At 47.6% G+C, this 57,671-nt stretch carries 49 protein-coding genes (2 of these 49 running past the window's edge); 42 read left to right on the top strand and 7 right to left on the bottom strand.

Annotated elements, in window-relative coordinates; genetic code table 11:
* On the bottom strand, positions 1–861 hold the 5' portion of the coding sequence (locus tag AC3WTJ_RS25375) for a Ger(x)C family spore germination protein (RefSeq protein WP_492524185.1). Its footprint begins 333 nt before the window's first position; 861 of the gene's 1,194 nt are visible here — the first part of the coding sequence; it begins with the start codon at positions 859–861; its stop codon lies off the left edge, out of view.
* 17 nt (positions 862–878) lie between these two features.
* On the bottom strand, positions 879–2,438 hold the full coding sequence (locus AC3WTJ_RS25370; protein ID WP_492524184.1) for a spore germination protein: 1,560 nt from the start codon (positions 2,436–2,438) through the stop codon (positions 879–881).
* A 170-nt stretch (positions 2,439–2,608) separates the two neighbouring features.
* Between AC3WTJ_RS25370 and AC3WTJ_RS25365 the strand changes: the two genes are divergently transcribed.
* Positions 2,609–3,031 carry a universal stress protein gene (locus tag AC3WTJ_RS25365; protein ID WP_492524183.1) on the top strand — a complete coding sequence of 141 codons (423 nt, stop codon included), beginning with the start codon at positions 2,609–2,611 and terminating at the stop codon, positions 3,029–3,031.
* 131 nt (positions 3,032–3,162) lie between these two features.
* On the opposite strand, the gene AC3WTJ_RS25360 is transcribed toward AC3WTJ_RS25365, so the two are convergent.
* The gene (locus AC3WTJ_RS25360) at positions 3,163–4,212 is read right to left on the bottom strand and encodes a LacI family DNA-binding transcriptional regulator (protein ID WP_492524182.1); all 1,050 of its coding nucleotides are present in this window, start codon (positions 4,210–4,212) and stop codon (positions 3,163–3,165) included.
* A 272-nt stretch (positions 4,213–4,484) separates the two neighbouring features.
* Between AC3WTJ_RS25360 and AC3WTJ_RS25355 the strand changes: the two genes are divergently transcribed.
* From AC3WTJ_RS25355 to AC3WTJ_RS25240, 24 genes are all read left to right on the top strand, one after another.
* Positions 4,485–5,918 carry an L-fucose/L-arabinose isomerase family protein gene (locus AC3WTJ_RS25355; protein WP_492524181.1) on the top strand — a complete coding sequence of 478 codons (1,434 nt, stop codon included), beginning with the start codon at positions 4,485–4,487 and terminating at the stop codon, positions 5,916–5,918.
* Positions 5,919–5,932: 14 nt separating this feature from the next.
* A complete protein-coding gene (locus AC3WTJ_RS25350; RefSeq protein WP_492524180.1) occupies positions 5,933–6,778 on the top strand; it encodes a transketolase in 846 nt (281 codons plus the stop codon).
* Between the two features lies 1 nt (position 6,779).
* Positions 6,780–7,721, top strand: a complete 942-nt coding sequence (locus tag AC3WTJ_RS25345) for a transketolase family protein (RefSeq protein ID WP_492524179.1) — start codon at positions 6,780–6,782, stop codon at positions 7,719–7,721.
* The gene (gene glpK, locus AC3WTJ_RS25340) at positions 7,721–9,226 is read left to right on the top strand and encodes a glycerol kinase GlpK (protein ID WP_492524178.1); all 1,506 of its coding nucleotides are present in this window, start codon (positions 7,721–7,723) and stop codon (positions 9,224–9,226) included. The genes AC3WTJ_RS25345 and glpK overlap by 1 nt, the downstream gene beginning before the upstream one ends.
* A gap of 23 nt (positions 9,227–9,249) precedes the next feature.
* Positions 9,250–10,179 (top strand): nucleoside hydrolase, encoded by a 930-nt coding sequence (locus AC3WTJ_RS25335; protein ID WP_492524177.1) that lies wholly within the window; start codon positions 9,250–9,252, stop codon positions 10,177–10,179.
* 824 nt (positions 10,180–11,003) lie between these two features.
* Positions 11,004–11,447: a MarR family winged helix-turn-helix transcriptional regulator gene (locus tag AC3WTJ_RS25330; protein ID WP_492524176.1), complete on the top strand. Its 444-nt coding sequence runs from the start codon at positions 11,004–11,006 to the stop codon at positions 11,445–11,447.
* Positions 11,444–12,103 (top strand): HlyD family secretion protein, encoded by a 660-nt coding sequence (locus AC3WTJ_RS25325; protein ID WP_157322124.1) that lies wholly within the window; start codon positions 11,444–11,446, stop codon positions 12,101–12,103. Before AC3WTJ_RS25330 ends, AC3WTJ_RS25325 begins: the two co-directional genes overlap by 4 nt.
* 9 nt (positions 12,104–12,112) lie before the next feature.
* On the top strand, positions 12,113–13,429 hold the full coding sequence (locus tag AC3WTJ_RS25320; protein WP_492524175.1) for an efflux RND transporter periplasmic adaptor subunit: 1,317 nt from the start codon (positions 12,113–12,115) through the stop codon (positions 13,427–13,429).
* Between the two features lie 14 nt (positions 13,430–13,443).
* On the top strand, positions 13,444–15,072 hold the full coding sequence (locus AC3WTJ_RS25315; RefSeq protein ID WP_492524174.1) for a DHA2 family efflux MFS transporter permease subunit: 1,629 nt from the start codon (positions 13,444–13,446) through the stop codon (positions 15,070–15,072).
* Between the two features lie 33 nt (positions 15,073–15,105).
* On the top strand, positions 15,106–16,854 hold the full coding sequence (locus AC3WTJ_RS25310) for a hypothetical protein (RefSeq protein ID WP_492524173.1): 1,749 nt from the start codon (positions 15,106–15,108) through the stop codon (positions 16,852–16,854).
* 211 nt (positions 16,855–17,065) lie between these two features.
* Entirely contained in the window at positions 17,066–17,851 is a 786-nt protein-coding gene (locus tag AC3WTJ_RS25305; RefSeq protein ID WP_157322119.1) for a DeoR/GlpR family DNA-binding transcription regulator, read from the top strand.
* 192 nt (positions 17,852–18,043) lie between these two features.
* Complete coding sequence (locus AC3WTJ_RS25300; protein ID WP_492524306.1) at positions 18,044–19,522, top strand: sugar ABC transporter ATP-binding protein; 1,479 nt, start codon at positions 18,044–18,046, stop codon at positions 19,520–19,522.
* A 16-nt stretch (positions 19,523–19,538) separates the two neighbouring features.
* On the top strand, positions 19,539–20,537 hold the full coding sequence (locus AC3WTJ_RS25295) for an ABC transporter permease (protein WP_157322117.1): 999 nt from the start codon (positions 19,539–19,541) through the stop codon (positions 20,535–20,537).
* A 67-nt stretch (positions 20,538–20,604) separates the two neighbouring features.
* Entirely contained in the window at positions 20,605–21,612 is a 1,008-nt protein-coding gene (locus AC3WTJ_RS25290) for an ABC transporter substrate-binding protein (protein ID WP_492524172.1), read from the top strand.
* A 133-nt stretch (positions 21,613–21,745) separates the two neighbouring features.
* Positions 21,746–23,359 carry a response regulator gene (locus AC3WTJ_RS25285; RefSeq protein WP_492524171.1) on the top strand — a complete coding sequence of 538 codons (1,614 nt, stop codon included), beginning with the start codon at positions 21,746–21,748 and terminating at the stop codon, positions 23,357–23,359.
* The gene (locus AC3WTJ_RS25280; protein WP_492524170.1) at positions 23,352–25,127 is read left to right on the top strand and encodes a sensor histidine kinase; all 1,776 of its coding nucleotides are present in this window, start codon (positions 23,352–23,354) and stop codon (positions 25,125–25,127) included. Before AC3WTJ_RS25285 ends, AC3WTJ_RS25280 begins: the two co-directional genes overlap by 8 nt.
* Entirely contained in the window at positions 25,124–26,098 is a 975-nt protein-coding gene (locus AC3WTJ_RS25275; RefSeq protein WP_492524169.1) for a substrate-binding domain-containing protein, read from the top strand. The genes AC3WTJ_RS25280 and AC3WTJ_RS25275 overlap by 4 nt, the downstream gene beginning before the upstream one ends.
* A gap of 399 nt (positions 26,099–26,497) precedes the next feature.
* Positions 26,498–28,465, top strand: coding sequence for an ABC transporter substrate-binding protein (locus AC3WTJ_RS25270; RefSeq protein WP_492524305.1), 1,968 nt, complete (start codon positions 26,498–26,500; stop codon positions 28,463–28,465).
* A gap of 89 nt (positions 28,466–28,554) precedes the next feature.
* Positions 28,555–29,553, top strand: coding sequence for an ABC transporter permease (locus AC3WTJ_RS25265; protein ID WP_407868139.1), 999 nt, complete (start codon positions 28,555–28,557; stop codon positions 29,551–29,553).
* Positions 29,554–29,555: 2 nt separating this feature from the next.
* The gene (locus AC3WTJ_RS25260) at positions 29,556–30,701 is read left to right on the top strand and encodes an ABC transporter permease (protein ID WP_492524168.1); all 1,146 of its coding nucleotides are present in this window, start codon (positions 29,556–29,558) and stop codon (positions 30,699–30,701) included.
* A 29-nt stretch (positions 30,702–30,730) separates the two neighbouring features.
* Entirely contained in the window at positions 30,731–31,774 is a 1,044-nt protein-coding gene (locus tag AC3WTJ_RS25255) for an ABC transporter ATP-binding protein (RefSeq protein WP_492524167.1), read from the top strand.
* A gap of 2 nt (positions 31,775–31,776) precedes the next feature.
* A complete protein-coding gene (locus tag AC3WTJ_RS25250) occupies positions 31,777–32,796 on the top strand; it encodes an ABC transporter ATP-binding protein (RefSeq protein ID WP_492524166.1) in 1,020 nt (339 codons plus the stop codon).
* Positions 32,786–33,340, top strand: a complete 555-nt coding sequence (locus AC3WTJ_RS25245; protein ID WP_492524165.1) for an HAD family hydrolase — start codon at positions 32,786–32,788, stop codon at positions 33,338–33,340. The genes AC3WTJ_RS25250 and AC3WTJ_RS25245 overlap by 11 nt, the downstream gene beginning before the upstream one ends.
* A gap of 34 nt (positions 33,341–33,374) precedes the next feature.
* Entirely contained in the window at positions 33,375–34,403 is a 1,029-nt protein-coding gene (locus tag AC3WTJ_RS25240; RefSeq protein WP_492524164.1) for a LacI family DNA-binding transcriptional regulator, read from the top strand.
* 62 nt (positions 34,404–34,465) lie between these two features.
* On the opposite strand, the gene AC3WTJ_RS25235 is transcribed toward AC3WTJ_RS25240, so the two are convergent.
* Together AC3WTJ_RS25235 and AC3WTJ_RS25230 are read right to left on the bottom strand one after the other, a co-directional pair.
* Positions 34,466–35,794, bottom strand: a complete 1,329-nt coding sequence (locus AC3WTJ_RS25235; protein WP_492524163.1) for a UDP-glucose dehydrogenase family protein — start codon at positions 35,792–35,794, stop codon at positions 34,466–34,468.
* 14 nt (positions 35,795–35,808) lie between these two features.
* The gene (locus AC3WTJ_RS25230; RefSeq protein WP_492524162.1) at positions 35,809–36,966 is read right to left on the bottom strand and encodes a glycosyltransferase family 4 protein; all 1,158 of its coding nucleotides are present in this window, start codon (positions 36,964–36,966) and stop codon (positions 35,809–35,811) included.
* Between the two features lie 234 nt (positions 36,967–37,200).
* On the opposite strand from AC3WTJ_RS25230, the gene AC3WTJ_RS25225 reads away from it, so the two are divergent.
* Positions 37,201–38,400: an ATP-binding protein gene (locus AC3WTJ_RS25225; protein WP_492524161.1), complete on the top strand. Its 1,200-nt coding sequence runs from the start codon at positions 37,201–37,203 to the stop codon at positions 38,398–38,400.
* 13 nt (positions 38,401–38,413) lie between these two features.
* Here the strand turns inward: AC3WTJ_RS25225 and AC3WTJ_RS25220 are convergent, their stop codons facing one another.
* On the bottom strand, positions 38,414–39,274 hold the full coding sequence (locus AC3WTJ_RS25220) for an AraC family transcriptional regulator (RefSeq protein WP_492524160.1): 861 nt from the start codon (positions 39,272–39,274) through the stop codon (positions 38,414–38,416).
* Between the two features lie 172 nt (positions 39,275–39,446).
* On the opposite strand from AC3WTJ_RS25220, the gene AC3WTJ_RS25215 reads away from it, so the two are divergent.
* The 4 genes from AC3WTJ_RS25215 to AC3WTJ_RS25200 all read left to right on the top strand — a co-directional run bounded on the left by AC3WTJ_RS25215 (position 39,447) and on the right by AC3WTJ_RS25200 (position 43,853).
* Entirely contained in the window at positions 39,447–40,325 is an 879-nt protein-coding gene (locus tag AC3WTJ_RS25215; RefSeq protein ID WP_492524159.1) for a phytanoyl-CoA dioxygenase family protein, read from the top strand.
* Between the two features lie 225 nt (positions 40,326–40,550).
* Entirely contained in the window at positions 40,551–42,392 is a 1,842-nt protein-coding gene (locus AC3WTJ_RS25210; protein ID WP_492524158.1) for a PAS domain S-box protein, read from the top strand.
* 149 nt (positions 42,393–42,541) lie between these two features.
* Positions 42,542–42,688 (top strand): aspartyl-phosphate phosphatase Spo0E family protein, encoded by a 147-nt coding sequence (locus tag AC3WTJ_RS25205; protein ID WP_145657396.1) that lies wholly within the window; start codon positions 42,542–42,544, stop codon positions 42,686–42,688.
* Between the two features lie 163 nt (positions 42,689–42,851).
* Positions 42,852–43,853, top strand: a complete 1,002-nt coding sequence (locus AC3WTJ_RS25200) for an aldo/keto reductase (RefSeq protein WP_492524157.1) — start codon at positions 42,852–42,854, stop codon at positions 43,851–43,853.
* Between the two features lie 179 nt (positions 43,854–44,032).
* Here AC3WTJ_RS25200 and AC3WTJ_RS25195 read toward each other — a convergent pair whose 3' ends face one another.
* A complete protein-coding gene (locus AC3WTJ_RS25195; protein WP_492524156.1) occupies positions 44,033–44,917 on the bottom strand; it encodes a helix-turn-helix domain-containing protein in 885 nt (294 codons plus the stop codon).
* Between the two features lie 167 nt (positions 44,918–45,084).
* On the opposite strand from AC3WTJ_RS25195, the gene AC3WTJ_RS25190 reads away from it, so the two are divergent.
* From AC3WTJ_RS25190 to iolB, 12 genes are all read left to right on the top strand, one after another.
* Positions 45,085–46,224: a fatty acid desaturase family protein gene (locus tag AC3WTJ_RS25190; RefSeq protein WP_492524155.1), complete on the top strand. Its 1,140-nt coding sequence runs from the start codon at positions 45,085–45,087 to the stop codon at positions 46,222–46,224.
* Positions 46,214–46,531: a MocE family 2Fe-2S type ferredoxin gene (locus AC3WTJ_RS25185; RefSeq protein WP_492524154.1), complete on the top strand. Its 318-nt coding sequence runs from the start codon at positions 46,214–46,216 to the stop codon at positions 46,529–46,531. The genes AC3WTJ_RS25190 and AC3WTJ_RS25185 overlap by 11 nt, the downstream gene beginning before the upstream one ends.
* Positions 46,532–46,570: 39 nt before the next feature.
* On the top strand, positions 46,571–47,518 hold the full coding sequence (locus AC3WTJ_RS25180) for an aldose epimerase family protein (protein WP_492524153.1): 948 nt from the start codon (positions 46,571–46,573) through the stop codon (positions 47,516–47,518).
* Between the two features lie 226 nt (positions 47,519–47,744).
* Positions 47,745–48,959, top strand: coding sequence for a formaldehyde dehydrogenase, glutathione-independent (gene fdhA, locus AC3WTJ_RS25175; RefSeq protein ID WP_492524152.1), 1,215 nt, complete (start codon positions 47,745–47,747; stop codon positions 48,957–48,959).
* A gap of 138 nt (positions 48,960–49,097) precedes the next feature.
* Positions 49,098–49,997, top strand: coding sequence for a TolB family protein (locus tag AC3WTJ_RS25170; protein WP_492524151.1), 900 nt, complete (start codon positions 49,098–49,100; stop codon positions 49,995–49,997).
* A 128-nt stretch (positions 49,998–50,125) separates the two neighbouring features.
* Complete coding sequence (iolD, locus tag AC3WTJ_RS25165; protein ID WP_492524150.1) at positions 50,126–51,991, top strand: 3D-(3,5/4)-trihydroxycyclohexane-1,2-dione acylhydrolase (decyclizing); 1,866 nt, start codon at positions 50,126–50,128, stop codon at positions 51,989–51,991.
* An 18-nt stretch (positions 51,992–52,009) separates the two neighbouring features.
* Positions 52,010–52,918, top strand: a complete 909-nt coding sequence (iolE, locus tag AC3WTJ_RS25160) for a myo-inosose-2 dehydratase (RefSeq protein WP_492524149.1) — start codon at positions 52,010–52,012, stop codon at positions 52,916–52,918.
* A 7-nt stretch (positions 52,919–52,925) separates the two neighbouring features.
* Complete coding sequence (gene iolC / locus AC3WTJ_RS25155; RefSeq protein WP_157322063.1) at positions 52,926–53,936, top strand: 5-dehydro-2-deoxygluconokinase; 1,011 nt, start codon at positions 52,926–52,928, stop codon at positions 53,934–53,936.
* A gap of 42 nt (positions 53,937–53,978) precedes the next feature.
* Positions 53,979–55,424 (top strand): CoA-acylating methylmalonate-semialdehyde dehydrogenase, encoded by a 1,446-nt coding sequence (locus tag AC3WTJ_RS25150; protein WP_492524148.1) that lies wholly within the window; start codon positions 53,979–53,981, stop codon positions 55,422–55,424.
* Positions 55,425–55,467: 43 nt separating this feature from the next.
* Positions 55,468–56,346, top strand: a complete 879-nt coding sequence (fba, locus tag AC3WTJ_RS25145) for a class II fructose-1,6-bisphosphate aldolase (RefSeq protein WP_157322061.1) — start codon at positions 55,468–55,470, stop codon at positions 56,344–56,346.
* The gene (iolG, locus tag AC3WTJ_RS25140) at positions 56,343–57,386 is read left to right on the top strand and encodes an inositol 2-dehydrogenase (protein ID WP_492524147.1); all 1,044 of its coding nucleotides are present in this window, start codon (positions 56,343–56,345) and stop codon (positions 57,384–57,386) included. The genes fba and iolG overlap by 4 nt, the downstream gene beginning before the upstream one ends.
* A 23-nt stretch (positions 57,387–57,409) precedes the next feature.
* Positions 57,410–57,671, top strand: the start of a protein-coding gene (gene iolB / locus AC3WTJ_RS25135; RefSeq protein WP_492524146.1) for a 5-deoxy-glucuronate isomerase. It continues 557 nt past the right edge of the window; 262 of the gene's 819 nt are visible here — the first part of the coding sequence; its start codon is at positions 57,410–57,412; its stop codon lies off the right edge, out of view.

The raw sequence follows: 57,671 nt of genomic DNA, 5'->3' as shown, positions 1-57,671 counted from the left end.
TTCAGGTTTATCGTTTTTGATAACAGCGTGTATCTTGCTTTTGACGCGGGCAATATCGATGCCAATGTTCCCGCCATCGGGACAGACGAGGTGGATGGAAGAGCGCATGGATTGATTCGTAATGACGGAGTATGCGCGGGACTCTTTCTCGTTCAACCATCCAACGAGTTTATCTTTTTTAAAGACTGCGTTGCCCGAATATTGCAGCTTCACGCGGGGGGACGTGTAGTCGATATTGTTAATTCTCTTGCCCGTCGTAGGATCACCTACAATTTGTATGCCGGAGACAACGGAGCTTTTTCCTGGGGTTACGAGACCGCTCGATAATTGATCGAGTTTAATTGTGACGGCAGAAGTCCACTCTTTCTTGGCTGCTTCTAGAGAATTGAAGATATAGTTGGCTGGAACTTTCTCTAGCGGTGTCATGACGCTTAATAAGTCCTTGGCTGTGTTGTTTCTGGCAATGACAACGTCAAAATCCGTCCGGAATTCGCTTCCTCTCATGAGATAATCCATCGCATTGACGATGCCTTTTGAGGCCAGATCCTCAGAAATCACAAGGATGCGGATATGGGCGAAATAAATGTTCCTTGAAATCGACGATGTCAATCTTCGGACAGCTTCATTCAGAGTCACGCCTTTGGAAGAATAGACGATGATGGGAACTTCAGCATTCCCTTTTTCCTTCGTTACACTCCGTGGGTTCACAATTTGAACGGTTAACTCAAACTGGCCATCTGAGATATCGATGCCGACACCTTCTGCAATCGCGATATCGTTCAGTTCTCTGCGGCTCCAACAGCCGCTTAATAAGAAGATGATGAGGAGTAAGCAGGCGGTTAGTCGCATCCGGGATATCAAATGACCTCGTGCCTCCCTTAAGGTCGGAATGGTTTTCTTTTTGCTTTCTTCACAACGTTATGGGTATGAATCGTACGAACTCGGGAAAATAACGACTGAAAAGGCATTCGAAACAAGGCATCCTTTTGTTTGTTTAATTCCAGAGGAGCAAAAGGGCTTAGATAAGGCACGCCAAATGATTGTAAACTGTTCAAATGTAAAATTAACCCAAGTAGTCCGGCCAGTATCCCGAAAAATCCGAACGAAGCCGCTAATGCCATCAAGGGAAACCGCAAGATGCGAATAGCGTTCGATAAGTCATAGGAAGGAAAAACGAAGCTGGATATCGCGGTAATGGATACCACGATCACCATCGCCGCCGAAACAATACCGGCTTCAACGGCTGCCTGCCCAATGACCAATGTCCCGACGAAGGACAACGCCGAACCGATGCTTCGTGGCATCCGCAGTGCGGCTTCCCGCAGCACTTCGAAGGTGATTTCCATCAGCAAAGCTTCGATGAAAGCCGGGAAGGGAATGCCTTCTCGCTGCGCAGCAAGGGAAATGAGCAGCTGCGTCGGCAGCATTTCCTGATGAAACGTCGTGATGGCCACGTAGAAGGATGGCGCTAATAATGCGATGAGAAACCCGGCATAACGGAGTATCCGGACTAACGTGCTGATATCTACGCGATGATAATAATCCTCGGAAGCTTTGAGGAAGGTTTCAAACAAGGCGGGAGCGATCAGCACGAAAGGGGTACCGTCGACGAGAATGGCAACTTTGCCTTGAATCAATTCAAGTGCGACGACATCCGGACGTTCCGAGTTATAAACGGTTGGAAAAGGCGTGATGACTTCATCCTGGATAAGCTCCTCAATATTGCTGCTTTCGAAGATCCCGTCAATGTCAATCTGATTCAGCCGATTGCGAGCTTCAATAATAAGCGAATCCTGGGCGATCCCGTGCAGATACATCAGCACGACGTCAGTTTGAGTCACTTTGCCGACTTGAAAAGTTTCCACCCATAAATTCGGATCTTTAATTTTTCGGCGGATGAGTGCTGTATTCGTTCGAATCGATTCCGAGAAAGATTCGCGCGGTCCGCGGACAACCGTTTCAACATTTGTCTCCGTTACACCCCTGTCTTTCCAGCCTTTCGTGCTTGCTGCAAGACCCGTCGTGTAGCCGTTCATCAGGATGACCGAATCGCCCGAGAGAATATGATGGAACAATTTTTTCATATCGGAGACTTGCTGAATTTCTCCAATCGTCAGCGTATGCAGTTCCAAGACGTCAAAAGGGTTTTCAGCAGGATCAATGTCCATGGAATCTGTCATCATGGCTCGCATAATGAAATCGTTAATGACATTCCCGTCCACAAGGCCATCGGTGTATAAAATAGCGACGTCCTCTGTAATCGAGTTATAGGTAAACTCTCTAATCACAATATCCGTGCTGTTTCCGAGAGCTTGCCTGACATAATCCGTATTTTCCTGAATGGTTGCGAATAAAGGCATGGAAGCTGCCGGTTCTACGATGGTGTTTGGTTTAGGAAGATTCGGATGTTTTTTGGAGCTCAGCCAACGAGCGAACATATGGTATTTTCTCCAAGCTCTAGGATGTTGTGCTAGTATCTTTTCCTTAAGTTTCCTGAGGTATGCGTGAGAGCAAAAAAGCGCGGCGTGAACATGTGGGTTTCAAGGAACACGGATTCGGGTAAGTATGCTTAGGATGGTTCAGGCAACGATCAAAGGAGGAAAAACCTATGTACAACCACATTCTTGTTCCTATCGACGGTTCGCAGCAATCCGATCGGGCATTGGATCATGCGATTAAACTTGCCATGCACGGATATCCAAATGCGCGTATAACGATTATTCATGTGAGTCCTCAGATCATCTTGAACGAACCACTGATGAGTGTTCCGCTTAGCGACACACTGGCCGAAGAAGGACAGAAGATTATTGAACCTGCTTCGGCGAAATTGATGGAGAATAGGGTAGCATTCAAAAGTGTGACGTTGACCGGGGACCCGTCAACGACCATCTGCCATCAGGCAGATACAGATGGCCACGATTTGATCGTCATGGGCAGCCGGGGTGTCGGCCTCATGTCGGAAATTTTCCTCGGCAGTGTAAGCCACGGTGTGATCAAACATGCGAACTGCCCAGTCTTGATCATAAAATAAAGAAAAGCTGCACCTTCGGTTTGATGGCCGAAAAGGTGCAGCTTTTTTGTGCTAGATGCCGTGTAGTTCCCCAAAATCGCTGGAGGCACAATCCATCGCAAAATATGCAATGTGGAACCAAACTTCCAGCATCAATTTGCGCTCTTGCGCGGCGGGTGAGAGGAGTGCCGCTCAACAAAACGGGTATCCACCCTGATTTTGGAGGTGGCCTCGACACCTTGCTCAATGGATTCGATCAGCAGATCAACAGCCAATTGAGCCATGCGTTTTTTCTCGACGTGAACGGTGGTTAACTCCGGTGAAATGATACGTGACTCCGAGATGTTGTCAAACCCAACGACGGATACTTGCTCGGGCACACGGATGCCTAGCTCCGATAACGTCTTCATAGCGCTAATGGCGATGTAATCACATTCGCAGAAGATAGCGGTCGGCAGCTCTCGGCCCGTTTCCATATACGCCTTGATTTGTTTCTTAAGATCTTCCTGAGATGACAACATGGTCGGCGCTACAGCAAAGATATGATCGGGATGGATTTCGAGTCCCTGTTCATGCAAAGCCTCATAAAAGCCAACTTTACGCTCCTCAAAGTTCTGAATCCGAACATTGGAAGCTATATAGCCAATTTCGGTATGTCCAATGCCGCATAGATGAGCCCCCGCTTGATAGGCACCCATGAAGTTATTCATGCTCACAAAATGAACAGGCAGCTTATCAAAGCAATTGTCGAGCACCACGAGGTGTGGTCCCAGGCGATTGGAAATATCCAGAATCTCCTCCGGACTAAGGTTATTGCCAAGTAAAATAATGCCGTCGCTTTGGTTATCCTCCGCAAGCATCCGAATTTCCCGTTCGAAATACTCCATATCTACCGAAGAGAAAAGCAAGGAATAGCCTTTGGAGCGGCAGCGATCCTCAATATAATGAATCAGCTCTCTAAAAAAGGGCTGCTGGTAATACGCTTCAAGCACGATACCCGAGTTGGTGAAAACGAGAAATGAGAGTGATTTCACAGCGTTATCGACAGCGGATGCCCGAGGTTTCGGAGAATAACCGCTTTCTCTGGCAATTTCAAGCACACGGTCGCGAGTCTCCGAGCTGATCCCCGTTTTCCCGTTTAGAGCCAGTGATACCGCAGATTTGGAAACCCCGGCCATTTTCGCAATGTCTTCCATTTTCAAATCAAACAATCCCCATTTACTAAATTAGTTGAGTGAGTTTAGTTTATCTTTAACGACGTGGAAATGCAATGATTCGTTTAAAATTTACTAAACTTTTTATATAAAAATAACTAAACTTTCGTAAAAAACAGCATTGACGTCCCAATATTGGCATGTTAGATTAAGTTTATTCATAAAATTAACTAAACGGAGACGAAAAGAAGTATACTCATTTTAGTTTTTTATTGCTCAAAAATTTATTTGTTTAGCTAAACTTATCAGGAGGCACATCCATGAAAAAATTAAAGCTGGGCTACGCGCCGACTCGCCGATTCGTGTTTAGCGCGGAAGATGCGTTTAAGTACAAAGTACTCATTAGGGAAAAAATTCAAAACTTCGGGTTGGACATCGATATTGTCGATCTGGAGGGAATCAATTCAGAAGGTCTTCTCTATGACGATAACATTAACGCAGACCTCATCATCGATCGGTTCAAACAAGAGCAAGTGGATGCGGTATTTTTCCCGCACTGTAACTTCGGTACCGAAGACACAGTTGCACGGGTAGGCAAAGCGCTAGGCAAGCCTGTGCTGCTATGGGGGCCGCGTGATGAAGCTCCGCTCGAGGATGGCATGCGGCTTCGAGATACACAGTGCGGACTATTCGCAACGGGGAAGGTGCTTAGACGCTTTAATGTGCCATTTTCCTACGTGACGAACACGCGTGTGAATGATCCCGTTTTTGAAAGGGGTTTCTCAAATTTCATCTCGGCAGCGAATGTGGTTCGCCAGTTCCGTTCGCTGCGCATCTTGCAAATCGGGCCGAGACCGTCGTCGTTTTGGACGATGATGTGCAATGAAGGGGAATTGCTGGAGCGATTCGGTATTGAGCTGCACCCGATCACACTCGTTGACATTCAGCGTGCTACCAAGCGCATCGAAAAAGGGCAATCCTCGGAATTAGCGCAAGCGATGGACTACATCAAGGAGAAGCTGGATTGGTCGGAAGTGACGGAAGAGGACGTGAGGCGAATTGCCGCACTGAAAGTAGCCATGAAGCAGTACGCACAGCAAACAGGCAGCACGGCAATTGCCATTCAATGCTGGTCAGCGTTGCAGGAAGCGATGGGCATTATGCCTTGTCTGGCGAACGCGATATTGACGGATGAACAGATCCCGGTAACATGCGAGACTGATATCCATGGCGCGATTACCTCCGTTATGGTTCAAGCTGCTGCGATGAATGAGGCGCCGACCTTCTTTGCCGATTTAACGGTACGCCATCCGGAGAACGCCAACGGTGAATTGTTGTTCCATTGCGGAAACTTTCCTGTGTCTCTCTCTGTTGAAAATAAGCCTAAGCTGCGCAAGCATTTCTTGTTCGACGATCATGCGCCTGGCACTCACGAAGGTGAGATTAAAGGAGGCGGCATGACGTTGGCCCGTTTTGACGGCGATCATGGCGATTATCAATTATTCCTTGGGAAAGCCAAGGGAATTCAAGGGCCTTATACACGTGGATCCTATGTATGGGTTGAAGTGAACGACTGGCCGCTATGGGAAGAGAAGCTTGTGAAAGGGCCGTATGTGCATCATTCCGTAGGCATTCATGCCAATGTCATTCCTGCTTTATATGAAGCCTGCTCGTATATCCCGGGACTATCCCCTGATCCTGTTGATCCGACGGAAAGCGAAATTCAGGCTTGGCTGCGAGGCAAGGGCCTGTAAATAAGGAGGATTCTATGGAAATCACAGCGCTTCAAGCGAAAGCAACGCAAATCAGGATGGATTTATTGCAGATGATTGCACAGGCTCAAACCGGACACACGGGCGGTTCACTTAGCAATACAGATATTTTAACCGCACTCTATTATCGTGTGATGAATATTGATCCTGCGAGCCCAAAGGCGGCAGATCGCGACCGCTTTATTTTGAGTAAAGGGCATTCGGTGGAATCGCTATGGTCGATCCTTGCTGACCGCGGATTTTTCCCGAAAGAAGAACTGGCAACCTTCAGCAAATTCGGCACGAAGCTCATCGGACACCCGAACAATAAGGTGCCGGGCATCGAGATGAATACAGGTGCGCTTGGCCATGGACTTGCGGTGGCTGTAGGTATGGCGCTGGCTGCCAAAAAAGACGGAGCAGCCTATCGAACTTATTGCCTGATGGGAGACGGGGAGCAGGCGGAGGGTTCGGTATGGGAGGCCGCGATGGCGGGATCTCACTACAAATTAGATAATTTAATCGGGATCATCGACCGCAATCGGCTGCAGATCAGCGGCTCAACGGAAGACGTTATGGGTTTGGATCCGCTGGAGGACAAATGGGCGGCTTTTGGCTGGCATGTTGTTTCGATTGATGGCAACGACATGCAGGCTTTGATCGAGGCCTTTGAGGCTGTGCCGGAAATTAATGGAAAACCGACGCTTGTCATGGCAAATACGGTGAAGGGCAAAGGTGTTTCTTTTGCCGAAAATGTTCCACACTGGCATCATCATGTGCCTAATCAAGTTGAGTTGGAGAAAGCTCTCGCAGAGCTAGCCGCCACATTCGACAACTACGAGCAGAAAGGACAGGTGGGTTAAGATGAACACGATTCCAAATCGGCAGGTCATATGCGAGACATTGCTCGAGAAGGCTCAGCACGACCGCTCTATTATGGTGCTTGCCAGCGATTCGCGGGGTTCGGCGGCGATGGGGCCTTTTGCCAAAGCGTTTCCGGAGCAATTCGTTGAGGTAGGCATTGCCGAGCAAAATATCGTCGGGATTTCCGCCGGGCTTGCCCACAGCGGCAAAAAGCCGTTCGTTACCTCGCCGGCCTGTTTCCTTAGCATGCGCAGCATTGAGCAAATCAAAGTGGACGTAGCGTACTCGGCAACGAACGTGAAGCTGGTGGGAATTAGTGGCGGCGTCAGCTACGGCGCGCTTGGCATGTCCCACCATTCCGTACAGGATGTGGCCGTTATGCGGGCGATACCGGGCATCGCAGTGATGATGCCGGCTGATCGGCATGAAACGAAACGGATGACGGAGGCGCTCGTGCAGCACGAAGGCGGCGTTTATGTGCGAATTGGCCGCAACGCAGTAGAAGATGTTTATGATTCGGATGATTACGAATTCATCATTGGCAAATCCGTGCAAATGCGCGAAGGCAGCGACATAACGATCATTGCGGCAGGAGAAACGGTACGCGTTGCTCTGGATGCGCATCAAGCCCTGAAGGAAGCGGGCGTATCCTGCCGAGTGATCAATATGCATACGATAAAACCTTTGGATGCGGAGGCCATTATTCAGGCGGCGAAGGAAACCGGGCACATCATCACGGTGGAAGAGCACAGCATTCATGGCGGGCTTGGCGCAGCTGTGTCCGAAGTCGTCGTTCAACATCAGCCCGTACCGATGCGGATTATCGGCATCCCGGACGAACCGGCGATTGCCGGGAAGACGGCTGAGGTTTTTGGCCATTATGGCATTAGCAGCAGCAATCTTAAGCGTGTGGCGCTTGGCATGCTCGGCAGACAGGAGTAATGACGATGGAAAAGTCCTATCTGCTTGCGATTGATCAAAGCACATCAGGAACGAAAGCGCTCATTATTGACCGCGCAGGGCAGATAACGGCTCAAAGCGCGATCCCGCATCGTCAGTACTATCCGCGTCCTGGTTGGGTCGAGCACGATCCTATGGAAATTTACGCGAATGTCATTCGCTCTGCTCATGAAGCTTTGGCGATAGCCGGAGTCGGGCCGGAGTCTTTAGCTGCCTTAACGATCACAAACCAACGGGAGACAGCCGTGTTGTGGGATGTAACGACAGGGCTTCCCGTGCATGCCGCGATCGTATGGCAGTGCCAGCGAACGGCTGACCAGTGCGCTGTCTATCAGAAGGCTGGGCACGAGGAGCGTGTGCGCAGCAAGACGGGCTTGATGCTTGATCCGTATTTCTCTGCTGCGAAATGGGGCTGGATCCTGGAGCATGCAGAGGGTGTGCGCGAAAAGCTGGAGGATGGCAAGCTGCTCGCAGGCACAATCGACAGCTGGCTGCTGTGGAAGCTGAGCGGGGGCAAGACGCATGCGACGGATTACACGAACGCCAGCCGTACCTCGCTTTTTAATATCCACACGTTACAGTGGGATGAGGAGTTGTGCGGCCTCTTTGGCGTGCCGCTGCAGCTTCTTCCCGAGGTCAAGGGCTCAGATGAGATTTTTGGCTACACGGAAGATAGCGAATTATTCGGCGATTGCCGTGTACCCATCACGGGGGTCATCGGCGACTCACAGGGAGCTTTATTCGGCAACCAGTGTTTTGAGAGCGGCATGGCGAAAGCCACCTACGGCACAGGTACTTCCGTGCTGATGAATGTCGGCGAGAGTCCGATTTCATCGGGCAACGGTCTTGTGAGCGCTATTGCATGGGGCAGAGGCGGCAAAGTGACGTATGCCGTTGAAGCTGTTATCCGCACCTCGGGTGACAGCTTGACTTGGGTTCGGGATAATTTGGGCTTGTTTCGTACGTTCGAGGAGATGGAGCAGATGCTTGAGCACACGACGGATAGTGAAGGCGTATATTTGGTGCCGGCATTCGTTGGGCTTGGCGCGCCTTACTGGGACTCTTATGCCAGAGCATCCATAACGGGCATGAATCGGGGGACGACGAAAGCGCACATCATTCGGGCTGCCATTGAAAGCATTGCTTTTCAAGTACACGACGCGGTTAAACTGATGGAAAATGAAACGGCCGTTGCGCTGCAAGAACTGCGGGCAGACGGCGGTGCTTCTGATAATGTAAAATTAATGCAATTCCAAGCTGATTTGTTAGGTAAAAGGGTCGTGAAATCGGAAATTGCTGAATTGTCCGCGCTAGGCTCCGCGTATTTGGGCGGTGTGGGGATCGGCTTTTGGCCGTCACTCGAAGCGATAGGTACATCGCGAGAAGGAGCTGTATCGTATCAGCCGAAAATGCTGCCGGAACTGCGCGAAGCCCATTGTTCGGGCTGGAAGAAGGCCGTTTCCTCCGTATTAACGCGGAATGCTTAGATGCAAAAAAGGAGAGATCATAAATGCCGCACCATTTTATGCCCTATGAGGTTCCAGAGCAAAAGCAGGTTCGTGTCATTATCAATACTGATGCCCAATGCGAAGCGGACGATCAATACGCGATTGTTCATGCAATTTTATCACAGCGCTTACAAATCAAAGGCTTCATCGGCGCCCACTTCGGTCCAAGAAGCGCCGCTCCGATGGAAGAATCTTATGAGGAAGTGGAGCGCGTGCTCCAGCTCATGGGGATGAGAGAGCAATATGGCGTTTACCGGGGGGCGCCGCACAAAATCCCGGATGTGCATACGCCCGTGCCTTCGGAAGGCAGCCAGCTCATTATTGACGAAGCGATGAAGGACGATCCGAGGCCTTTATTCGTCACTTTTCAAGGGCCGTTAACCGATCTGGCCAGCGCTTATTTGCAGGAGCCGCGCATTGCGGATCGGCTTATCGCCGTTTGGATCGGCGGAGGTACGTATCCTGAAGGGCATGATGAATTTAATTTATCCAATGATGTCGACGCAGTGAATGTTGTTTTCAATTCGCCGATTCCGCTATGGCAGGTTCCTAAAAATGTGTACGAAATGGTGCGCGTTAGCCTCGCCGAGCTTGCTGTAAAGGTTCGTCCTCATGGCCGCATCGGCAGCTATTTGTATGATTATCTCGTCAATCACAATATGAAAAACGGACATCGCCCGCAGTGGCCGAAAGGGGAGACTTGGGTGCTCGGCGATTCGCCGGCCGTTTCCCTGCTGCTGGAGGAGCAAAGGTTCGATTATGAGTTGGTCGAAGCGCCGAATGTGGACGCCGAAATGCGCTATATCGCGAAGCCGGGCAACCGTAAAATCCGCGTCTATCGGAGTGTGGATTCCCGGTTTATTTTGGAGGATTTTTACGCGAAATTGGCGTTGTTTGCTCTTTATGAAAAGGAGCGGGATTCACAGGAGTAGCGTGAGAGGGGCTAACTACGTTGCTAACGTAACCACTCCCCCCGACCCTTGCTGAGAAAACTAAATGGGCTGTCTCATAGTCGTAAAATCTCCTATTCTCAACTGAGAGTACCAATAAGGCCGTCTCGCATTGGAATATAGGCATAATTCTGCCATAAATTGCGGCGAGAAGGTCAAAAAATACGTCTCGCAGTCGTAAAATCCGGCAATTCCTTCCGAGAAAGCCTATTAGGCTTTCTCGCATCCTCAAAAGTACCCAGAGCCAGTTTAAGTGCTCGCCGCAGCTGCCCTTCCACTACAAAGACATACTGTAAACGTTGTTTTATGTTGCTAACGAAGCTACAAACTGCACTCGTTAGCGTTGTAAAACAAGCTTAAGTGCGTGCCCGCGTGGAACCTCATTCCACGCTTTTTGCACGCTCTCCCAGTCGCAAAATCCCCCATTCCCATCCGAGAAAGCCCAAAAGGCTGTCTCATATTCCGCCACCCCCTTACTCATTCAGCATTTTTATCCAATCGTAATTTCCACTTCAAACGGTTTCAATCGCGTCGTAATGCCAGAATTGGCAGAGCAAAAATGAAAGCGTTTTAGCGAAAATCTCTTCAAGCTGAGCCTTTGCTATTTTCAAGCAGATAATGTGAAATACTTCAAATCTCCATTCGCTTTCCTCCCTCAGTAGCTGGAAAATATAGCTTTTCAGGTACTAGTAAGCATTTTATAAAATTACAATTCTACATATATCCAGTTTCATAAAAGCGTGGTATGATGTGTGATGTCACAATATTTCGTATACGAATGATTTTGGTGTGTAGGGGGGCGCGTTTTGGAAGAGGTTAAAGAACTTGTGGCTGAACTAACGAGGCTGCATAAAGTACGGGCTTCTTTACTGTATCGAGAACTTCAGCGGGAAGAGCTTACAGGACCTCAGTTATTTATCTTGCGTGAATTGTTTCAGAAGCAACCTAGAAAGCTTGGTGACCTTGCCCAGTCTGTGCAGCTCAGTAATAGCACTGTGTCAGGTATTGTCGACAGGCTTGAACGTGATGGGATGGTGGAACGCAAAAGAGATGAACAAGATCGCAGGGTGGTCTGGATTGGTACGACGGATTTCTGCCAACAAATGAAGAAATCGAAGGTCGAGACGATGAATAATGAGTTTTATGCAGGTCTAGAAAACGTCTTTACACCCGAGCAGATTGCGACTTGCAAAGAAGTAGTGGGTACACTGATTAAACATTTGGAGAAAAGGCTGGAGGGAACGGAATGAAACGTAAATTAATTTTAATTGTTATTCTGGCTGTTATTGTGCTTAGCGGAGCCTTTATCGGCAGTTATTACTGGTATCAAGGCGCTAACTATGTAGCGACGGACAATGCCCGTATCTCTGCGGATATCTACCGTGTCATGCCTCGAATTTCCGGCAAAATCAATACGCTGGGCATTAAGATGGGCGATACGGTTGTGGCGGACCAAATCGTTGGGCAGCAGGATATTACGAACTTATCCAATAGCTTATTAGATCAAGCATCACTGCGTGCTCCGATTAGCGGAACGGTTATTCAAACTTCTGCCAAGGTCGGCGAAGTCGTGGCTCCTGGCCAATCTGTAGCGATGATTGTGGATAAAAATGCGCTTTACGTATCCGCAGACATCGATGAGACGAAGATCAAAAAAGTCCATGTGGGGCAAGTGGTAACATTTGATGTCGATACATATGGCAAAACGGAATTCCAAGGGAAAATAATGGAGATTGGCCAAGCGACAGCTTCCACGTTCTCTTTGCTTCCAACAACAAGTTCAAGCGGGAATTTCACCAAAGTAACACAAAGAATGAGTGTAAAAATTTCTATAGACGATAATAAAGGATTGGATCTAGCGCCAGGAATGAATGCTTCGATCAAAATCCATATCAAAGGGGAGTAAGGATTGCCCATGAAAAAACATCTTAACGTCGTTATCTCTTTAAGTGTTCTGGCCGGTTCCATGATACTTGCGAGCGGTTGTACATCCTCGCCGGCTACTACTGCGCAGTCATCCGTACCTTCCGTCAAGGTGATTACGATCAACAGCGCGAATGCCGTAGGCGCAAGCGGTAAACTGGCATCGGATCAAACCGTTCAAGTCGTGTCCAAAATTGGCGGTAAAATTGCCGCAGTTTCCGTTGAAGAAGGCGCAAAAGTGAAAAAGGGCGATCTGCTTGTGCAGCTTGATACAGAAGATTTGCTTCAACAGTTAGATCAAGCGCAAGCAGGACTAACGGCTTCGCAAGCCAAATTGGCTGATACGGAAGCTGGTGCCCGCTCGCAGGATGTGCAAGCGGCAATGTCAGGTGTTGATCAAGCCAAAGCAGCTGTTAACCAAGCGAAAGCAGGGGTAACGCAAGCGCAAGCCGCTTATGATCTTGTGACCAAAGGATACAATCATGCTAAGAACTTTTATGATCAAGGCGATGTAACTTCGGATGAATTGGATAAAGTAACGCTTGATTATGAAAAGGCTAAGTCAGCGAATGATGCTGCCCTTTCACAACAACAGGCTGCGAATGCGCAATTGACTGCGGCAGAAGCGAAGCTTGGTTTGCTCAGAGAAGGTGCAACAGCAAATACGTTAGAACAATTAAAAGCCGATGTTACCGCTAAACAAGCTGCTTTGAATCTCGTTCAAATTGCAGTGAAAAATGCGGGAGTCGTATCTCCCATCGATGGCGTCATTGTTAAAAAGAACGTAAACGCAGGAGAAATGGCGCAAGCGGGTGCTGCTTTATTGACCGTTGTGAATGTGGATAAAGTGAAAGTTGAAGTTAGCGTACCTGAAGGAATGATCAATTCGATCAAGGAAGGTGGCAAAGGTAACGTTGTTGTCCCTAGTGTTCCTGGTAAAACTTTCGAAGGAACGGTTTCCTTTGTAAGCCCGGTATCTGATACAAATAATAATACGTTCCCGGTGAAGTTGACAGTAAACAATCCGGATGGAACGTTACATGCAGGTGCTGTAGCGAGTGTTGACTTCGGAGGCAGCAGCAGCGAAAGTCGCGTTGAAGTGCCTAAAGTCGCGCTTGTTCAAAAAGATGGGAAATCCGTCGCTTTCAAACTTAACGGTGACGCCGTGCAATCCGTTGTTCTTCAGACCGAAGATAAGAATCAGGATTGGGTATACCTTAAAGGAGACTCGGCTCTGAAACCGGGAGATAAAATCGTCTTGAACCCGGGTGACAAGCTGACAGACGGAGCTAAGGTTCATGCCGAGTAAAGGAGGCTGCTACAATGTCAACAACAACGGCAGATACAGCTACTCCGGCAGTTGAGCAAAAAGAGGAGCAGATTACAGTCTACCAGTGGTTAGCGCTGTTAGTACTCATTCTAGGCACATTTCTAGCCATTTTGGACAATAGTTTAATGAACGTCGCGATACCGAAACTGATGGCTGTATTCGGTTCAACATCTACGGAAATCGAATGGGTTGTTACGGGGTATATGCTCGCTTCAGCTGTCGTTGTTCCGATGGGTGGCTTTCTGGCGGACCGATTCGGTTACAAAACAACGTTTCTGACCACGGTGAGCGCGTTTATCGTTGGTTCGGTATTGTGCGGGATCGCATGGAGCGACACGAGTCTAATTATTTTCCGAATTATTCAAGGACTTGGCGGCGGCTTTATTATGCCGGTCGGGATGGCCATGCTTTATCAGATCATGCCTCGCAGCAAAATTCAAGTAGCGATGGGGATCTGGGGGATTTCAGCGATGGCTGCGCCTGCGATGGGGCCAACGTTAAGCGGATATTTAATTGATAATTTCAGCTGGCGCTATTTATTTTACATCAACGTTCCCATTGGGATTGTTGCTGTAGGTCTTGGTTTGATTATCTTGAAAGAGACGCCTAAACGTGCAGGGCTGAAATTTGATTACGTAGGCAGTATCTTATGTATGATTGTTTTCAGCACGCTGCTTCTGGCATTGACGGATGGTCAAGCGGACGGATGGACTTCCTTCTATATCGTAAGTTTGTTCTTTATCTCTATTTCATGTTTTATTCTATTAATTTATATCGAGTTGGGTAAAGACAATCCGATTATGGATTTTCGGTTGTTTAAAAATTCCGTCTTTTCGATCAGCTTAGCAGCCTCAAGTTTCGTTATGATTTCCATGCAGGGCGGGATCTATATGATGCCAATTTTTCTGCAAAATGTAACGGGGCTGACGCCTATGCAGACAGGTTTGGTCATGATGCCGCAATCGATCGCCATGGCTTTCATGATGCCTGTTGCAGGGAAGCTTGTTTCCAAATACGGAGTCGTACCTCTTAGTATCGTAGGGTTGGCTATTATTGGTTTTACAACGCTGGAAATGCATGTTCTTGCGCAGCAAACGTCTACACATTGGATTAGCGGTTTGCTTGTTATCCGTGGGATTGGTATCGGTTTGTGTATGATGCCGCTGTCTTCAGCCGGGATGAATACGTTGCCCAATCATCTGATCGGCAGAGCGTCCTCCGTCTCCAACGTTGTGCGTAACGTTATGGCATCGCTTGGTATCGCCTTGCTGACCAGTATTATGAATAACAAATCTACGCAGTTCGGAGTAAGATTCAATGAATCCATTTCTACGAATACGCCTGCGTATGCTGATTTTCAGACAAATGTCGTTCATCGTTACTTAGAACTCGGAACGGACGCAAGTTCAGCTTCCGGCGGTGTTATCGGCGTATTATACGGACTCGTACAAAAAGAGGCTTTGACAAGAGCCATTGCTGATACCTTAATGGTATCTGCGGTTCCCGCTTTCATTGCGATCGTCTTGGTCATTTTTATGCGGAAGAAAAAGAAAAGTGAGGCAGCCGAGCAGCAATCCGCCAAAGATTCTGATGCTCAGCACCATGTGATGATTGAAATGTAATCGCAAAACTCACTCTGGGGAGGAACGGGAAAAATGAAAATTCAATTTAAACAAGTAGCAATGACGCTCGTTCTGTCATCAGCACTGCTGATGACGGGACTTCCGGCGCTTGCAGAAGGAACAGATGCTGCTGTTGCTCAAACAGTCGCAGCTCCGGTTTATCAAATAAGCGACAGCCTGCAAGTTGTAATCGAAGGCGTCTCTAGCGAGAAAACAGCAAACGGTGTGCGTCTCGGTTCTGTGATTAGAATCATAAACACAAGCAATCAGACCCTGCGCATCCCAGACTATGAGCTTAAAGTAAAAACGACGGATGGTACCATCTATACACTGCGTCCAAGCAGCAGCAATGCGCACGGGGTGCAGCCGGAGTCGGAAGTCGAATTGACTTATTTGAAAGTCATTAACCGTCAAACAGAAGTGGATTTAAGCAATCTATCACTGATTGATGTGAATTATGATGTGTATCCGAAACAAGAGACTTTGCTTCTGTCTGCTCCTATCGATGGGGTAGTATGGAACGGAAATCGCGGAGAGTTTAAAAAAGCTCCTGCTTCCATTAAATGGGGAGAAACGTTCAGCATCCCAACAGTGGCGTCGCCACTGCAATACAAAACAGTGGATATTACCAGAAGTAACAGCAATGAAGGTGCAGTGTATGTTGTGAAACTTTTGGTAACCAATCCGAACGATCAAGCGGAAACTTTGCCTGCTATTGAATTGGATGGCAAGTCCAAAACGAATCTGTATGCGGGCAAACAGGTTGAAGATGCTCCTGTCGTGCTGGATGCAGGTCAAAGCAAATATGTTCATTATGCCATTCATGCCGATATGGATACTGTGCTGAACAGCATCAATGTGCTGACATCCGAAAGCTTCACACAAGCAGATGCAGCAGGCAATGTAAAAACTTCAGCATTCACGATCGGGAAACTGAATGTGGAGATGCCGGGCGTTGCTGGCGCTACGGGCAGTTATACATACGGAACGCCGATTACTTTTGAGAAATGGAATGATGTTATTAATCAGGATCTTGATGTAGCCTTGGTAGAACTGCATGTGACGGACAACAAAGATCAAGGCAGTAAAGTAGCTTTTGCTAAGTTCACTTTAACCAACAAGGGCGTAAGCGACATTCCTGTTCCAGCTTTCCAAACGATGTTGTCTAGCCCAACCGGCTATGATTACACAGGTTCCAGACAAAATGATGCTCAGAAGTCGATTGCTCCAGGAACTTCAACGGTTGTCAGCTATGCATTTGTACTGCCTGTGTCTGAGACAAGCGATACATACACGATGAAGGTGCAAAACGAAATCAAAGGACAAACGGGCGGAGAATCCAAACCAGCGTTCAAGTCAACGATTGCTTCTTACAAGGTAGCTGTGCAGGAGCCAGAGGATAGACACGAAATTTCTTTGTATCCTTATACGGTTAATTTGAAAGACTACACGTTGTCTCAAATTACAGTGCCTGGACAAACAGTTGCTATCAATTATACCTATAAATTGCAACTGTATATGGATCTCCTTCGTGATCCTAAGGTGTTGGTAGACAATAGCTTCTCCAAATTGAAATTTGAGCTGGTTGATCGATCGGGCACAATTTTGGGCTCTAAAATCTTCCCATTCACCGGCACTGACCGTTTGGTTAATGGTAAACAAACGTTAACCTTCAACAACTTAACGACAGATCAAATTCAAAATAATGTACTGGTTAATGTATATGAAGTGTTGAACACACCATCAGGCGAAGTAGACCGGCTTATTGCAGAATTGAAATAAATCATAGAAGAGGGTGTCTCAATAGCCATGTACATGGTGGGAGCACCCTCTTTGTTTTAATTGCTTGGAATTTTTGGTAGACTGTCTGATATCATGTCTGTAGGGTTACCGCTTACCCTTCCTGTTATTTTTTAAAATACAGATAGGCAAACGATTCGTAAAGCCATATAATTAGGAAGGACAATCAAAGTTATTCAGGAGGAAGGGAATCATGTCATTAATTGGAGAAGAACGCAAAGACTATATACTAAACCTGCTTAACCTTGAGGGTAAAGTAAAAACGACGGACCTGGTTGACAATCTGAATGTATCTTCTGAAACGATTCGCAGATATCTGGAGGAATTGGAAGAAGAAAACAAATTGAAGCGGGTATATGGCGGCGCTGTGAAAATCAATCTCTCCCGTGAGGAGCCTTCCCATCTGAAGAGAGAAGTTTTGCATGCGGAAGAAAAACGAATCATCGGCCGTTCTGCAGCTACATTAGTGGAAGATAACGAGGTCATTTTCATCGATGATGGATCAACGACTTTACACATCATTGATTATTTGCTTAACAAGAAAAATATAACAGTACTTACAAATTCAGTTCCTGCTCTTTATCTGCTCATTGATTACAAGAACAAGGAACTCCTTTCCGGCGACATCTTCTTCATCGGAGGGAAAGTAAGTTCATTACAGTCTCGTGTTGTCGGCTCTATGGCTGAAAAAATGATCGAGAACTTTTATGTGGATAAAGCTTTTATTTCGATTGACGGCATTATGTTGGACAAAGGGATCACAGCTTTTGATGAAGATCGGGGACAATTTGCCAGAAAATTAATTGACCAATCGAAGATTAGCGTTGTGGTAACGGACAATTCGAAATTTGGGCAAGTGCAATTTTACAAAATTGCGGACTTGAACAAGATCGATATTATCGTCAGCAATGTGGACGCTCCTAAGGAGTGGAAAGAACAGTTAGTACAAAAAGATATTACCTGGATTCAGGCAGAATAGAAAATCGGTAGTGAGAGAAGCATCTGAGGCAGCGGCCTTGGGTGCTTTTTTGTATGTCTTACAACCATTTATCGGTAATTTTTCGACTTTTTTATGAAAATACTCCACTCTCAAGTGAAGCGTTTACAGCTAAGATGAAAGCAGTAAACGATATTGAGGTGAACAACCAAAGTGATACATCCACTTGTACAAATGGAAGGTATTGATAAGCATTTCCCCGGCGTACAGGCGCTTTCCGGCTGCCAATTTGAACTAATCCCAGGTGAGGTCCATGCCTTGGTTGGTGAGAATGGTGCAGGAAAGTCGACCATGATGAAGATCCTAACCGGCATCTATCAGAAAGACGGCGGACGCCTCCTGTTGAAAGGGAAGGAGGTTCAGATTCCGGATACCAAAACCGCTCAACAACTAGGTATCAGCATCATTCATCAAGAGCTCAATTTGATACCCGACTTGACGATCGCTCAGAATATGTTCATTGGGCGGGAGCCGCGGAAGAAACTGCGATTTCTTTTAGATGAAAAGAAAATGAATGATGACACGAAGGCGCTTCTGGAACAGCTGAACCTGAACTTGGATCCGCGTATGAAAATATCGGAGCTGAGCGTCGCCAAGCAGCAAATGATTGAGATCGCCAAGGCGCTGTCATTCCATTCCGAGGTGCTCATTATGGATGAACCTACTGCGGCGCTGACGGAAGCGGAAATAAACGAGCTGTTCCGGATGATTGAGAAGCTGCGGCATAACGGTGTAGGTATTGTTTATATTTCCCATCGCATGGAAGAGTTAAGAAGAATTAGCGACCGAATAACGGTCATGCGGGACGGGCGTTACATTACGACTGTGAAGACGCAAGAAACATCCATGAATGCGATCATTTCGATGATGGTTGGAAGGGAAATCGTCGTTGAGAAACGGCCAAGCTTGCAGGTTGGATCGCAGGATACGGTCCTGAAAGTCAAAAATCTGAGTAGAGGGAGTGCCTTCAAAGATATTCATTTTACCGTGAATGCCGGTGAGATTGTGGGTGTTGCCGGTTTAATGGGAGCAGGCCGAACGGAGATGGCGCGAGCGATTTTTGGAGCCGATCGTATGGATACTGGCGAAGTCTATGTACACGGGAAAAAAGTGAATATTCGCGGAACGCATGACGCGGTGAAACACGGGATCGGGTATCTCTCCGAGGACCGCAAGCGATATGGACTTGTCGTGGATATGGAGGTGGGGGCAAACATTGCGCTGCCCTCTTTGAAGAAATTCCGCAACCGTATCGGGTGGATGAAAGATGGTCGCATCGAAGAAATTTCGGGCCAATATGTGGAGTCTTTGAAAATAAAAACGCCGAGTGTGCAGCAGAAAGCGAAGTTTCTGTCAGGAGGCAATCAACAAAAGGTCGTCATCGGGAAATGGTTGCATCGCGATTGCCAGATTCTTATCTTTGATGAGCCGACAAGAGGGATTGATGTGGGAGCAAAAGCGGAAATTTATGCGCTGCTAGAGGATTTAGCCAAGCAAGGCAAGGCGATTTTGATGATTTCCTCTGAGCTGCCCGAAATCTTGCGTCTAAGCCATCGTGTTCTGGTGATGTGCGAAGGCCGCATTACAGGTGAGCTTCCAGGGGATCTGGCCAACCAAGAAGAGATTATGAAATTAGCAACAAGCCGCAATTAAGAAAGGATGGACACTCATGCAATTAAGCAGCTTGAAATCTTCAAAGCCGATGCTTCCAAAGACAGCCGCTACACAGAAATTATTAGCTTTCGCCAGCTTGGCGCTCTTAGTAATTATTTTCTCTCTCTCCTCCAGCAATTTCTTGCAATTCACGAATATCGTCGGGATTCTTCTATCAACGGCTGTCATCGGTGTTCTGGCGCTAGGCTCAACGTTCGTTATTATTGCAGGTGGCATTGATCTCAGCGTCGGCACGGTCATGACTTTCTCGGCTGTGATGACAGGCGTGTTCATAACGAACTGGCATTTGCCGATTCCCATTGGCATTCTGGCAGGAATTTTGACAGGTGTCCTCTGCGGCTTGTTCAGCGGTTTTGCGGTAGCGAAGATGAATATTCCACCGTTTATTGCGACACTGGCCGTCATGATGATGACGAAAGGCTTGTCACTTGTGATCTCGCATGCGAAACCGATTTACTTTAATGAAACGCCTGCTTTTCGTGAAATTGTAATGGGCACCGCGCTGGAGAAGGTGATTCCCGGTTTTGCGGTTCCGAATGCGATTCTGATCTTTTTCGGCCTTGCCATTGTTTCAAGCTTGGTGCTGACGAAAACGGTGATTGGACGTTATAACTTTGCTTTAGGCAGCAATGAGGAAGCAACGCGGCTATCCGGCGTAAACATCCGTTTCTGGAAAATTGCCATCTACGTATTAACCGGTTTGTTTAGTGGTATTGCGGGGGTCATGATTGCTTCGAGACTTGATTCCGCTCAGCCTGCGCTTGGGATGGGGTATGAGTTGGAAGCCATCGCGGCCGTTGTCATCGGGGGCACTTCGTTAAGCGGCGGCCAGGGATCTATCTTGGGAACCGTGATCGGGGCCTTAATTATGAGTGTCATGACCAATGGGTTAAGGATCTTGTCCGTTCCTCAAGAATGGCAAACGGTTATCGTGGGCATTGTGGTTTTACTTGCTGTGTATGCAGACATTCTGCGTCGGCGCAAGGCGAGGTAATGACTTCAGGTGTTCCTTCTTTGTAAGAATTCATATACCAAATTCCATGTAAAAGGGAGACGACAAAATGACAAACAAAATGAAAAAAATGATCATGACAACCGCTGTTTTAACGCTTTCAGTATCTCTTCTCGCTGCTTGCGGATCAAGCCCAACATCCGGTACAACAACATCATCTTCAGCCAAGCCTGCTTCTTCGAACGCTTCAAAACCTTATATTCCTGTGATTTCTAAAGGTTTTCAACACCAATTCTGGCAAGCGGTAAAGCAAGGAGCAGAAAAGGCCGCCAAAGAATTTGACGTGAATATTACGTTCGAAGGCCCGGAAACCGAAGCGCAAGTCGATAAACAGATTGAAATGCTGCAAGCTGCTCTGGATAAAAAGCCAACGGCCATCGCCTTCGCAGCGCTGGACAGCAAAGCATCCGTTTCGCTTCTGCAAAAAGCGAAGTCCGCAAATATTCCGGTTATCGGCTTCGATTCCGGCGTAGACAGCGATATTCCCGTCACGACAGCGGCGACGGATAACAAGAAAGCCGCAGCGCTCGCCGCTGACAAAATGGCGGAGAAGATCGGCGATGCCGGCGAAGTTGCGCTTGTTGTGCATGACCAAACGAGCCGCACCGGCGTTGATCGCAGAGACGGCTTCGTCGACCAGATGAAAGCGAAGCATCCTAACATCAAAATCGTTGATATTCAATATGGCGGCGGCGACCAATTGAAATCAACCGATTTGGCCAAGGCGATCATTCAAGGTCACCCGAACTTGAAAGGTATTTTTGGAGCCAATGAAGGTTCGGCAATTGGTGTCGTTAATGCAGTGACCGAGCTCAAAAACGATAAGCTTGTCATTATCGGCTATGACTCGGGCAAAGCGCAAATTGACGCCATTAAGAGCGGCAAAATGGCTGGAGCCATTACCCAAGATCCGATCGGAATCGGTTATTGGTCCGTCAAAGCGGCGGTCATGGCGAGCAAAGGCGAAAAAGTAGAAAAAACCATAGACACAGGCTTCCACTGGTATGATAAAACAAACATTGACTCTGCTGAAATTAAAGCATTGCTGTATAACTAAGTTTAAAGGAGGTTGCTCTTAAGCGGGCAGCCTCTTTCCCAAAAAGAAAATCCAGACCTCTACAGGAAATGTAAGCGCTATTCTCGAATAGAGTTGAGGTTCAGAGCGAATTTGTAAAACCTGAGGTGGTAAGGTGTATACCCTGATCATAGTTGATGACGAAGAGGCTGTACGGGAAAGTATTCGTGAGAAAATAGATTGGGAGGCCAATGGCTTCGAGTTAATTGGTTCTTATGGTGATGGGAGAGAGGCCTTGGATTCCCTTGAAATCCGGCTGCCGGATGTGATTATTACGGATATTTCGATGCCTCACATGGATGGGTTGGCGCTTGCCGCAGCCATTGCCGATCGATACCGGGATATTACCGTCATTATTATGACGGGGTTCGGTGAATTCGAATACGCCAAGCAGGCCGTAAAACTGAAGGTTTATGAATATGTGATGAAACCCGTTGGCTATGACGAATTTACCGATATTTTGCTGCATTTAAGAAAAGAACTGGACGAGAAACGCTTAAGGAATGAAGATTTGTCAAGGTTGCAAAGTCAACTAAATATGAGCATGCCTTTATTGCGCGAGCAATTTTTAGAACGTATGGTCACCAGTGAAGTGAAGAAAGAAGAGATTCTGAACAAATTTGCTCTGTTTCATTTGTCGCTCCCCGGGCCGTACTATATGGCGGCAACGTTAGACGTGGAAGAGTTTATGTATCCAATGGCTGCGAAAATAAGCTCGGAGACCGAATTGCTGCGGTTTGCCGTGTATAATATTGTTCACGAAATTTTTGAATTAGAGCAAGGCGGTATTGTCTTTCGAACGAGAGACGAGCGAATCGGCATCATGTTGTCAGGGGATATGCCTTATTTGATTCTCGCTGTCCAGAAATACGCGGAGCAGGCCGTGCAGTGCATAGAAAAGTATGTGAGGGTTCGCGTTTCGATTGGAATTGGCAGGCCGTACAGGACGATGGAGGAGCTGTCCAAATCGTATTCCGAAGCGGGTTCGGCGCTCGATTATCGCTTTATGGTCGGCAAAAATAAGATTATTTCCATTGAAGATATCGTGCATGGGAAAGGCAAATTGCAGGTGCATCATGCAGAATGGGAACGTAAGCTGATTGCGGCGTTGAAAACTGGGAATAAAGAACTTTTCGCCAGGGTCTTGAATGACTGGATGCATGAGCTGCGCGCTTCGCAATCATCAGTTGATCGCTGCTACATTTATGTGCAAAGGCTTCTTGTCGCCATCATTCAAGTATTTGAGGACTCTGGACATGACGCCCTGGAGGCTGCGGATATTCTCGGTCAGGTTCGAGCCTACAAAACCTTAGATGAAATAAAAGGATGGCTGGAGTCGTTATGTCTGCAACTGTTCGAACAGGTCATGATGAAAATGGCGCAAGATGTAGACTCTTTGTTGATCCGGTCTGAAGTGTATATTCTGGCAAACTATCAGAATGAGAATTTATCGCTGAATGAAGTGGCCCAACACGTCTACATGAGCATGAATTATTTCAGCGGGCTGTTCAAGCAAAAGAAAGGCCAGTCCTTCATTGAATATGTTACCTGGATACGCCTAGCCAAAGCGAAGGAGCTGTTAACCGAGACGAATTTGAAGGCCTATGAAATTGCCGCGAAAATTGGATACAGCGATCCGCAGTATTTCAGCGTGATTTTTAAGCGGCATCATGGGATGACGCCCAAAGAATATAGATCGGCAAGCAGAGAGGGGAGCTCTCTTGAATAAGAGGCGATTCTTTAGATTTAAAAGCATCCACACAAGCATAGCTGTCGCTTTCTCCTGTTTAATCATAGGCACAACGCTTATTCTGAGCTACAACACATACCGCCAGTCGTCGGACTCCGTTACCGAAAATTCGGTGCAGTATACGAATGAGCTGATTAATCAGGTTGGAACGACTATTGAGACGTATATTGATAATATGAAAAGTATTTCGTCCCTGCTATATAACAATGGGCAAATCAGGCAGTATTTGACGATGGCGGATCCACATTCAGAAGTCGGACAAAGCCTGGTCAACGCGATTGAAAGCTCCCTGCAAGTCATCGTTCAATCCAGAAATGACATTAGCGCCATTCTTTTTATAGGTTCCAATGGAGCTGTCATCTCCGACCGGGAGCAGAGCGCTCTGAAGAGTTATCCGGAGTTAATTGCGCAGGATTGGTATACGAAAGCGAAAAATGACGCCATCTATATTTCGTCCTCGGAAGTTGAACATGTCTATCGCAACGAGTATCCGTGGGTCATCTCGATGAGCCAGCAGTTTCGGGGCAACGATCGATTCGACAAGACCGGCGTGCTGCTGGTCGATTTGAATTACACGATCATCAATGATCTCTGCAGCCATATTCAGCTAGGCAAGAGAGGGTATGTGTTTATTGTCAATTCCGAAGGAGACCTCGTTTATCACCCTCAGCAGCAGATCATCCATACGAATTTGAAAAGTGAACCTATTGAAGCGATTCTGGCTTCGGGAGACGGGCAGTTATCCTTGAAAGAAAATGAGCATGAAAAAATCTTATCGATCCGAACGACGAATTTCGGTTGGAAAATTGTTGGTGTCACGTATCCCGAAGAGCTGGTTGGCAATAAAAAAAAGATGCAGCTGTCAACGGTTCTGTGGGGCAGCGTATGTTTGATCATCGCGCTGGGCATTTCGATCGTGCTTTCGTTTACACTTAGCCGGCCGATTAAGAAGCTGGAAGCGAATATGAAACAGGTGGAACAAGGCAACTTTGACATTCGGGCTGATATCACGCAAGCCGATGAGATTGGGAAATTAGCGAGAAGCTTCAATGTCATGCTGGTCAAAATAAAGGACCTCATGAAGCAAATTGTTCATGAAGAGGCGCTGCTTCGGACAAGTGAAATCAAAGCGCTGCAATCCCAGATCAACCCGCATTTCTTGTATAACACGCTGGAATCGATCATTTGGATGGCGGAAACGAACAAAATGAGAGAAGTCGTGAAAATGACTATGGCCCTCTCCAAAATGCTGCGTTACAGCATAGGCAAAGGGGAGCAAGAAGTTTCCGTAGCCATGGAAATGGAGCACTTGGCTAACTATCTAACGGTGCAATCCATGCGATACACCAATAAATTTTCGTACGCGATTGAGGTTGAACCCGAACTGCAGAGCTGCCGTATGCTGAGAATTATGCTTCAACCCCTCGTGGAAAATGCGATTTACCATGGCATCAGGCGCATGGAAGAACGGGGGCATATCCGTATTGAAGGACGGAGGGTTGGCCGCGTCATTCAAATTACGGTAAGCGATAACGGGTTAGGTATGGATAATACCAAGCTGCAAGGCTTGCTGAGACCGGAGCAAGTGTCTTCCAAGGACCAGGGGCTAGGTGTTTGGAATGTGCATCATCGTATTCAACTGTTCTATGGAACAGCTTATGGCTTGTCTTTCGAAAGCGAACCGGAAGAAGGGACGACAGTCACATTGCGGATTCCTTGTTCGGAGTTGGAGGTGAAAGACGAATGAAGCGCTGGTTGTTTTTAATTGTTATAGCGATATTATCGATTGTTGTTTATGTGTATGGTCTAAAAGCGGCAGGTAAAAATAATCAGCCCATCGTTTTTGTGCCCAAGACCATTGATAAGCAAATTGAGTTTTGGCAGGTCGTCGAGCAAGGCGTTAATGCCGCTGCCGCAGAGATGGGGAGCAAGGTGAAGGTTGTTGGCACAGATACGGAAAAAGATGTCGATGGTCAAATCCGGTTGCTGCGCGAAGTTATAGCGATGAAGCCGAAGGCAATTGTCTTGTCGGCTTTAGATTTCGAACGAACGGTGCCAATTGCACATGAGATTGTAAAAGCCGGCATTCCCTTAATTACCGTGGATTCCGGTCTTAAGGGAGGCATCTCCAAGTCGTTTATCGCCACGGATAATGTGGAAGCGGGTAAAAAAGCGGGTGAAGCGCTGATCCAGACACTGCCGAATCGCGGGCAAGTAGCCATTATAAATTTTATTAAAGGTTCATCTACTTCCATTGAAAGAGAAAACGGCCTTCGCTCTGCCATTCAGAGGGACACGGGTTTCCAAATCCTGAATACTTACTACAGCGAGGGATCTTCGGAAAAAGCGTATGACATTACGGTGCAGCTTCTGAATGATTATCCGAATTTGCAAGGGATAGTCGGATTAAATGAGCCTTCGACTCTTGGCGCGGCCAAAGCGCTTCACGATTGGAAGAATCCAGGAGAAATCAAGCTGATTGGCTTCGACAGTTCCATGGAGGAAATCGGTTTCCTGGAAGAGGAAATCATTCAGGCAATGGTCGTCCAGAAGCCGTTCAATATGGGCTATGTAGCATTGAAGACGGCGGTTCAACTGAGCAGTGGGCAGAAGGTGGAAGGAAGGATCGATACGGGGTCGGAGGTTATCTGGAAAACGAACATGTATACGAAACCCAATCAGAAGCTGCTTTTTCCAATCCTGGATAAGCGTCCTTAGTGGATGCTTTCAGGATTTTTTCTTTTCGACAGCATTTGACACCAAATTCTTCCAAAAAAAGTTGTTGCATTTTCCAATATTACACGGTACGATACAGATAATAGTTAAGCGCTTACATTACGAGCGACCACGATTAAATCGGTTTAACAAAATCCATACCATACGTTTAATTCCACTCAAAAGAGGAGATTACCCGACTGTTATGTACGTTGTTAAACCGGTTTAATTTGTTGTTTATCGTTTTTTTAATGCTTTTTAAAGAAAGCGCTTTCCCTTTTCTCCGCATACTTAAACCGGTTTAAGCTTGAGTCTATCTAGGGGGTGGAAGGGAACCAATTTCCAGTTCGTGATGAGGAAGATTGAAGTACCAGATGAAAGATGGAGGGGATAGGTTTGAAAATGAATCGCATATTTATGGGCATGATGCTGATGGTGTCCGCTGTTGTTTTTGCTGCCTGCGAGAGTGCAAGTGAAGTTAGTCCAATGGCAAGCTCATCTGTTAAAGAGGCAACGACGGCTCCCGCAGCACCCGCTCCTGCAAAGACAGACGGATTCAAAGAAGCTCCTATGCTGACTAAGCTAGTGAGCGCAGGTACGTTAAAGCCAGTGGCTGAGCGTATGCCTGCCAAGGAAGATATCATGGTCGAAACCGTATCCGAGGAAATCGGCAAATACGGGGGAGATTGGAAGATGCCATGGACCGGACCAAATGACCGCTGGACCGTAGGTCAGCCTACAGAGGAAGCTCTGTTCCGTTTTAAAAAAGATGGAAGCACGATTGAACCTAATGTGGCCAAAAGTTATGAGGTCAACAAAGATTCTACCGAATTTACGATTCATTTAAGAAAAGGTATGAAATGGTCGGACGGGGTGCCGTTTACTGCCGATGACGTGCTGTTTTACTGGGAGCACATGCTGACCAAAGAAACGTTTGGTAAAAAAATATATGACGCTTATTACTCCGTAGATCCTGTATCCGGGGAGAAGGCTTTGGCGACGGTTACGAAGGTAGACGATTACACGTTTAAGGTTGTACATAAGTACCCGAGCGTACAATTCCTGGAGCGTGTAGCGATAGACAACAAATGGTTCTTCGCGCCGGCGCACTTCCAAAAAACAATACTCCCTGAATTTGTAGGTCAAGAGAAGGCACTTGAGATTGCGAAAAAATGGGGCTTCGAAGACGTAAAAACATTCTTGGTCGCAACAGGCTACTATTATTGGGTTAATCCGCAAATCCCGACATTGCGGGCTTGGGTGGCCAAAAATGACCCCAACAGCGATCAGTTTATTATGGAACGTAACCCCTATTACTGGAAAACGGACAAAGAGGGGAATCAGCTTCCGTATATGGATCGCATCGTTGCTACCAAAGTACAGGATCCTGCTCAACGTATTCTAGGTGCGCTCGCTGGAGATTACAATTTGCTTGACTTCGATTTTAAAGACTTCACTGTGCTCAAGGAAAATGAGAAAAAAGCAGGGTTCCGCGTTATGTCTTGGACGACGCCGAATTGGTCGAGCGCTGGCCTGCAGTTGAATCAGACGATTGCAGATCCGAATCTGCGCAAGCTGTTTCAGGATATTAGATTTAGAGAGGCTCTGTCGGTAGCTGTAGATCGGAAAGAGATTTCGGAAATCGTAACGAATGGCTTAGGCGCTCCTCAGCAAGCTTCGGTTCCTGAAGGGCTGGTTGGCTACCAAGCAGGATGGGCAGATCAGTGGAGTAAGTTCGATGTGAATCGGGCTAATCAGCTGCTGGATGAGATTGGCTTGACTAAACGCGATAAGAATAATTTTCGGCTCAATCCAGATGGTTCTGATCTAACCATTACGATCATTGAAGGCAGTACGAGTACAGCAAGCTTCCTTGAACTTGTCAAAAAGTATTATGAGGCAGTGGGCATTAAAGTAGACCTTAAAGTTGTGGATCAAGGAACTCATCAGGAACTCAAATACGCTAACAAAATTCCTGCGACGACTGAAAATATCTCACTGGTTAACGTAGCTTTCCGTCCGGATACGCTCGTACCTCTGCGTGTGTTGACACCTTGGTATGGACATTACGGGTTGTACTCGTCTTCCAACGGCAAAGAAGGTGTCAAGCCGGAAGGCGATGTAGCTTTAATTCTCGATTACTGGAACAAGGTTAAAGCGTCGACAAGTAAAGAAGAGATCGAGAAGTGGAGCAATGAGATTGTGAAGCTGCATCAGAAAAATCAATGGATTATCGGTTACGCGGGTCCTACACCGCGCCTTGTAGTAGCTTCCAACAAAATGGGCAACGTACCCAAAGACTTAGTCTATTCCGATGAATTCCGCAGCTTGGGGCATGGTCATCCCGCGCAATTTTTTATCAAACCATAAATAAGCTTCGGGCGAAAATAGGGGGATCCCGAATCCCCCTTTATCGTTCAGCGGTATTCTTGAATTAAAACGGAGAGGATAGGGTAGAGATGCTTCACTATATTTTAAAAAGAATCGTCTTGGTTATACCGGTTATTTTCTTTATCTCCATGATTGTCTTCTACATTATTCAGCTTCCTCCAGGTGATTACGTGTCGACTTATGCGGCTAAAATGTCGGTTGCCGGAGATGTCATGTCAGAAGCCGATATAGCTGCAATGCGAGCAAGTTTGAAATTAGACCAGCCTTGGTTTTTTCAATATTTGGCTTGGATGAGCAATATGATAACGAACTTCGACTTCGGCTATTCTTTCAGCTATAACAAGCCGGTTACGACGGTTATCTCGCAATATATGGGTTTAACGATTGTCGTCTCTTTGGTGACGATGGCCTTCACATACGCAGTAGCGGTTCCGATCGGTATTTACTGCGCCGTAAAGCAATATTCGATTGGTGATTATATTTTTTCGGCTGTTGGCTTTCTTGGCATGGCAACGCCGCATTTCTTGATGGCTATCATCTTAATGTATTTGTCTTATGTTTACTTTGGCGATCCCTTATTAGGTCTCTTTTCAAGTGAGTTCGTTCATGCAGGCTGGTCGTTCGATAAGGTATTGGATTTACTCAAGCATATGATCATTCCTGTTATTGTCATTGGGTTAGCGAATACCGCAGAATTGATCCGAGTTATGAGAGGCCAGATGCTGGATGAATTGAATAAGCCGAATGTGGTCACAGCGAGAGCAAAGGGCTTATCAGAAACAAAAATATTAATCAAATATCCGACCCGTGCAGCTATGAATCCGATCGTGAGCACAATTGGTTGGTCACTGACCTCTATATTTACAGGTTCTACCATTACGGCGATTGTTCTCAATCTTCCCATCCAAGGGCCGGTCATGTATAACGCTCTCTTAGCGCAGGATATGTACTTGGCGGGTACATGGCTGTTGTTTATGGCTGTTTTGACAGTTCTGGGTACATTGATTTCAGATATTTTATTGGCATGGCTCGATCCAAAAATTCGCACAGAGTTCAGAGGTATGTGACCATGAAAACGATTCCAATTGTCGGAAGACAGAAGATAACGCCAATAAAAGAAGCTCCTAAAAGTGATCTTTCCCACAGCTCACAATGGCGGCTCATGTATCGTCGTTTAAAAAAGCATAAATTGGCCCGGATTAGCCTGGCGATTCTTGCGTGCTTTTATGTAGCGGCCCTATTTGCACAGTTTATTGCGCCTTATGGCTTGCAAAGTTATGACAGTAAATACGTGAACGCTCCACCGGTGAAAGTGAGCTTTAAGGACGCAGATGGCGAGTTCCATTTGAGACCGTTCGTGAATGAGCTGAAATCAGGAAGAGATCCTGTGACACTCCGTAAAATATTTGTGCAGGACGAGAACGTTCGCCACCCTGTTCGTTTCTTTGTAGAAGGTGAAACCTACAGGTTTTTAGGACTGTTTTCTACAAATATTCATCTATTTGGCGTCGATGCGCCGGGACGTATCTTTTTATTCGGTACGGATGGTATGGGCAGGGATTTACTTTCCCGTGTATTTCTGGGGAGCCAAGTTTCATTAAGCATTCCTCTCATCGGCGTATCAATAAGCTTCGTTTTGGGATTATTTATCGGAGGGGTGTCCGGGTATTTCGGAGGCTGGCTCGATTCGATTATACAGCGGAGTATTGAAATTATTCGGTCATTTCCGACGCTGCCTCTTTGGATGGCCTTGTCGGCCGCCATTCCTGCCAGGGTTCCTATCGTTACGATGTATTTGTATATTGTTATCATTTTCGCCTTTATCGGGTGGACGGAATTAGCCAGGGTTGCGAGAGGCAAGTTCATCTCTTTGAAAAATGAGGAGTATGTGTTGGCAGCCAAAATTGCCGGCGTGAGCGACGCGAAAATCATTATCAGACATCTATTGCCTGGTTTTATTTCCTATTTGGTTGTGGCAACGACCTTAGCCATACCTGGCATGATTCTTGGTGAAACCGCAATGAGCTTCCTGGGGCTCGGAATACGCTCGCCTGCAACGAGCTGGGGTGTTCTTCTCCAAGAAGCACAACAGATCGAGAATGTTGCTTTGTATCCCTGGAAACTGATTCCTTTAGGTTTTGTCATTGTGACGGTTTTAACCTTTAACTTTCTAGGCGACGGATTGCGCGATGCTGCCGATCCATACAAGAAGTAATACACTCTAGTCCAAAGCGAGGGGATAGTATGACATCGCAAGCCACCGTTTCACAATCTGAACGCCCCCTTCTGTCTGTCCAAGATCTCAAGATTCGCATTCAAATGGATAATGGAGAAATGAAGGCTGTTGATGGCGTTGACTTTGATATAAAAAAGGGGAAGACGCTGGGCCTTGTTGGCGAGTCCGGCTGTGGGAAAAGCTTGACGAGCAGAGCGATTATTAGCATTAATCCCAAAGAGTGCGAAACCACCGGAAAGATCGTGTATCACTCTGAATCGGAGAAAGCCTTAAATCAGTTGGATTTGTTATCGTTACCTACACGGAGTAAACAAATACGTTCCATTCGCGGCAGGAAAATAGCGATGATTTTTCAAGAGCCGATGACTGCTTTTTCACCGATGTACACGATTGGAAATCAGATTATGGAAGCTATATTAATCCATCGAACGAAGAACAAAAAAGAGGCTAAAAAAATCGCGCTTGAAATGCTTGGCAAAGTCGGAATCTCGGATCAGGAGAAACGTTTTGACCAATTTCCGCATGAATTCTCCGGAGGGATGCGTCAACGGGCGATGATTTCAATGGCCTTGTCCTGCAACCCGGAATTGCTAATTGCCGACGAGCCTACTACTGCGCTTGATGTCACGATTCAAGCACAAGTGTTGGAGCTTATGAAAGAGCTTCAACGTGAATTTGGTATGGCTATCCTGTTGGTCACTCATGATCTTGGGATTATTGCTGAAATGTGTGATGAAGTAGCTGTCATGTACTTGGGAAAAATAGTCGAACAGTCGACAGTGAAGGATATTTTCAATAACCCTAAACATCCTTACACCAAAGGGCTGCTCAAATCCATGCCCAAATTATCCGGAAACAGGCATGCAAGGTTGGAATCCATCGATGGAACAGTTCCCATGGCAACCAATATGCCGCCGATGTGTGGTTTCTACGAGCGCTGTTCAGATCGAATCGAGGGTGTATGCAATAGGCAGAACGTTCCCAAAACGTATGTCTCCGATAACCATATGGTGAGATGTGTTCTCTACAAGGCTGAGGGTGAGGGAGAATAAGAATGTCTAAACCAATATTGCAAGTAAATCAATTGAACAAGGATTTTCAAGTGAAATCCAAAAACAAGCTGTTTAGCAAACCTTCCTCCATCCGCGTGCTGAATAATGTTTCTTTTGAGCTTTTGGAAGGAGAGACATTAAGTATTGTTGGTGAGTCGGGCTGCGGTAAAACGACATTAGGACGTTGTATTGTGAGAGGGATGGACGCAACATCGGGGCAAGTTCTCTACCATCCGGAGGGAGAAGAGCAAGTCGACTTTTTGGGATTAAGGGGAAAAGCATTCAAGAAATATCGGAAAGATATTCAAATGATTTTTCAGGACCCTTTTTCATCTCTTAGTCCTAGGATGAGCGTGTATGACATTATATCCGAACCGCTTTTGGCTAATTTCAAGTTGTCGAAATCACAATTGGATGAGAAAGTGACGTTCATCGCTGAAAAAACGGGTTTAAATGTCAGTTATCTCAAACGTTATCCTCATGCCTTCTCTGGGGGACAAAGGCAGCGCATAGCGATTGCAAGATCTCTCATTTCCCAGCCAAGACTCATTGTCTGCGACGAAGCAGTGTCGGCCTTGGATGTCTCGATTAAAGCGCAAATTATTAATTTGCTGAAGGATTTGCAAGAGCAGCTTCAAATTACTTATATCTTCATTTCTCATGATTTATCTATCGTACAAAACATATCCGATCGGGTCGCGGTCATGCACCTGGGTAAAATTGTAGAGCTGGCGCCTGTTGATTCGTTATTTACCCATCCGATGCACCCGTACACCGAAGCGCTTTTGTCAGCCGTACCAGAGCCAGATCCCGATACGAAGAAGGATCGGATTATTCTGGAAGGAGAAGTTCCTAATCCGGCTAATCCTCCAAGCGGTTGTCATTTTCACCCAAGATGCAGGTATAAAACGGACAAATGCGTGCAGCAGGAACCTGAGCTGCAAGCTGTGGACAAGAACCATTTTGCTGCGTGTCACTACGCGAACCAATTAAATTTGAGAGGTGTCATTCATGAATCCTAATACGACGAATAGTTCAGCACCAAAGAAATTAATTGTTTTTCTGGATTGCGGCGATACCATTATCGATGAAGGCACGGAAATTAGAGATGATCACGATATTGTCATTCAAGCTAATGTGATTCCAGGAGCCGATGTCATGGTAAAAACGTTGGCTGAACGGGGGTATACATTAGCGATTGTAGCCGACGGCAATGCGCAATCCTTCAAAAATATTTTGACGCAAAATGGCTTGTACGATTATTTTACGACGATGGTGTATTCGGAGACGGTCAAAGCCTCCAAGCCAAGTCCTCGGATGTTCAAAGCAGCGATTGGCGCATTGGATCTCAGCGAGCAGGATTGCTACCGGATTGTCATGGTCGGCAACAACTTGAGCAGGGATGTTAAAGGCGCTAACCAAATGGGAATCACGAGCGTCTTCTTGAGCTGGACGCCTCGTTATCCGAAACTGCACGCAGACGAAAGCGAAATCCCTCAATATACCATTAGTCACCCACTGGAGTTAATTGAATTAGTCGAGCTGCTCAATGACAAATTAGCATAAATGGATGGTTTTCTGAAGGGATGTTAATAAGGATATGGCTAAAATAGATGACGTTGCCAAATTAGCTCAAGTTTCGAAGGGAACCGTTTCCAATGTTTTTAGCCAAAAGAGGCCTACAAGTAATGAAGTGAAAGAGCGAGTACTACGTATTTCCAAGCAGCTGAATTATGTGCCGAATCATATCGCACGCAGCTTGGTCACGAAGAAAACGATGGCGATCGGGTTAACCATTCCGCATGGTAACTTCTTTTTTAGCGCATTTCATACGCAATTTATCAATGGGGTCATACTCGAAGCCTCTTATTACGGATACCGGGTGCTGCTTGATATGATTCCTCTGCAAAAGGTTCAAACCCCTTTCTTGTCTAGTTATCCAATCGATGGGGCTGTTGTCATGAGACCAACTACCAATGATGAGCGAATACATCTGATGGCTTCGGAAAATATTCCATTTGTAACGGTCGGCAGGGTTATGAATCCAACGGTTCTTAATGCTTATAGTGTGGATAACGACAATCAAGCGGTTAGTTATCATATTTGTAAATATTTGATTGAAAAAGGTCACCGGAATATCATGTTTTTAAATGCCAACGAGTTAATGACGGTATCCATTGATAGAAAAGAGGGCTTCATCAAAGCGATGGAAGATCACCATCTTCACGTAGAAGAGCACATGATCCATCATAAGCCTGATTTAAGTTCAAACGTATACATGGATTATGGCTACGAGGAAACGATGACTACTTTAGGGAAGCTTGGGAAAGGGGTAACCGCGATCATTGCGGATGATGACCGCACGGCCTTCAGTGCCCTCAATGCAATGAAAGATCTTAATCTTAAAGTCCCTGAAGATGTTTCGGTCTTCGTTATCTGCGGTGATCTTTCCATGATGGTTCAATCAAACCCGTCTCTTACCAGTATGGATTTGCAACCTTCGGAATTAGGTGCTCAATCTGTCAGATTGTTAATGAAACAATTAGGCGTGCTGCCTAATGACTTCCAAAGAAATGTCATTATTCAAAGTAAAATAGTAGAAAGAAATTCTTGCTCCACGCTTAGGTAAGCAGGGAAATGTGATAGCACCAGAACCCCAGTCCTGTTTCGGAGGACTGGGGGTTATTTCGTTTATTCCGGTGAGGAGACCCCGGCCCACGGGACCGGGCTGCACTCCATCGACCTTCCTACGGGCATATATATAGCCCCATCAACATCAACAACTTGTGAGATGATTTGGCTTGGCAAAAGATTCCGACCGTCAAGCACATAAGGCCGACGCATAAGGTGAAGCAGGTAAGGCCAATCGAGTTCAGCAAACTGCGGCCATTCCGTCATGATCATGATAGCATCGGCCTGGGCTGCTGCTGCATAAGGGGAATCCATCACCTGAACGGCTTTGGCTCCAACTTGCCTGACGACAGGATCGAAGGCTTGAACCTCGATGCCATGGCGTTCACACTGAGCTAATAAGGTTAGAAATGGCGCGTCGCGAACATCATTGGTATTTGGCTTGAATGAGATGCCTAATACGCAGAGACGTTTGCCTAAAGGGTTGCCCCAAAGCGAGATAAGTTTGGCGATCATCCTTGGAATGCGCTGGTCATTGACTTTGGCAACTGCTTCCAGAATCGGAAGCGAGCTGCCGATCAGCTTCCCGATCGTTAGCAGGGACTGCAAATCTTTGGAAAAGCAGGAGCCTCCATAACCAACGCCTGCCGACAGGAATTCAGGCCCGATGCGATGATCGGCGCCAACTCCGCTCATGACATGGCGGATATCTGCGCCATAGCCTTCACACACATCGGACATCATGTTCGCGAATGATATTTTCATCGCAAGAAAGGCGTTCGATGCATATTTGATAAGTTCAGCGCTTCGCCTGTCACAAACATGTACAGGAGCTTCGATCCCTTCATATAATTGGCGAAGCAGGGATTCGGCCTGCGGCGTTTTACAACCGAATACGATGCGATCGGGTTCCATGAAGTCTGAGAAGGCGCTGCCTTGCCTTAAAAATTCAGGGTTAAAGGCGACTTCTGTATGGAGACCAGCTGCCAGCAAAGTAGCTTCCAGTTCATCGCAGGTGCCAACGGGTACAGTGCTTTTTATGATCACAAGAGGAGGACAGGTGCCGGCTTGCATCAAGTGAGACAGCACTTCATGCACATGACCCAGATCCGTATGCCCGTCTGATCGCGTAGGCGTGCCTACGGCAATCATCAGAGCGTCCGTGTCCGATGAGGCTCGGGCGAGATCTGTCTCGAAGCTTAATAATCCTTTTGCATAAACATCGGCCAGCTCTGGCTCCAGCTGAGGTTCCCATACGGTCAGCTTATTTTCCTTCAGCCCGCGAATGACGGGCTCACGGTCAACAGCAATGACTTCGTGCCCCAGTTTCGCAAAGCACACAGCAGCAACCAAGCCCACATATCCTGTTCCGACTAATGTTATTCGCATGGATGTCCCCTCCTTTAAGCTGTATAGAATCCCAGTTTACTTCCAATTCGGCGAGCATCGATAATTTGTTCGTAGTCCTCCAGCAATCTGTCAAAGATAGCGTCCCAAGAGCGTCCAAGGGCAAAACCTCTTGCCGCTTTTCGGAAATCTGCCCATTGTTCCGGGGCATTGATGAAAGCGTCAATAGCTTGAATGAAAGATTCGGGCTGGCGGGGCTCACATAAAGTTCCCGTCTGTCCGGGAACAATCATATCCCGCACGCCTCCGCTATTTGCGGCAATAACGGGAAGGCCGGAAGCCATCGCTTCTTGGACGACGTTGCCGAATGTTTCGGTACTGGAAGGGAAGAAGAAGAGATCGGATGAGGCATAGATTTCTGCGAGTTCTTCCCCATGCTTGTAACCGGCAAATGTCACATTGTTCGGAGCTTGCTCGCGCAGTTCTTCCAATTGCGGTCCATCCCCTACGATGAGCCAATGAACCCGTTCTTTCAGAGAATCAGGCAAAGTACGCATGACGGCTGATAAGGTATCTATATCTTTCTCCGGGGCGATGCGCCCCACATAGAGGAGGAGGTAAGGGGCTGTAATTCCATATCGCTCGCGAACTGCGTTCGTGTGCTTATCGGGGGTGTAGAGCGTGCAATCAACACCTCTGGACCACAAAAGCATGCGGTCAAAGCCTTGTGCATGCAGGTGCTGCATGGTATCGGTCGAAGGGACGAAAGTGGCGTCACAGGATTGGTGAAACCACTTCATGTATGTCCAATACAACGGAACGGCTCTTTTCATTCGATAATAGGTTAAATAGCGATCAAAGTGGGTGTGATAGGAGGCTACGTGCGAAATACGATGCTTGCGGGCATAGTGGAGACCGCACAAACCGATGTTAAACGGAGTTGCCATATGGAGCAGATGGGGACGGAAGCGGTCAAGCTCAGAACGCATAGAAATAATGTTGGGCAAGGCAATCCGGCATTCGGGGTAGAGAAAAAAAGGAACGGACGGTACGGGGCGAATCAGTTCGGAGTAAGCCATTTCATCGGTGCATTTCGGCGTGAACACGAGGTGCTCAACACCACGACGATTTAAATAATCCGTAAGACGTCCTAACGTGAGTGCAACGCCATTCATTTGAGGAACGTAGGTATCGGTAAACAACGCGAGGCGCATAAGAATCCCTCCTGTAGTTCCTAGATGCCTTAAGGGTAACATTCGATTATTTGTGGAACGTTAACCGTATGTTAATTCTTTTTTAAAACAGCAAGGGCTTGATTACAGGTGTAAAACCCTCTTTTTGTCGAAAATCAATGACGAGAGGGTTGCAGAAATCGACATACAGCAATGAGAGATTTGGAATATGATAGAAAGGAAGGCAGAGTTCACTCGTAGAAGGGGCTGATCGTTGTGGGCAAAATACAAATATCCTCAAAAGGGATCGAAAAAACGCTTCGTAAATTTGACTATTTGCAGGCGATTTCCGAATATATTTGGAACGGCTTCGATGCGCAAGCTACAGTGGTAGACGTTAAACTTCATTTAAATGTGCTCGGCGGTGTTGACCATATCGTGATATCGGATAATGGTTACGGGATTGACCGGCGAGAATTGGAACGGAAATTCACACCTTTTTTTGAGTCGGAGAAGCAGATAGATCCAGAGAAGCGGACAAGAACCACATCGGCGATGCACGGTAAAAATGGGATCGGCCGATTAACCTTTCATCGCTTTGCTTCCGATGCGACATGGAAAACGACCTATACAGAGGGCTTATTGAAAAATACGTATACCATTCAAATAGGTGCGAACACTTTGGATGACTACAAGGTTTCGAGCATCAAATTGACGGATGGAGAGCCAGGAACGAATGTAACTTTTCATAATATTATGCAGGACTTCATCCTTGAGGATTTGTCGGCTTATCTCTGCAAGGAATTTGGCTGGTTTCTGGAACTTCATGCGGACAAAGATTTCGATCTTCGCCTGGATGGCCAATCTCTGGATTATTCAAGTCTGATTGGGGAGAAAGAGTGCTTCAACCTCGTTCATGCTGGCAGCCAAACCGCCTTCGAAGTTAAGTTCATCCGTTGGCAGGACCGGATCAACCACGAATATTCCAAACTGTATTTCATCGACTCCCATTTGGATGAAAAATATAAACAACCGACCACCTTTAATAACAAAGGGGACTCTTTTTACCATAGTGTCTACATTCAAAGCAAACTGTTCGACTACTTTGATTTTGAGAGCGATGATCAAAGCGGTCAGCTCGAAGCAGCTTTTGGTGTGAGCAAGAAAAGCGATGCTTTCCAATTTTTGCTGGAAGAAATCAATGCGTTTATTAAGCAGAAAAGAAAGCCTTATTTAGAAATACTGTCTGACCATGTCATTCAAGAATTTACGGAAGCGAAGGCTTTTCCGGATTTCACGGACGGTCCTGAGGATACCTTGAAGAAAAATGAACTGGAATCCGTCATCCGGGAACTTTGTCAGCTGGAACCCCGGGTGTTCGCCAGATTAAATTTGGAACAGAAGAAATTGATGGCGCATCTGATTCATTTGGCGATGGGCTCGGCAGAACGAAAGCGTTTGTTGGAGGCGTTATAAAAGCTTCGTCGGTTTATGACCGCTGCCGATTCCGGTACTCCGAAGGAGAGATGCCATAATACAGCGTGAACTGCTTGCTGAAATGGTGGATAGACGAATACCCCAGATCCTCAGCGATGTCAGTAACCGATCGTGCGCTCTCTTTTAATGCGGCAGCGGCTTGCTTCATGATAACGGAAGTCCAGTAGGCCTTGGGCGACATGCCTGTGGCCTGTTTGAACAGTTGATGGAATTGTGTTTTCTTCAGCTTGCACTGTTCCAACCAGGATTCATAACTGGACCCCATGTAGGCTTTCTGGTGAATATTATCGAGCAGAGGCTTAATGCGAAAATCAATGAACGGCAGATAGGTATGCAGTTGAACAATTTTTAGCAGCAAGGCTTGGAGAAGGCTTTTGCCGATAGCATCTGAGTAGGGGGCAGCATTCTGATGCTGCTCTACAACGAGGGCGAATAGGTCGGTAATGGCGCTTTGATGCTGGAAATGTAGCAGATTAGGCAAGTTGTCCAAGTCAGAATTCGGTTCTATAGCCGTCAACATGTGAGGATCGAAGTCGGCTTCTTTCCAAACAAGATGTTTTTGCCCTGCGTCCGGGCGCGTAGCCCATATGTCGCAATAAAGGTTATAGGTCGATAGCGCATGTGCGGCATCAGAATGGAAGGAATGCTGAAGCTTAGGCGGAAAATAGAGCAGATCACCTTTGGCTATGGCGAATGTTCCTGTCGGAAGGGTAACGGCTCCTTTACCGCCGGTTACAAGATGGAAGGCATAACAATATCCTAACCGGAATGATTCGCTGCCATTTTTCTCATAAGGAAAGCGGTAGTGATGAGCGGTTCTTACGGATGGATTCATCGCTGTCAATATCGGCATCGGACAGTCTCCCTTTGCTAGCAGATTATCATCTAATTGTAGGTCATAATGGTCTGGTTGAAAAGAAATAACCGGAAGAATTGATCAATCCTTGAACAACCGGATAAATACGTTTTAACTCAAAGGTGCTACATTTATAAATGTAGATCAACTTTGAGGAGGAATGAACACAATGAACGCGAACCAAATCGGCGGAAGTTTGAGCAAAGAGCAGGTCGACTTTTATAATACGGAAGGCTATCTCGTAATTCCTAATTTGCTTCAGGAAGAAGATCTCGCGCAGGCGATTGAAGCGATGACGACGAAGGTCTCGGCCATTGCAGAGGAGCTTATGCAGGCTGGGCTCATTCAGGACAAATTAGAAGATCGCCCTTTTAAATATCGCTTGGCGGAATTGTTCAAAGATTTGACGGCGGAGCATTTCCTGAAATATGGGCGCAGCTGGCGGGACAGGATTCCTGGTTATTTTCACTTAATGAGCAATCCCAAAATTTTGGATGCGGTTGAATCGCTAATCGGCGGCGAGCTGTTTTCCAATCCTGTCTATAACACGCGACCCAAAATACCAAAGGTTGCCGCAGGCGCAGTACCTTGGCACCAAGATAAATCTTATTGGCCAGATGCCAATTCCAATCCCGTGATTACGGTGTGGATTCCGCTTGTTGATGCAAATGAGATTAACGGTTGTCTGCATATTAAACCGCGCACGCACCGTAAGCGCTTACTGAAGTGGCACCGGGAAGAGGATACAGGAACAGGATACACGGCTTTGCATGAAAGCCAGTTGGGCAAAACAGAGACTGTCGTTCTACCGGTCTCCGCAGGAAGCGCAATCCTGTTTAATGACCGTTGTCTGCACATGTCAACGCCTAATTTATCCGATGAAGTGCGTTGGAGTGTAGACCTGCGCTATCAGCCTACGGACCAAGACCCGATGCCGGGTCATGGAGCGGGATTCCTGGCGAGAAGTTACCAATATCCCGATCGTGTTGCGAACTTGGAGGATTGGCTGGAGAATCGGATGGAGCATATCCCCGTCACATCGGCCTAATCGGATAGGCGGGATCAATTTCACCTGCGAATATTGGTTGATATATAAGCGATTCTGTCCCCGAATAAGGAGTTGGCTCTTGCTGAGCCGCTCCTTTTTGTGCGTTCGACATTATCCATGAAATGGAAAATCACTTTTTACCCTTTTATGGAAAGGAAAATGCTTAAGAACATAGAATTGTTACTAAAAACACATGCGTTTATCGATAGGATGAGGACTAACAACATGGATAATAGGGTAGAGAGTAAACCAATACCGACAAATTGGATGCAGCAAATTAACCAACTATTCGACCTTTGCTTTCACCATACGAATGCCAGCATTGCGGTCATTGATCTTCAAAATCACATTGTGCAGGTAAACAAAGCGTATGAAGACATGTATGGGTGGACGAATGCTGAGGTTTTTGAAAAGTGTTTAAAGACGGTTCCCTTATACGAAGTTGACCGAGTAAGAAATATCCATTCTCGCGTGATTTATCAAGACCAGGCTGAATGTTATGAGACGCATAAACTTCGCAAAAATGGCGAGTCTTTTTTTGCCAGCATGACCATATCCCCGCTGAAGGATAGCGAAGGCCGCATTTTTGCACTAGTGGAAGTAGCTAGAGACATTTCCAGTCGTAAAATGGAAGCTGTTAAGCTGAAAGAAAGCGAAGAACGCTATCGCAATTTGGTCGAACACTCACCGGAGCCGATTATTGTATACACCGATTCTGTTATTGTATATGCAAACCCCGCCGCATTAAAGCTCGTAGGTGCTGAAAGAGAAAATCAACTGCGAGGGAAGTTAGCCATAGCATTTATTCATCCGGATGAAAGAGACGAGCTCCAAGCGCAGGTCGAGGATCTACTGAAAGCTGAGAAGCCAACGGATATCATTGAAAAGAAGTTGGTAAGGCTGGACAATCAACTGATCAATGTCGAAATCAGAGCCGTTCCGGTTGAATATTTGGGCAAACCATCGGTTCAATTGTTGTGCAGGGATATCACACATAAAAAAGTGATGGAAAGTATCGTTCGCGAACGGGATGAAGAGTACAGGCGCATGATTAAATTGCTCCCGGAGCCGATCGTTGTGCATCAAGAAGGAATCATTTGTTATATTAATGATATCGGTTTGAAACTGTTAGGGGCTGTAACGCAAAATGAGGTTATAGGTAAAAGCGTAATTGAGTTCATCCACCCTGATTTTCATGAGATTTTTAAAGAGAGAGTCAAGTCCGTTGAATTCGTCGATCAATATATACCGTTTATCGAACTGAATCTGTTAGGTTTGCACGGAGAGCACATCGCCATTGAGGCATCATCTGTCGTACTTCATAACTATTTGGAACGTCCTGTCATCCAGACAGTGCTTAGAGATATCACCGAACGCAAGACAGCTGAGGAGATGCTGCTCCAATCGGAAAAACTTTCCGTAGTCGGACAATTAGCGGCAGGAATCGCGCATGAGATTCGAAATCCCTTAACCTCGCTTGTAGGGTTCTTAAAGCTTATCAAGTGTGCCCCTGCCCAAAAAATCGTCGAGTATACAGACATCATGTTGGTAGAATTAAATCGAATCAACAGCATTGTAAATGAATTCATGCTCATTTCGAAGCCGCAAAGAAGCAGATTTGAAGATAAAAACATTTGCGAGATTATTGAAAACGTGGTCTCTCTGCTCCAGCCCCAGGCGCTCCTGCATAATGTTGAGATTGATTTTAATAGGATGAACGGTGGCGAACATATGGTTAAAAGCGATGAAGGCCAGTTGAAACAGGTCTTTATCAATCTGTTGAAAAATTCCGTGGAAGCCATGCCAGGCGGCGGAATGATACATATCGCTATTCAACGTTTAGGAAATAAGAAGATGTTGATCAAGCTCAAAGACAATGGGATTGGGATCGCTGAGGAGCTCATACCTAGACTGGGCGACCCCTTCTTTACGACAAAAGAAGAAGGAACTGGGCTTGGACTCATGGTTTGTTATCGGATTATTGAAGCGCACCATGGGAGCATGCGGATTCAAAGCAAACTGGGAGTAGGGACAGTCATCGATATTGAACTCCCTTTTGTGCTATAAAAAGCGGGCTTTCAACGTCTTTTTCATTCTGAAATAAAATTTCACAAATTCTTCAAAGCATGTCGACAAAGTTTTACAAACTTCTGCGGAATCATGATTTATAATAAAGACACTAACGATACTGAACAGAATTGGTGTGAACTGTTGAGATGGAACTATTGTTGCAGAAAATTGAAGCATTACGCATGAAGATGATAGAGGAAGCCGAGCGTCACGGCTGTTTTACCCATGAAAAGGTCGTTGCGATTAGCCAACAATTGGATGAATATATTATCCGATATTACGTGCTGAAATAACCAATCGGCAGGTTGACGATTAGACATCGTGGTGATAATATGGAATTAATCCAAGTGATTAACTTGGTTTAAGTGAAGCAGTTTGACCGACCGTAGAAAACGGAGGCGATCCTTTGATGGATTGCCCTTTTTTTTTAATACCAACAGACAGGGAGATGTGAATATGAGTATTGGACAAAGACGTCTTGGCCGAACAGGCTTGCGCGTTTCAGAGGTAAGCCTGGGCACGATGGCTTTCGGCAGATGGATCGGGGAGAAGGAGTCTGCCGAAGTGCTGGATACGGCGCTTGAAGCGGGAATAACCCTGATTGATACAGCCGATGTGTATGGCTCCGGGATGGACAAGGATAACCCGCTTGAAACCGGCGAGTCCGAAACGATTCTCGGCAACTTGCTTGGCGCTCGCCGCCATGAAATCGTGCTTGCGACCAAGGTTCACGGACGTGTCGGACTGGGTCCGAATGATGCCGGTCAAAGCCGATACCATATTTACCGTGCTGTTGAGAATAGTCTTAAACGATTGAAAACCGATTATATCGACTTGTACCAAGTACATAGATTCGACGAGCAAACACCGCTGGAAGAAACGCTGCGCGCCTTGGACGACCTTGTTCGCCAAGGAAAAGTTCGCTACATCGGCGCCTCGAACTATGCGGCGTGGCAGATCGCCAAAGCGCATGGCATCTCTGCGCTGCAGCGGCTTGAACGCTTCGAAAGCGTTCAGCCGGAATACAGCCTGATTGCACGCGGAATCGAGCAGGAGCTGCTGCCGTTCGCCATCTCGGAAGGCGTAGGCGTTATCGTGTACAGCCCGCTGGGACGCGGCCTTTTGACGGGGAAATACGCCTATGGCCAGCAACCGCCAGCAGGTACTCGTGGCGCTGCCAATGAGAAACGGCTGCAAGTGCTGCTGGAGCAAGAGCGGCATTTCCACATTGTGGAGCAGTTGAAACCAATCGCAGCGCGTAAGGGTTGGACACTTGCTCAGCTAGCGCTGAGCTGGGTTCTGAGTACGCAGGGAGTCACATCGGCGATTCTGGGTGTGTCCAAACCGCATCACATCACGGATATTTTGGCAACGGTTGCTGAGAAGTTGACTTCGGAGGAACTGAAAGAGCTCGATGCGGTGACGAGAAACCCCCAAGCAAATCTAGTTAGAAATTAAGACAGTGCATAGAGGGCTGCTCCAGGAAGATGATCTTCTGAGGGGCGGCCCTTTTTGTGCTGACTCTAGGAATAACACAAGTGGACCTAAAAAAAACGCCACTGAGGCAGGAAAAATTTAACTATAATGAACTGCAGAGAACTGGGTGTACGACTATTCGGTCACACATCAATAAGCTGTTACTGGTCTGGTGTGTCTTTGAAAAGGGTAGCGCAAAATTGACTAAGACTCATGCCCGTTTTTCGCTTGAAAATTTTCCCGAATGCATGGATATTCGTGTAGCCGACCCTATTTGCGATTTCGCCAAATGAATACCCGGATTGGAGCGCCAGTTCCTTGGCCTTCTCCAATCGGACCCAGACCAAATATTGCACGGGTGACATGCCGAATGCCGTGCGAAATTGCGTAATGATGTAGTTCCGGCTCCAGCCGGTCAGCTTCTCCAGATCTTGATGCGTAAATCCGGCCTGCAAGTGGTTGGAGATATAGTTGCGTATCAGAATGAGCTTCGCTTTGTTAGCATCTTCTTTTTTCGAAGGGCTGACAGCGAGCTCTTTTTTTTGTCTGGATATCTGAAGCAAAATCTGTGTCAGCAGACTTTGACAGAGGAAGTGATCCGTTACCTCCGGCATCCGGTAATGATGTACAAGTTCAGTCAGCTTATGTTCAATAATGTGATTTTGGTAATTCCCCATGTAATGAGGGCCGGTTTCATTGAAGTTATCCAGGATTTGTTGGACGGGGAAACCGGATTCGCCGAAATGGAAAACAAGCGAGATGCAAACATAAGGCTCGTTCGGCCGGGTGGTGACATAATGGGGCTCGTTCGGTCTGTGAAAGATCAAATCTCCGCGCTCCGTTACGTAATCATGCCCGCTAATATGATAGTCAGCCACTCCTTCAACCACATACTGAAGTTGATATTGCTTCAATGAGCGCGGTTTCAATTTCCAACTGTTAGGGGCATGGAACATATGGGCAAGCGTAATATACGGCGGAAAATAATACTGCTTTAACTGTTCGAGCGTTTCGCTTGGCTCCATAAAATAAAGCTTGGTCGTCATCGTTTACCTCCGCATGATCCGTCCGAGTGCCTATTTTCATTATACAAATTTATGGGAATCTACCATAGTGTGATTTTGGTAACTATTTTGTTACTTTGGGATAAATACTTCCGTAGGATGGGTCTGTACAATGAAAGCATGATAATCAACGAGAAGGAGGTACTCAGATGTCTTCACCCAATGGAAAAAGAGATTACAGCCTTACGGGCAAGGAGAACCAGCGAGCACAAGAGCGGGGTCTCGTGACCACCGAATGGTACACGTCTCCTATTCCTCGTCAGAGGATGAAGGAGTTGATGAAACGGAAAGACGGGCCGGCCATACGGGATACCCTTATTTTATTCGCGCTTCTCATAGGCACTGGCATCCTTGCGTATTATTCGTGGGGCACTTGGTGGGCTGTTCCGGCATTTTTTATCTATGGCAACTTGTATGCAGCCCCGGGAGATTCACGTTGGCATGAGTGCGGGCATGGGACGGCTTTTAAAACACCTTGGATGAATGAAGTGGTCTACCAAATTGCTTCCTTCATGGTCCTGCGGTCTGCAACACCTTGGCGCTGGAGCCATACGCGTCACCATAGCGATACGTACATTGTGGGGCGTGATCCCGAGATTTTTATGGAAAGACCACCGATCTGGCGCATTCTTGTTATGGAGATTTTCCATCTGTACGGCGGGCCGAAGGAAATAAAACGGTTTTTTCTGCATTGTGCAGGGAAAGTGGATCGTACGGAAAATGAGTACATCCCCCTGTCTGAGCGCCCCAAAGTATACCTGGAAGCGCGCATATACCTGCTGATTTTAGCCACTGTTACCGGACTTGCGATTTATCAAATGAGTTTTCTTCCGCTAATGTTTGTCGGTTTGCCGACGTTCTACGGAACACTTTTGATGCTGTTATTTGGATTATCGCAGCATTTGGGACTGCATGAAGATGTTTTGGATCACCGTTTGAATACGCGCACGGTTTATCTGAATCCCGTGTTTAGATTTCTATACTGGAATATGAATTATCACGTCGAGCATCATATGTTTCCAATGGTGCCTTATCATGCTCTTCCTGCGCTTCATAAAGAAATGCAGGCAGACTGTCCGAAGCCGTGCAGCAGCTTGGGCGCTGCGCTCAAAGAAGTCATGATCGCGCTCATCAAACAGGGCAAAGATCCATCGTATACGATAGTTAAGCCGCTGCCCAGCACGGCACGTCCTTATTATTATGGACCGGCGAAAACGCCCGACCCCAATGAACCCAAAAGCACGGACACGAAACCTGCAATGACCGGAGGAATGACACATGGCGTCTGATGAGTGGATTGAAGCATGCAGTGCTGACGAAATTGAACAGGAAGACGTGATCCGCTTTGATTATAGCGAGCGTTCCTTCGCGATATACCGAACGGATCGAAATGACTACTATGCGACGGATGGATTTTGTACCCATGGGAAGTTTCACCTGTCAGAGGGGCTTGTCATGGGAAACATCATCGAATGTCCCAAGCATAACGGGAGATTCGACGTAATTACCGGGCAAGCGAAGAGGGCGCCGGTATGTATTGATTTGAAAACATATCCCGTGAAAGTAGAAGCGGGGAAAGTGTTCATTAGGCTCTGAGAGAGTAAGGGAGCATCGGGTTTTGGGAGGAGAATGCGTGTGAAGGACAGGAATGCAGCGAAGGTTCAGACAGGAACTTATAAAGGGCACCTCACTTTGGTCATAGAAAATGAGCAGCTCAAAGTAGAACTCATCCCGCAGCTCGGCGGGAAGCTGGTCTCCATGATGTATAAGCCAACGGGAAAAGAGTGGCTGCTTGATTCAGGTACGCGTCCTCTCAAGCAGCCGGAGTTTGGCTCAACCTTTACGGATTGGGACATGAGCGGGTGGGACGAGTGTTTTCCAACCATTATTGCTTGTCCTGCGGGCGTAGATGAACCTATTCTCCTGCCGGATCATGGAGAGCTTTGGTCGCTTCCAGGGAGCTGTCAGATCGAAGAGGGGACGGTTAATTGTATCATTGAGAGTCCGCAGTTGCCCTACCGTTTTTCAAGACGAATATCAATGGCGGACAAAGACAAGGTCAAGCTGGCGTATCGTGTGGTGAATGAGGGAAATAAACCGCTCCCCTTCCTGTGGGTCCCGCATCCTCAGTTTGCGATTACCGAGAGGACACGCCTTCTTCTTCCTGCATCTATGGAGCGCATGCTGTGTGTTTTTGGAGGTGAAAAACTTACAGCCCGCAATTCCTATCTCTGGGAGGAAGTCTCACGGCTTACACCCGAAGCAACTGGAGATGCGCGCAAGTTTTATTACGAAGGGAAAGTAACTGCTGGATGGTCAGGTTTATATGAGGAAGTAAGCGGTAATTATTTCATTATGTCTGTATCGGCTGACCAAGTTCCCTATCTCGGCATTTGGATCGACGAAGGGATGATCAATGATCGTGTTACGTGTGCCTTGGAGCCAAGCATCGGCTATTATGATTCACTGGAGAAAGCGATAAGTAATGGAACGGCGCAGGCCATTCCGGCAAAAGGTTGTTTCGAATGGGAAATGGAGCTTTCTTTCGGTGTCGGTGAGTGGTTAAAGGCCGTTCAACCGTAGATTTATGGACAAAATGCCTATGAAAGATGTTGTTGTGAGTGTGGATACAACTTTGTTGCGCGAAGCTGTATACTTCACTGGGCTTGTCTCATATAATGGAAATTGATGGAATGATTGTTTGGTGTACATAAAGTTGTGAAAGCGTTTCCCCTTGCGAAAAATGATGAATGTTCCACGGATGTTCGAACGTCGAAAGTGACATTTCAATTTTGGGAGGAATACGAAGATGACAGGTAACAGAGCAGTCGTTTACAACAAACCAGGCAGTGTAGAAATCCGGGATACGGCTTATCCGGATCTTATTTTACGCGATGGACCAGGCGTGAATCCGTTAAACGTGGGACGTAAATGTGAGCATGGCGTCATTCTTAAAGTTGTCACGACGAACATTTGCGGCAGCGACCAGCACATGGTCAGGGGCCGAACGACGGCGCCATCGGGGCTTATTTTGGGACATGAAATCACGGGTGAAGTCATTGAGGTTGGTCGCGATGTGGAATTTATCCAAAAAGGGGACCTGGTCTCCGTTCCGTTCAATATTGCCTGTGGACGCTGCCGCAATTGCAAAGAGCGCCATACGAATGTGTGTCTGAATGTGAATCCGGATCGTCCAGGTTCTGCTTATGGCTATGTGGATATGGGCGGTTGGGTAGGCGGTCAGTCCGAATACGTCATGGTGCCCTACGCAGATTTTCAACTGCTGAAATTTCCTGATAAAGCGCAAGCGATGGAAAAAATTCTGGATCTAACGATGTTATCCGATATTTTCCCAACGGGCTACCATGGTGCAGTTAGCGCCGGTGTCCGTCCTGGCTCGACCGTATACGTTGCCGGTGCGGGTCCTGTCGGTTTGGCGGCAGCGCATTCCGCACAACTGCTGGGCGCAGCGGTCGTTATTGTCGGCGATTTGAACGCCGAGCGGTTAGCTCAAGCGAAAAGCTTCGGCTGCGAGACCGTCAATTTGCGTGAGCATGCCAATTTGGCCGAGCAGATCGAGCAAATCTTGGGCACGCCGGAAGTGGATTGCGCGATTGACTGTGTCGGCTTCGAGGCTCATGGACATGGCAAGGCGCACGGCGAGGCGCCGGCGACTGTGCTTAACTCCATCATGGAGGTTACGCGTGCGGGCGGCAGTCTGGGTATTCCTGGGTTGTATGTGACAGGCGATCCTGGCGCTGTGGATGAGGACTCCAAGATCGGCACGCTAAAGATCCGGTTCGGGCTCGGCTGGGCCAAATCCCATACATTTGTCACGGGCCAAACGCCGGTCATGAAATATCATCGTGACTTGATGATGGCGATCCTCAGCGGCAGAGCGCAAATTGCAAAAGCGGTGAACGCGACGAAAATCTCTTTAGAGGAAGCGCCTAGCGCGTACCAGGAATTCGATCGCGGTGTTTCGCGAAAATTCGTGATTGATCCGCATGGGCTTGTGAGATAGATGGTTTTGGTTAAGACATCCTCAGTCGGTGGACTGGGGATGTCTTTTTGGGCTGCGAAAAGCAGGCAGGTTTAAACATGACAACATCGAAGTATTTAAGTGATGAAATTGCATCCTATAGACTACGGAGGAAAGCAAATGAATACATTAAAAGAACCGCTGACGAATAAAGGCCGCAACGTGAGGAGCATCCTCGAAGTCGTCGATATCTATACGGGTGAGCGCACGCAGCTGGCTTATTACGATTACTTGATTGAGGCTCCGAATTGGACGAGTGACGGTAACCGACTTATTTATAATAGTTTGGGCCGCCTCTATTCTTTTAATATTTTGGAAAGTGAAAGCACGTTAATCGATTCGGGATACATTGATCATTGTAATAACGATCACGTGCTATCGCCCGATCAAACGCAAATTGCCGTAAGCCATCATACGCAGGAAGACGGCCAGTCTCGCATTTACATCGTACCGCTGGAGGAAGGATATCCGGTTCTCGTTACCCCTATGGCGCCGAGTTATTTGCACGGGTGGTCACCGGACGGAAGTGAGCTAGCCTACTGTGCAGAACGGAACGGACAATATGATATTTATACAATCCCTGCTGCCGGTGGTGTGGAGAAACAGTTAACGGATAGTCCGGGTCTGAATGACGGTCCTGAATATTCGCCGGATGGCAAGCATATCTGGTTTAATTCCGTGCGATCGGGTCTGATGCAAGTATGGCGCATGAATGTAGATGGCAGCGAGCAGACGCAGATGACGTTTGATGAAAGTAACAACTGGTTTCCGCATGTGTCCCCCGACGGCGAACTTGTTGCGTATATCGCTTACAAAAAAGGCGATGTTGAACCCGGCGACCATCCCCCGAACAAGCAGGTGGACATACGCTTGATGCCAAGCGGTGGCGGGGAAGCCAGAACACTGGTGCAACTGTTTGGAGGACAAGGCACGATTAATGTCAACTCATGGTCACCAGATAGCAGCAAGCTGGCGTTTGTCAGCTATTCATTGATTTCACCCGACGACGCTGGAAAATAAATGTTGAAGCATTTGAAATCCTGTAGTAATATCAAATTAAGCGCTTAACCTCGATGAGGATTAAGTGCTTAAAACAGGAGAGATTAAGCGCTTAATCCCTCGGGATAGCAAAGGAGATCGAGATACCCATGAGCACAATCCGTTTAACGATGGCACAGGCTTTGCTTCGATTCTTGGACAGTCAGTACATATCGGTTGATGGTAGAGAACAGAAGTTTGTTGAAGGTGTTTTCGGTATATTTGGACATGGCAATGTGACGGGCATCGGTGAAGCGTTGGAACGAAGCGCGGGCAGCCTTACTTATCGGCAAGGTAAAAATGAGCAAGGCATGGTACATTCTGCAATCGCTTTCGCCAAACAGCGGAATCGGCAGCAAATCTATGCTTGCACCAGCTCAATCGGCCCGGGTGCATTAAATATGGTCACAGCTGCAGCAACAGCGACGGTTAACCGCATTCCAGTGCTGCTGCTGCCGGGAGACAATTTTGCCTCCAGACAGCCGGACCCCGTGCTGCAGCAATTGGAATCTATTCAGGATTACACGATATCAGCTACGGATGCTTTCAAAACGGTAAGCAAATATTGGGACCGGATCGTCAGGCCGGAACAATTGATGACAGCTGCCGTTCAGGCTATCCGTGTTTTAACGGATCCGGCTGAGACCGGAGCAGTAACTTTGGCTCTGCCGCAGGATGTACAGGCGGAGGCGTATGATTATCCTTTAGCTTTCTTTGATAAGAAAGTTCATTATATCGATCGTCGGCCAGCCGCAGAGGGCGCGATCAAACGCGCAGCGGAGCTGCTCAAAGGCAAGCGTAAGCCGCTCATTATCGCCGGGGGCGGCGTGCTGTACGCTTCCGCTTCGCAGGAACTTGCTGCGTTCGCCGAAGCTTTCGGCATTCCCGTAGCCGAAACGCAAGCCGGCAAAAGCGCGCTGCCTTGGAATCATCCGCTGCAGGTCGGTGCAATCGGCGTCACAGGATCGCTGGCAGCCAATCGGCTCGCGCAAGAGGCGGACGTCATTATCGGCGTCGGAACGCGATATTCCGATTTTACAACATCGTCGAAGTCGGCTTTTACCCATCCTGACGTGCAGTTCGTCAACATTAATGTCAGCGGATTTGATGCGGCGAAGTTAAACGGCGTGGGAATTACCGCAGATGCGAGAGAAGGTCTTATCGCCTTACGGGAAGCGCTTACACAGGTGGAATATGGAGCCGCTTACGAGAGTGGAGAAATTGAAGGGCTCAGACAGCAATGGACCGCTGAAGTAGACCGCTTGTACGCAGCTGAGCATGAGGCTGGACTGGCACAAACGCGTGCATTGGGTGTCATTAACGCGGCGATTGCCCCATCCTCGGTGATCGTTTGTGCGGCAGGCAGCCTGCCGGGTGATTTGCATCGATTATGGCGGCCGGTCGAGCCCAAAACCTATCACATGGAGTATGGCTTCTCCTGTATGGGGTACGAAATTGCCGGAGCCTTCGGGGCTGCCCTGGCAGAACCTGAACGTGACGTATACGCCATGGTAGGCGACGGCAGTTACCTGATGATGCATTCCGAGATGGTCACCAGCCTGCAAGAAGGGCGCAAAATTACGGTTTTGCTTTTTGATAACCACGGCTTTCAATGCATTCATAATCTCCAGAGAAGCCAAGGCAGTGATGGTTTCGGTAACGAATTCCGCTACCGCACCGAAGCAACTGGCGGTTTGACAGGTGCCTACATGCCTATTGATTTTGCTGCGCATGCTCGCAGTTTGGGGGCTAAAGCTTATAAGGCAAATACGGCTGAGGAGCTTCAGACAGCGCTGCAGCAGGCCAAACAGGAGAGTGTAACTACACTCATTGAAATTTCTGTTGTTCCAGGCACGAATACCGATGGGTATGAATCCTGGTGGAATGTGGGCGTACCAGAGGTTTCCGTCTCAAGCAAGGTGGTTCAAGCGCACGAAAACATGAAGGCCCGCATTCAGGCGGTCACGATTATTTAGCGAGAGGGGATACGCTGCATGGAAAAACTACCTTTTAAACTTGGCATACATCCAATTAACTGGGTTGGCGAAGATGTGAGAGAGCACGGCGCTGACACCACATTTGAGCAAATTGTTGACGACATTCAGGCTTTGGGGTTGACGGGAACGGAGATGGGACGGAAATATCCGACAGATCCGACCGTTCTAAAGGCTGAGCTTGCGAAACGCGGCATTCAGCTAACATCGCAGTGGAAATCGGTGCTTTTTTCCGACCCGGCTTACCGCGAGGCGGAACTTGAAGCGTACCGCAAACATGTGGAGTTTCTTCATGAGATGGGAAGCACCGTCATCTCCACGTGCGAAGTGGGAGGTTCCCTGCACTTTGATCCGCGGCGTACGCCTAACGAGAAGGAAGTGCTGCGTTTCGATGAAGCAGCCTGGCGTTCGTTGGCAGAAGGTTTGAATGCAGCCGGAGCCATCGCTCAGGAGTACGGCCTCAAATTGACGTATCATCATCACGGCGGAACGGCTGTCGAACAGCCGGAAGAAATCGATCGCCTAATGGAATTAACCGATCCTAATCTTGTGTACCTATTGTTTGATACAGGCCACGCCTATTATGGCGGCGCAGACCCGCTTGCGGTTTTGCGTAAGCATTACGATCGTATCGCATATATTCATTTAAAGGACATTCGGCAAGAAATACTCGACCAAGCACGCGCATCGAACGCCGACTTCGTGAGTTGCATTCGGCAAGGCGTGTTCACGGTACCGGGTGACGGATGCCTGAATTTTGCTCCGATTTTCCGGGAGCTGTTGGATCGCAACTACAGCGGTTGGGCGATGCTCGAAGGCGAACAAGATCCCGCTGAACATCCAGCATACGAATACGCGAAGAAATCACTTGATTTTATCCAAACGCTCATATCCCAAGAAAGCAGGTAGAGAAGCCATGACTTATGTATCTTTTCCAACGAATAAGCCGCTTGATTTTGTAGCTATTGGACGCTTGTGCATCGATTTGAATGCGAATGAAATTCATCGCCCCATGGAAGAAACGATGACGTTTACGAAATATGTCGGCGGATCGCCTGCGAATATCACGATTGGAATGTCGCGTTTAGGTCTGAATACGGCTTTCATCGGGAAAGTGGCTAACGATCAAATGGGCCGTTTTATTACCGATTATCTGCAGCGCAACAAAATTGACACCGCCGGTGTTGTAACGGATACAACCGGAGCGGTGACGGGGCTTGCTTTTACGGAGATTAAAAGTCCTACCGATTGCAGCATTCTGATGTACCGTGACAACGCAGCTGACCTGAAGCTGACGCCTAACGAGGTGCAAGAAGAGCTGATCGCCCAGGCTAAAGTGCTGCTTATTTCCGGGACGGCGCTTGCCAAAAGCCCATCGCGGGAAGCCGTATTCCAAGCATTGAATTATGCCAAAAAGCACGGCGCCGTCATCGTCTTCGATTTGGATTATCGCCCTTATACATGGACATCACCGGAAGAAACGGCGGTTTATTACAATCTTGCCGCTGAAAAATGCGACATCATCCTCGGAACGCGTGAGGAGTTCGATATGATGGAATGCTTCGAAAATAACGAGTCCTCCGACGATAAAGTTACGGCTTCCAAGTGGTTTAATCATTCCGCGAAAATCGTCATCATCAAGCATGGGAAAGAAGGCTCTATCGCTTATACACAGGATGATGAGGGGCACCGAGCGAAAAGCTTCCCGGCCAAAGTCGTCAAAACCTTCGGGGCGGGAGATTCCTATGCTGCAGGATTCCTGTATGGCGTAATGCAAGGTTGGACGCTTGAGAAGAGCATGGAATTCGGAAGCGCTGCCGCATGTATCGTTATTTCCAGCCATAGCTGCTCGGATGCCATGCCGACCGTTAATCAAGTAGAAGATTATATCGAACGCTGCAATCGCAATGAAATTACTGCCTCATAGGCGATATTTAGAAACCAGGCAACTTTGAAAGGGGAAAACAAGATGACACAAGTATTGAAAAACTTGATTGGCGGAGCATGGGTAGAATCCACTGCAACGCAGAACGAAGCCGTGATGAATCCGGCAACCGAAGAAATCATCGCTTATGTGCCGTTTTCAACAAAAGAGGATGTGAATCAAGCGGTTCAAGCGGCTAACGCTGCTTTTAAAACTTGGAGCGCTACACCTGTTCCGCGCAGAGCTCGCGTGCTTTTCAAGTACCAGCAGCTTCTGGTCGATCATTGGGAAGAACTGGCGCGCCTCGTAACCAAAGAAAACGGCAAAAGCTACACGGAAGCTTACGGTGAAGTGCTGCGCGGAATCGAGTGCGTCGAATTCGCAGCGGGTGCGCCGAATCTGATGATGGGCAAACAGCTTCCGGATATCGCAACGGGTCTGGAGTCCGGCATGTATCGCTATCCGGTTGGCGTTGTTGGCGGCATCACGCCTTTCAACTTCCCGATGATGGTGCCTTGCTGGATGTTCCCGCTGGCGATTGCTTGCGGCAATACGTTTGTTTTGAAGCCGTCCGAGCGGACACCGCTGCTGGCTAATCGTTTGGCGGAGCTATTTATGGAAGCCGGCTTGCCGGAAGGTGTACTGAACATCGTTCATGGCGCGCATGATGTGGTGAACGGCATTTTGGAGCATAAGGACATTAAGGCGGTTTCATTCGTAGGGTCACAGCCTGTCGCGGAATATGTGTATAAAACAGCTTCCGCACACGGAAAACGGGTACAGGCGTTGGCTGGTGCCAAAAACCATTCCATCGTTCTGCCCGATGCGAACCTGGACCTGACGGTGAAAGAAATTATCAATGCTTCCTTCGGTTCCGCGGGAGAGCGCTGCATGGCGTGCTCAGTTGTCGTAGCGGTGGGAGATGTAGGCGATAAGCTCGTAGAGAAGCTTGTGGAAGCTGCGGATAAAATTACGATCGGAAACGGCAACGAAGAAGGCATCTTCCTTGGTCCTGTCATTCGCGGACCACATAAGGATCGTACGCTGCAATATATTCAGACCGGAGAGCAAGAGGGAGCTTTACTGCTGCGCGATGGACGTAAAGATGCGGCAGCGGGTGGTGAAGGCTATTTCGTTGGGCCAACGATTTTTGACAATGTGCAGTGTGATATGAAAATTTGGAAAGACGAAATTTTTGCCCCTGTGCTTTCTATTGTGCGGGTAGATTCCCTAGAAGAAGCGATCGATTTGGCTAATCGTTCGGATTTTGCGAATGGCGCGTGTATCTTCACGGATAGCGGAAGCGCTGTAAGACAATTCCGGGATACGATTGATGCCGGCATGCTCGGTGTTAACCTTGGCGTACCCGCGCCAATGGCGTTCTTCCCTTTCTCGGGATGGAAGAAATCTTTCTACGGGGATCTGCATGCGAACGGCACGGATGGCGTTGAATTTTATACACGGAAGAAAATGGTGACCGCACGCTGGTAATGTAGGAAGAAAACGCGATGGAGACAGAGAAGGAGTGGAAGGTATGGCGCTGGTTTCGATGAAAGACATGCTGCAAAAGGCGCTTGAAGAGCAGTATGCCGTTGGACAGTTTAATTTGAACAACCTGGAATTTACTCAGGCAATTCTGCAAGCGGCCCAGGAAGAGAAGGCACCCGTCATTCTCGGTGTCAGCGAACCTTATATTCCTTACATGGGCGGGCTTCCCTGCATTGTAGGAATGGTCAATGCGCTCATCGAGCATTACGGAATTACGGTGCCGGTTGCCCTTCACCTGGATCATGGCACAACGTATGAGGTGTGTGTACGGGCGATTCATGCCGGGTTTACCTCTGTGATGATCGATGCCTCGCACCACACCTTGGAGGCGAACATTGAAGTGACACAGCGGGTCACTCAGATGGCTCATGTCCTTGGGGCAACCGTTGAAGCAGAGCTTGGAAGAATCACGGGACGCGAGGACGACTTGGTGGTGGACGAAGCCGAGGGGATGTATGCCGTGCCGGAGGATTGCGTCAAGCTGGTGTACGAGACCGGAATCGACTGCTTGGCGCCTGCGCTAGGTTCCGTGCATGGCCCCTACCGGGGGCAGCCTAAATTGGGCTTTGACCGCATGGGCGAAATCCAGCGACTTACGGGCTTGCCGCTTGTTCTGCACGGCGGCAGCGGCCTGCCGGAGAGCGAAATTCGGCAAGCGATTGCTTTGGGGACTTCTAAAATCAATGTCAATACAGATAACCAATCGGCCTGTACAGCAGCGATTCGCAGCTATTTACAAGAGCATCCGGAAGCTTACGATCCGCGTAATTATTTGATCCCGGCGCGGGAAGCGATCAAGGCTTCGGTTAAGGCGAAAATTCGTTTGTTTGGCAGCGATGGAAAAGCGGGAGGACATGCACAATGAAGAAGATCAGAGTTGGCATCATCGGAGCGGGACGAATCGGAAAAATCCATACCGATAATTTGTTGAAATTGCCGCAAGTAGAAGTTATTGCGGTGAGTGATTTATTTGCCGGAGAGGAACTTACAGCTTGGGCAGCGGAAAGAGGCATCGACCAAGTCGTACAGGACAGCCAGGTGCTAATCGCCAATCCCGACATTGACGCTGTGTTTATTTGCTCGTCGACGGATACGCACGTACCTTTGATTAAGCAGGCGGCGAAAGCCGGCAAACACATTTTTTGCGAGAAGCCGGTTTCCATGGACATTACGCAAACGGAAGAAGCGCTGGAAGTGGTGCGTCAAGCCGGCGTTCAGCTGCAAATCGGCTTCAACCGTCGGTTCGATCATAACTTTAAACGTGTGCGCGAGCACGTGCAGAGTGGAACCATCGGAGATCCTCACATCGTGAAAATTACATCGCGCGATCCAAATCCTCCGCATCCGGATTACATTAAAGTTTCCGGCGGCATTTTCATGGATATGATGATCCACGACTTTGATATGGCCAGGTTCGTAACCGGCAGCGAAGTGGAAGAGGTGTATGCGCAGGGGAATGTGCTGATCAATCCGGTTTTCGCTGAGCATGGCGATGTGGATACGGCGATTGTGACGCTACGTTTTGCAAATGGTGCTCTTGGCGTCATCGATAACAGCCGCCAGGCTGTCTACGGTTACGATCAGCGAGTGGAAGTTTTCGGCTCCAAAGGCAGCGTCGCTGTGACCAATGATCATCCGAATACGGCGGAAATTTCCACAGCCGAAGGCATTATGCGGGATAAACCGCTGCATTTCTTCTTGGAACGCTACAATGCAGCATATATCCTGGAGACACAAATGTTCATTGATAGTTTAGTAAACGGTCATCCGCTCCCGGTTGAAGGCTTTGACGGGCTGCAAGCAGAACGCATCGCCTTGGCTGCGAAGTACTCTCGAGAGCTGCAGCGTCCGGTAAAAATCAGCGAAATCAGCGAGCTGTTGTCACAGCAGTCAGTAGCTCAATAAGGCAGTAGGGAGGCAGGGATAACATGTCGGATTCCAATCTGATCGTTAAAGCCCATGAGGCAGATAAAGAGGGGGTCGTCCTTACGGTCACTCCCGAGTCTGCAGGGTGGGAGTATGTAGGGTTTCAAGTCGTTAAGCTGGCGGAAGGCCAGGTTCTGCGCCGTGAAACAGGCAGCAATGAAATCTGCCTGGTCCTTTTAAGCGGGAAAGCGGACGTTTCTACCAAGCTCCAATCGTGGCAAGGAATCGGGGAGCGGATGAGCGTTTTTGAGAAAATCGCCCCTT

Source organism: Paenibacillus sp. FW101-FHT12H11 (assembly GCF_058790355.1).
Note: the sequence above shows the minus strand (reverse complement) of the source record. Positions and strands in the feature narration are given on the sequence as shown.

What these genes read in the sequence shown, in the direction of transcription:
- AC3WTJ_RS25255 (WP_492524167.1), top strand. Translation starts at nt 30,731, where the DNA reads ATGACATCGCAAGCCACCGTTTCACAATCTGAACGCCCCCTTCTGTCT.
- AC3WTJ_RS25275 (WP_492524169.1), top strand. Translation starts at nt 25,124, where the DNA reads ATGAAGCGCTGGTTGTTTTTAATTGTTATAGCGATATTATCGATTGTT.
- AC3WTJ_RS25270 (WP_492524305.1), top strand. Translation starts at nt 26,498, where the DNA reads ATGAATCGCATATTTATGGGCATGATGCTGATGGTGTCCGCTGTTGTT.
- AC3WTJ_RS25310 (WP_492524173.1), top strand. Translation starts at nt 15,106, where the DNA reads ATGAAAATTCAATTTAAACAAGTAGCAATGACGCTCGTTCTGTCATCA.
- AC3WTJ_RS25250 (WP_492524166.1), top strand. Translation starts at nt 31,777, where the DNA reads ATGTCTAAACCAATATTGCAAGTAAATCAATTGAACAAGGATTTTCAA.
- AC3WTJ_RS25205 (WP_145657396.1), top strand. Translation starts at nt 42,542, where the DNA reads ATGGAACTATTGTTGCAGAAAATTGAAGCATTACGCATGAAGATGATA.
- AC3WTJ_RS25240 (WP_492524164.1), top strand. Translation starts at nt 33,375, where the DNA reads ATGGCTAAAATAGATGACGTTGCCAAATTAGCTCAAGTTTCGAAGGGA.
- iolC (WP_157322063.1), top strand. Translation starts at nt 52,926, where the DNA reads ATGACTTATGTATCTTTTCCAACGAATAAGCCGCTTGATTTTGTAGCT.
- AC3WTJ_RS25355 (WP_492524181.1), top strand. Translation starts at nt 4,485, where the DNA reads ATGAAAAAATTAAAGCTGGGCTACGCGCCGACTCGCCGATTCGTGTTT.
- AC3WTJ_RS25200 (WP_492524157.1), top strand. Translation starts at nt 42,852, where the DNA reads ATGAGTATTGGACAAAGACGTCTTGGCCGAACAGGCTTGCGCGTTTCA.
- AC3WTJ_RS25320 (WP_492524175.1), top strand. Translation starts at nt 12,113, where the DNA reads ATGAAAAAACATCTTAACGTCGTTATCTCTTTAAGTGTTCTGGCCGGT.
- AC3WTJ_RS25265 (WP_407868139.1), top strand. Translation starts at nt 28,555, where the DNA reads ATGCTTCACTATATTTTAAAAAGAATCGTCTTGGTTATACCGGTTATT.
- AC3WTJ_RS25190 (WP_492524155.1), top strand. Translation starts at nt 45,085, where the DNA reads ATGTCTTCACCCAATGGAAAAAGAGATTACAGCCTTACGGGCAAGGAG.
- AC3WTJ_RS25365 (WP_492524183.1), top strand. Translation starts at nt 2,609, where the DNA reads ATGTACAACCACATTCTTGTTCCTATCGACGGTTCGCAGCAATCCGAT.
- AC3WTJ_RS25215 (WP_492524159.1), top strand. Translation starts at nt 39,447, where the DNA reads ATGAACGCGAACCAAATCGGCGGAAGTTTGAGCAAAGAGCAGGTCGAC.
- AC3WTJ_RS25210 (WP_492524158.1), top strand. Translation starts at nt 40,551, where the DNA reads ATGGATAATAGGGTAGAGAGTAAACCAATACCGACAAATTGGATGCAG.
- AC3WTJ_RS25220 (WP_492524160.1), bottom strand. Translation starts at nt 39,274, where the DNA reads ATGCCGATATTGACAGCGATGAATCCATCCGTAAGAACCGCTCATCAC.
- iolE (WP_492524149.1), top strand. Translation starts at nt 52,010, where the DNA reads ATGGAAAAACTACCTTTTAAACTTGGCATACATCCAATTAACTGGGTT.
- AC3WTJ_RS25305 (WP_157322119.1), top strand. Translation starts at nt 17,066, where the DNA reads ATGTCATTAATTGGAGAAGAACGCAAAGACTATATACTAAACCTGCTT.
- AC3WTJ_RS25245 (WP_492524165.1), top strand. Translation starts at nt 32,786, where the DNA reads ATGAATCCTAATACGACGAATAGTTCAGCACCAAAGAAATTAATTGTT.
- fba (WP_157322061.1), top strand. Translation starts at nt 55,468, where the DNA reads ATGGCGCTGGTTTCGATGAAAGACATGCTGCAAAAGGCGCTTGAAGAG.
- AC3WTJ_RS25235 (WP_492524163.1), bottom strand. Translation starts at nt 35,794, where the DNA reads ATGCGAATAACATTAGTCGGAACAGGATATGTGGGCTTGGTTGCTGCT.
- AC3WTJ_RS25260 (WP_492524168.1), top strand. Translation starts at nt 29,556, where the DNA reads ATGAAAACGATTCCAATTGTCGGAAGACAGAAGATAACGCCAATAAAA.
- fdhA (WP_492524152.1), top strand. Translation starts at nt 47,745, where the DNA reads ATGACAGGTAACAGAGCAGTCGTTTACAACAAACCAGGCAGTGTAGAA.
- AC3WTJ_RS25315 (WP_492524174.1), top strand. Translation starts at nt 13,444, where the DNA reads ATGTCAACAACAACGGCAGATACAGCTACTCCGGCAGTTGAGCAAAAA.
- AC3WTJ_RS25370 (WP_492524184.1), bottom strand. Translation starts at nt 2,438, where the DNA reads ATGTTCGCTCGTTGGCTGAGCTCCAAAAAACATCCGAATCTTCCTAAA.
- AC3WTJ_RS25170 (WP_492524151.1), top strand. Translation starts at nt 49,098, where the DNA reads ATGAATACATTAAAAGAACCGCTGACGAATAAAGGCCGCAACGTGAGG.
- AC3WTJ_RS25195 (WP_492524156.1), bottom strand. Translation starts at nt 44,917, where the DNA reads ATGACGACCAAGCTTTATTTTATGGAGCCAAGCGAAACGCTCGAACAG.
- iolD (WP_492524150.1), top strand. Translation starts at nt 50,126, where the DNA reads ATGAGCACAATCCGTTTAACGATGGCACAGGCTTTGCTTCGATTCTTG.
- AC3WTJ_RS25325 (WP_157322124.1), top strand. Translation starts at nt 11,444, where the DNA reads ATGAAACGTAAATTAATTTTAATTGTTATTCTGGCTGTTATTGTGCTT.
- glpK (WP_492524178.1), top strand. Translation starts at nt 7,721, where the DNA reads ATGACGATGGAAAAGTCCTATCTGCTTGCGATTGATCAAAGCACATCA.
- AC3WTJ_RS25230 (WP_492524162.1), bottom strand. Translation starts at nt 36,966, where the DNA reads ATGCGCCTCGCGTTGTTTACCGATACCTACGTTCCTCAAATGAATGGC.
- AC3WTJ_RS25185 (WP_492524154.1), top strand. Translation starts at nt 46,214, where the DNA reads ATGGCGTCTGATGAGTGGATTGAAGCATGCAGTGCTGACGAAATTGAA.
- AC3WTJ_RS25300 (WP_492524306.1), top strand. Translation starts at nt 18,044, where the DNA reads ATGGAAGGTATTGATAAGCATTTCCCCGGCGTACAGGCGCTTTCCGGC.
- AC3WTJ_RS25295 (WP_157322117.1), top strand. Translation starts at nt 19,539, where the DNA reads ATGCAATTAAGCAGCTTGAAATCTTCAAAGCCGATGCTTCCAAAGACA.
- iolG (WP_492524147.1), top strand. Translation starts at nt 56,343, where the DNA reads ATGAAGAAGATCAGAGTTGGCATCATCGGAGCGGGACGAATCGGAAAA.
- AC3WTJ_RS25350 (WP_492524180.1), top strand. Translation starts at nt 5,933, where the DNA reads ATGGAAATCACAGCGCTTCAAGCGAAAGCAACGCAAATCAGGATGGAT.
- AC3WTJ_RS25335 (WP_492524177.1), top strand. Translation starts at nt 9,250, where the DNA reads ATGCCGCACCATTTTATGCCCTATGAGGTTCCAGAGCAAAAGCAGGTT.
- AC3WTJ_RS25345 (WP_492524179.1), top strand. Translation starts at nt 6,780, where the DNA reads ATGAACACGATTCCAAATCGGCAGGTCATATGCGAGACATTGCTCGAG.
- AC3WTJ_RS25290 (WP_492524172.1), top strand. Translation starts at nt 20,605, where the DNA reads ATGACAAACAAAATGAAAAAAATGATCATGACAACCGCTGTTTTAACG.
- AC3WTJ_RS25150 (WP_492524148.1), top strand. Translation starts at nt 53,979, where the DNA reads ATGACACAAGTATTGAAAAACTTGATTGGCGGAGCATGGGTAGAATCC.